The organism is Streptomyces sp. BK79, from assembly GCF_044142145.1.
GTDB lineage: Bacteria > Actinomycetota > Actinomycetes > Streptomycetales > Streptomycetaceae > Streptomyces.
In genome coordinates this window covers 113,211-169,586 of sequence record NZ_JBHVOC010000011.1, presented here as the reverse complement: position 1 = coordinate 169,586, position 56,376 = coordinate 113,211, and the positions used below count along the sequence as shown (strand labels likewise).

Annotated in this window: 49 protein-coding genes and 1 pseudogene (2 of these 50 running past the window's edge); 21 read left to right on the top strand and 29 right to left on the bottom strand. The window is 73.6% G+C overall.

Features of this window, described 5'->3' with window-relative positions:
• The 4 genes from ACFIF2_RS16085 to ACFIF2_RS16070 form a co-directional block, all read left to right on the top strand.
• Positions 1-395: the end of an NADP-dependent malic enzyme gene (locus ACFIF2_RS16085; RefSeq protein WP_395573318.1), read on the top strand. The gene continues 835 nt to the left of window position 1, outside the view; 395 of the gene's 1,230 nt are visible here — the last part of the coding sequence; its start codon lies beyond the left edge, outside the window; the stop codon is at positions 393-395.
• 443 nt (positions 396-838) lie between these two features.
• Complete coding sequence (locus ACFIF2_RS16080; RefSeq protein WP_395573317.1) at positions 839-1,804, top strand: zinc-binding dehydrogenase; 966 nt, start codon at positions 839-841, stop codon at positions 1,802-1,804.
• A gap of 80 nt (positions 1,805-1,884) precedes the next feature.
• Positions 1,885-2,094 (top strand): HTH domain-containing protein, encoded by a 210-nt coding sequence (locus ACFIF2_RS16075; RefSeq protein WP_043383227.1) that lies wholly within the window; start codon positions 1,885-1,887, stop codon positions 2,092-2,094.
• Positions 2,094-2,657, top strand: a complete 564-nt coding sequence (locus tag ACFIF2_RS16070) for a Clp protease N-terminal domain-containing protein (protein ID WP_395573316.1) — start codon at positions 2,094-2,096, stop codon at positions 2,655-2,657. The genes ACFIF2_RS16075 and ACFIF2_RS16070 overlap by 1 nt, the downstream gene beginning before the upstream one ends.
• 99 nt (positions 2,658-2,756) lie before the next feature.
• On the opposite strand, the gene ACFIF2_RS16065 is transcribed toward ACFIF2_RS16070, so the two are convergent.
• From ACFIF2_RS16065 to ACFIF2_RS16055, 3 genes are all read right to left on the bottom strand, one after another.
• On the bottom strand, positions 2,757-3,845 hold the full coding sequence (locus tag ACFIF2_RS16065) for a helix-turn-helix transcriptional regulator (protein ID WP_395573315.1): 1,089 nt from the start codon (positions 3,843-3,845) through the stop codon (positions 2,757-2,759).
• A gap of 1 nt (position 3,846) precedes the next feature.
• Complete coding sequence (locus tag ACFIF2_RS16060; RefSeq protein WP_395573314.1) at positions 3,847-4,728, bottom strand: DUF4097 family beta strand repeat-containing protein; 882 nt, start codon at positions 4,726-4,728, stop codon at positions 3,847-3,849.
• 92 nt (positions 4,729-4,820) lie between these two features.
• Positions 4,821-5,006, bottom strand: coding sequence for a DUF6104 family protein (locus ACFIF2_RS16055; RefSeq protein ID WP_266832462.1), 186 nt, complete (start codon positions 5,004-5,006; stop codon positions 4,821-4,823).
• Between the two features lie 237 nt (positions 5,007-5,243).
• Here ACFIF2_RS16055 and ACFIF2_RS16050 point away from each other — a divergent pair, with 237 nt between their 5' ends.
• The 8 genes from ACFIF2_RS16050 (at position 5,244) to fxsT (ending at position 19,084) form a co-directional block, all read left to right on the top strand.
• The gene (locus ACFIF2_RS16050) at positions 5,244-5,774 is read left to right on the top strand and encodes a CU044_2847 family protein (protein WP_395573313.1); all 531 of its coding nucleotides are present in this window, start codon (positions 5,244-5,246) and stop codon (positions 5,772-5,774) included.
• Positions 5,771-8,020 carry a trypsin-like peptidase domain-containing protein gene (locus tag ACFIF2_RS16045; RefSeq protein ID WP_395573312.1) on the top strand — a complete coding sequence of 750 codons (2,250 nt, stop codon included), beginning with the start codon at positions 5,771-5,773 and terminating at the stop codon, positions 8,018-8,020. Before ACFIF2_RS16050 ends, ACFIF2_RS16045 begins: the two co-directional genes overlap by 4 nt.
• A 199-nt stretch (positions 8,021-8,219) precedes the next feature.
• Positions 8,220-9,242 carry an AAA family ATPase gene (locus ACFIF2_RS16040; protein ID WP_395573311.1) on the top strand — a complete coding sequence of 341 codons (1,023 nt, stop codon included), beginning with the start codon at positions 8,220-8,222 and terminating at the stop codon, positions 9,240-9,242.
• Positions 9,243-9,249: 7 nt separating this feature from the next.
• The gene (locus tag ACFIF2_RS16035) at positions 9,250-12,705 is read left to right on the top strand and encodes an SAV_2336 N-terminal domain-related protein (RefSeq protein ID WP_395573310.1); all 3,456 of its coding nucleotides are present in this window, start codon (positions 9,250-9,252) and stop codon (positions 12,703-12,705) included.
• Between the two features lie 83 nt (positions 12,706-12,788).
• Complete coding sequence (gene fxsA / locus ACFIF2_RS16030) at positions 12,789-12,983, top strand: FxSxx-COOH cyclophane-containing RiPP peptide (RefSeq protein ID WP_395573309.1); 195 nt, start codon at positions 12,789-12,791, stop codon at positions 12,981-12,983.
• Positions 12,984-13,198: 215 nt separating this feature from the next.
• The gene (locus ACFIF2_RS16025; protein WP_395573308.1) at positions 13,199-14,428 is read left to right on the top strand and encodes an FxsB family cyclophane-forming radical SAM/SPASM peptide maturase; all 1,230 of its coding nucleotides are present in this window, start codon (positions 13,199-13,201) and stop codon (positions 14,426-14,428) included.
• Entirely contained in the window at positions 14,428-15,912 is a 1,485-nt protein-coding gene (locus ACFIF2_RS16020; protein WP_395573385.1) for an aKG-HExxH-type peptide beta-hydroxylase, read from the top strand. The genes ACFIF2_RS16025 and ACFIF2_RS16020 overlap by 1 nt, the downstream gene beginning before the upstream one ends.
• A gap of 130 nt (positions 15,913-16,042) precedes the next feature.
• Positions 16,043-19,084, top strand: a complete 3,042-nt coding sequence (fxsT, locus tag ACFIF2_RS16015) for an FxSxx-COOH system tetratricopeptide repeat protein (RefSeq protein WP_395573307.1) — start codon at positions 16,043-16,045, stop codon at positions 19,082-19,084.
• Positions 19,085-19,163: 79 nt separating this feature from the next.
• Here the strand turns inward: fxsT and ACFIF2_RS16010 are convergent, their stop codons facing one another.
• From ACFIF2_RS16010 to ACFIF2_RS15995, 4 genes are all read right to left on the bottom strand, one after another.
• Entirely contained in the window at positions 19,164-22,994 is a 3,831-nt protein-coding gene (locus tag ACFIF2_RS16010; protein WP_395573306.1) for a multifunctional oxoglutarate decarboxylase/oxoglutarate dehydrogenase thiamine pyrophosphate-binding subunit/dihydrolipoyllysine-residue succinyltransferase subunit, read from the bottom strand.
• Between the two features lie 280 nt (positions 22,995-23,274).
• Complete coding sequence (locus tag ACFIF2_RS16005; RefSeq protein WP_395573305.1) at positions 23,275-24,399, bottom strand: sensor histidine kinase; 1,125 nt, start codon at positions 24,397-24,399, stop codon at positions 23,275-23,277.
• Positions 24,396-25,136 (bottom strand): response regulator transcription factor, encoded by a 741-nt coding sequence (locus tag ACFIF2_RS16000; protein WP_395573304.1) that lies wholly within the window; start codon positions 25,134-25,136, stop codon positions 24,396-24,398. Before ACFIF2_RS16000 ends, ACFIF2_RS16005 begins: the two co-directional genes overlap by 4 nt.
• A 113-nt stretch (positions 25,137-25,249) precedes the next feature.
• Positions 25,250-25,948, bottom strand: a complete 699-nt coding sequence (locus tag ACFIF2_RS15995; protein ID WP_395573303.1) for a spermidine synthase — start codon at positions 25,946-25,948, stop codon at positions 25,250-25,252.
• Between the two features lie 198 nt (positions 25,949-26,146).
• On the opposite strand from ACFIF2_RS15995, the gene lon reads away from it, so the two are divergent.
• Positions 26,147-28,570, top strand: coding sequence for an endopeptidase La (lon, locus tag ACFIF2_RS15990; protein WP_395573302.1), 2,424 nt, complete (start codon positions 26,147-26,149; stop codon positions 28,568-28,570).
• A gap of 57 nt (positions 28,571-28,627) precedes the next feature.
• Here lon and ACFIF2_RS15985 read toward each other — a convergent pair whose 3' ends face one another.
• On the bottom strand, positions 28,628-29,455 hold the full coding sequence (locus ACFIF2_RS15985; protein WP_395573301.1) for a lysozyme: 828 nt from the start codon (positions 29,453-29,455) through the stop codon (positions 28,628-28,630).
• 237 nt (positions 29,456-29,692) lie between these two features.
• On the opposite strand from ACFIF2_RS15985, the gene ACFIF2_RS15980 reads away from it, so the two are divergent.
• Positions 29,693-30,187, top strand: a complete 495-nt coding sequence (locus ACFIF2_RS15980) for a MarR family winged helix-turn-helix transcriptional regulator (RefSeq protein WP_395573300.1) — start codon at positions 29,693-29,695, stop codon at positions 30,185-30,187.
• Between the two features lie 28 nt (positions 30,188-30,215).
• On the opposite strand, the gene ACFIF2_RS15975 is transcribed toward ACFIF2_RS15980, so the two are convergent.
• The gene (locus ACFIF2_RS15975) at positions 30,216-31,007 is read right to left on the bottom strand and encodes a protein phosphatase 2C domain-containing protein (RefSeq protein WP_395573299.1); all 792 of its coding nucleotides are present in this window, start codon (positions 31,005-31,007) and stop codon (positions 30,216-30,218) included.
• Between the two features lie 439 nt (positions 31,008-31,446).
• Here ACFIF2_RS15975 and ACFIF2_RS15970 point away from each other — a divergent pair, with 439 nt between their 5' ends.
• From ACFIF2_RS15970 to ACFIF2_RS15950, 5 genes are read left to right on the top strand one after another with little or no spacing between them, the layout of a single operon-like run.
• Entirely contained in the window at positions 31,447-34,479 is a 3,033-nt protein-coding gene (locus ACFIF2_RS15970) for a nitrate- and nitrite sensing domain-containing protein (RefSeq protein ID WP_395573298.1), read from the top strand.
• Positions 34,476-34,985, top strand: a complete 510-nt coding sequence (locus tag ACFIF2_RS15965) for a roadblock/LC7 domain-containing protein (RefSeq protein WP_395573297.1) — start codon at positions 34,476-34,478, stop codon at positions 34,983-34,985. The genes ACFIF2_RS15970 and ACFIF2_RS15965 overlap by 4 nt, the downstream gene beginning before the upstream one ends.
• On the top strand, positions 34,982-35,422 hold the full coding sequence (locus tag ACFIF2_RS15960) for a DUF742 domain-containing protein (RefSeq protein WP_395573296.1): 441 nt from the start codon (positions 34,982-34,984) through the stop codon (positions 35,420-35,422). The genes ACFIF2_RS15965 and ACFIF2_RS15960 overlap by 4 nt, the downstream gene beginning before the upstream one ends.
• Complete coding sequence (locus ACFIF2_RS15955; RefSeq protein WP_395573295.1) at positions 35,403-36,044, top strand: GTP-binding protein; 642 nt, start codon at positions 35,403-35,405, stop codon at positions 36,042-36,044. The genes ACFIF2_RS15960 and ACFIF2_RS15955 overlap by 20 nt, the downstream gene beginning before the upstream one ends.
• 15 nt (positions 36,045-36,059) lie before the next feature.
• Positions 36,060-37,322 carry a styrene monooxygenase/indole monooxygenase family protein gene (locus ACFIF2_RS15950; RefSeq protein WP_395573294.1) on the top strand — a complete coding sequence of 421 codons (1,263 nt, stop codon included), beginning with the start codon at positions 36,060-36,062 and terminating at the stop codon, positions 37,320-37,322.
• Here ACFIF2_RS15950 and ACFIF2_RS15945 read toward each other — a convergent pair.
• From ACFIF2_RS15945 to ACFIF2_RS15905, 9 genes are all read right to left on the bottom strand, one after another.
• A complete protein-coding gene (locus tag ACFIF2_RS15945) occupies positions 37,286-38,443 on the bottom strand; it encodes an NlpC/P60 family protein (RefSeq protein ID WP_395573293.1) in 1,158 nt (385 codons plus the stop codon). The two genes, ACFIF2_RS15950 and ACFIF2_RS15945, sit on opposite strands and share 37 nt — an antisense overlap.
• Before the next feature lie 103 nt (positions 38,444-38,546).
• Complete coding sequence (locus ACFIF2_RS15940) at positions 38,547-38,870, bottom strand: hypothetical protein (protein ID WP_395573292.1); 324 nt, start codon at positions 38,868-38,870, stop codon at positions 38,547-38,549.
• A gap of 114 nt (positions 38,871-38,984) precedes the next feature.
• Positions 38,985-39,638: a TetR/AcrR family transcriptional regulator gene (locus tag ACFIF2_RS15935; RefSeq protein WP_395573291.1), complete on the bottom strand. Its 654-nt coding sequence runs from the start codon at positions 39,636-39,638 to the stop codon at positions 38,985-38,987.
• Positions 39,639-39,700: 62 nt separating this feature from the next.
• Positions 39,701-40,639 carry a diiron oxygenase gene (locus ACFIF2_RS15930; RefSeq protein WP_395573290.1) on the bottom strand — a complete coding sequence of 313 codons (939 nt, stop codon included), beginning with the start codon at positions 40,637-40,639 and terminating at the stop codon, positions 39,701-39,703.
• A gap of 152 nt (positions 40,640-40,791) precedes the next feature.
• Positions 40,792-42,249: a penicillin-binding transpeptidase domain-containing protein gene (locus ACFIF2_RS15925; protein ID WP_395573289.1), complete on the bottom strand. Its 1,458-nt coding sequence runs from the start codon at positions 42,247-42,249 to the stop codon at positions 40,792-40,794.
• Positions 42,250-42,319: 70 nt separating this feature from the next.
• Positions 42,320-43,711, bottom strand: a complete 1,392-nt coding sequence (locus ACFIF2_RS15920) for an FtsW/RodA/SpoVE family cell cycle protein (RefSeq protein WP_395573288.1) — start codon at positions 43,709-43,711, stop codon at positions 42,320-42,322.
• A 43-nt stretch (positions 43,712-43,754) separates the two neighbouring features.
• On the bottom strand, positions 43,755-44,216 hold the full coding sequence (locus ACFIF2_RS15915) for an SH3 domain-containing protein (RefSeq protein ID WP_395573287.1): 462 nt from the start codon (positions 44,214-44,216) through the stop codon (positions 43,755-43,757).
• A 139-nt stretch (positions 44,217-44,355) separates the two neighbouring features.
• Positions 44,356-45,600 (bottom strand): ATP-binding protein, encoded by a 1,245-nt coding sequence (locus ACFIF2_RS15910; protein WP_395573286.1) that lies wholly within the window; start codon positions 45,598-45,600, stop codon positions 44,356-44,358.
• On the bottom strand, positions 45,597-46,379 hold the full coding sequence (locus tag ACFIF2_RS15905) for a hypothetical protein (RefSeq protein WP_395573285.1): 783 nt from the start codon (positions 46,377-46,379) through the stop codon (positions 45,597-45,599). Before ACFIF2_RS15905 ends, ACFIF2_RS15910 begins: the two co-directional genes overlap by 4 nt.
• A 256-nt stretch (positions 46,380-46,635) precedes the next feature.
• Between ACFIF2_RS15905 and ACFIF2_RS15900 the strand changes: the two are divergent.
• Positions 46,636-47,438: pseudogene (locus tag ACFIF2_RS15900) on the top strand (nuclease-related domain-containing protein).
• Positions 47,439-47,516: 78 nt separating this feature from the next.
• On the opposite strand, the gene ligD reads toward ACFIF2_RS15900, so the two are convergent.
• On the bottom strand, positions 47,517-48,398 hold the full coding sequence (ligD, locus tag ACFIF2_RS15895; RefSeq protein ID WP_395573284.1) for a non-homologous end-joining DNA ligase: 882 nt from the start codon (positions 48,396-48,398) through the stop codon (positions 47,517-47,519).
• Positions 48,399-48,475: 77 nt separating this feature from the next.
• Here ligD and ACFIF2_RS15890 point away from each other — a divergent pair, with 77 nt between their 5' ends.
• Positions 48,476-49,615, top strand: a complete 1,140-nt coding sequence (locus ACFIF2_RS15890; RefSeq protein ID WP_395573283.1) for a Ku protein — start codon at positions 48,476-48,478, stop codon at positions 49,613-49,615.
• Positions 49,616-49,661: 46 nt separating this feature from the next.
• On the opposite strand, the gene ACFIF2_RS15885 is transcribed toward ACFIF2_RS15890, so the two are convergent.
• The 10 genes from ACFIF2_RS15885 to ACFIF2_RS15840 all read right to left on the bottom strand — a co-directional run.
• Complete coding sequence (locus ACFIF2_RS15885) at positions 49,662-50,210, bottom strand: hypothetical protein (RefSeq protein WP_395573282.1); 549 nt, start codon at positions 50,208-50,210, stop codon at positions 49,662-49,664.
• Positions 50,211-50,436: 226 nt separating this feature from the next.
• Complete coding sequence (locus tag ACFIF2_RS15880; RefSeq protein WP_395573281.1) at positions 50,437-51,183, bottom strand: DUF4142 domain-containing protein; 747 nt, start codon at positions 51,181-51,183, stop codon at positions 50,437-50,439.
• A gap of 130 nt (positions 51,184-51,313) precedes the next feature.
• Positions 51,314-51,748: a PPOX class F420-dependent oxidoreductase gene (locus ACFIF2_RS15875; RefSeq protein WP_395573280.1), complete on the bottom strand. Its 435-nt coding sequence runs from the start codon at positions 51,746-51,748 to the stop codon at positions 51,314-51,316.
• Positions 51,749-51,863: 115 nt separating this feature from the next.
• Positions 51,864-52,199 carry a TcmI family type II polyketide cyclase gene (locus tag ACFIF2_RS15870; protein WP_395573279.1) on the bottom strand — a complete coding sequence of 112 codons (336 nt, stop codon included), beginning with the start codon at positions 52,197-52,199 and terminating at the stop codon, positions 51,864-51,866.
• An 86-nt stretch (positions 52,200-52,285) separates the two neighbouring features.
• Positions 52,286-52,765: an SRPBCC family protein gene (locus tag ACFIF2_RS15865; protein WP_395573278.1), complete on the bottom strand. Its 480-nt coding sequence runs from the start codon at positions 52,763-52,765 to the stop codon at positions 52,286-52,288.
• Position 52,766: 1 nt separating this feature from the next.
• Entirely contained in the window at positions 52,767-53,039 is a 273-nt protein-coding gene (locus tag ACFIF2_RS15860) for an acyl carrier protein (protein WP_395573277.1), read from the bottom strand.
• Positions 53,040-53,147: 108 nt separating this feature from the next.
• Positions 53,148-54,428, bottom strand: coding sequence for a ketosynthase chain-length factor (locus ACFIF2_RS15855; RefSeq protein ID WP_395573276.1), 1,281 nt, complete (start codon positions 54,426-54,428; stop codon positions 53,148-53,150).
• Complete coding sequence (locus tag ACFIF2_RS15850) at positions 54,425-55,696, bottom strand: beta-ketoacyl-[acyl-carrier-protein] synthase family protein (RefSeq protein ID WP_395573275.1); 1,272 nt, start codon at positions 55,694-55,696, stop codon at positions 54,425-54,427. The genes ACFIF2_RS15855 and ACFIF2_RS15850 overlap by 4 nt, the downstream gene beginning before the upstream one ends.
• Complete coding sequence (locus tag ACFIF2_RS15845; RefSeq protein WP_395573274.1) at positions 55,693-56,160, bottom strand: cupin domain-containing protein; 468 nt, start codon at positions 56,158-56,160, stop codon at positions 55,693-55,695. Before ACFIF2_RS15845 ends, ACFIF2_RS15850 begins: the two co-directional genes overlap by 4 nt.
• 163 nt (positions 56,161-56,323) lie before the next feature.
• Positions 56,324-56,376: the 3' end of a SchA/CurD-like domain-containing protein gene (locus ACFIF2_RS15840; protein ID WP_395573273.1), read on the bottom strand. 1,174 nt of this gene lie beyond the right edge of the window; 53 of the gene's 1,227 nt are visible here — the last part of the coding sequence; its start codon lies off the right edge, out of view; its stop codon occupies positions 56,324-56,326.

Below are 56,376 nucleotides of genomic sequence, written 5' to 3'. Positions count from 1 at the left end.
TCATCGGCGTCTCCGGCGGTACGGTGCCGGAGCCGGCGGTCGCCTCGATGGCGAAGGGTGCCTTCGTCTTCGCGATGGCCAACCCGAACCCCGAGGTGCACCCGGAGGTCGCCCACAAGTACGCGGCGGTCGTCGCGACGGGGCGGTCGGACTTCCCGAACCAGATCAACAACGTGCTGGCGTTCCCGGGCATCTTCGCGGGCGCGCTCCAGGTGCGGGCCTCCCGGATCACCGAGGGCATGAAGCTCGCGGCGGCCGAGGCGCTGGCCTCCGTGGTGGGTGACGACCTCGCCGCGGACTACGTCATCCCGTCCCCGTTCGACGAGCGGGTCGCGCCGGCGGTCACGGCGGCGGTGGCGGCGGCGGCCCGTGCGGAGGGTGTCGCGCGCCGGTGACGGTGTGACGCGCGGTTGTGTGAACGGCCCTGTCCGGGTGGACGGGGCCGTTTGCTGTCCCGGGGGGGCGAGCCGGAGTGCTGGGTGCGGGTGCGGGTGCGGGTGCGGGTGCTGGGGGGGTTGCGCAGCCCGGCGGTGCGGGGTGCCGCTGCGCCCACCCGTGCCGCCCCAGCGGCACGACTGCCCGCAGCTAGCGCGGCACGGCTGCCCGCAGCTAGCGCGGCACGGCTGCCCGCAGCTAGCGCGGCACGGCTGCCCGCAGTTCGTGCGGCGCGGGTGGGCGCAGCTTGCGCGGCACGGTTGCCTGCAGTTCGTGCGGCACGGGTGGGCGCAGCTTGTGCGGCACGGTTGCTCGCAGCTCGCGTGGCTCGGGGGTGCAAGAGGGTGTGTGTCACACGGCGTCGTGGTTCCGGTCGGCGGGCGGGGAACCTATCGTCAAGGTCATGTTCGCTGTCTACGCCGCCCGAATCGACCGCGACCAGCCGCTGACCGGCCTGGAGTCGGGAGAGCGCCCCGCTCCCGAGGCCCGCCCCGGCTGGAGCGTCGTCGACGTCAGGGCCGCCTCCCTCAACCATCACGACCTGTGGTCCCTGCGCGGCGTCGGCCTCCCCGAGGACCGGCTGCCGATGATCCTCGGCTGTGACGCCGCCGGGATCGACGAGGACGGCAACGAGGTCGTCCTGCACTCCGTGATCGGCCAGACCGGCCACGGGGTCGGCCCCGAGGAGCCCCGCTCCATCCTCACGGAGCGCTACCAGGGGACCTTCGCCGAGCGGGTCGCCGTGCCGACCTGGAACATCCTGCCCAAGCCCAGGGAACTCTCCTTCGCGGAGGCCGCCTGTCTGCCGACCGCCTGGCTGACCGCGTACCGGATGCTGTTCACCAACGCCGGGGTGCGGCCCGGCGACTCGGTGCTGGTGCAGGGGGCCGGCGGCGGGGTGGCGACGGCCGCGATCGTGCTCGGCAAGGCCGCGGGGCTGCGGGTCTTCGCCACCAGCCGGGACGAGGCCAAGCGGAAGCGGGCCCTCGAACTGGGCGCCGTGGAAGCCGTCGAGACGGGCGCGCGGCTGCCGCAGCGGGTGGACGCCGTCATCGAGACCGTGGGCGCCGCCACCTGGTCCCACTCGGTGAAGTCGCTCAGGCCGGGCGGCACGCTCGTCATCTCCGGCGCCACGAGCGGCGACCGGCCCTCCCATGCAGAACTGACCCGGATCTTCTTCCTGGAGCTGAAGGTCGTCGGCTCCACGATGGGCACCAAGGACGAACTGGAGGACCTGCTGTCCTTCTGCGCCGCCACGGGTGTACGTCCCGTCATCGACGAGGTGCTTCCCCTGGACCGGGCCCGTGAGGGCTTCGAGCGGATGGCCTCCGGGGAGCAGTTCGGCAAGATCGTGCTCAGTACTTCCTGACGCGTTCGCCGCGCCTCCCGCACCCCGGAGGGTGTCAACCAGTGTTGACACCCTCCGGGGTGTCAATCTATGTTGACGGCATGAGTGAAGCAACCGATCTCGCCGCACGCGCGGGTGATCGCGATCCCCGGGTCGGGCTGCGGGCCGTCGCCGCATTGCGCAGGCTGCTGGAGCAGTTGGAGGCGGTGCAGGTGCGCGGCGCGCGCAATCAGGGATGGTCGTGGCAGGAGATCGCCACGGAGCTCGGGGTCAGCAGGCAGGCCGTGCACAAGAAGTACGGGAGGCATTGATGTTCGAGCGGTTCACGAAGGATGCCCGGGCCGTGGTGCAGGGCGCGGTCGAGTACGCCGAGGAGGCGGCGGCGCAGACCGTCGACGCCGAGCACCTGCTGCTCGCGCTGCTGGACCGCGAGGGCAGCCGTGCCTCCTTCGCGCTGGCGGCGCTCGGGGTCGGCGGGCGCGGGGATTCGGTACGGGAGGGTCTGGCGGAGGCCCGGCGCCGGGCCGGCCTGTCGCAGGCCGAGGCCGACGCCCTCGCCGGGCTGGGGATCGACGTCTCCGAGGTCGTCGCCCGGGTGGAGGAGGCGCACGGCGTCGGCGCGATGTCCGGCGACCGGAAGGACAGGCGCTGGTGGTCCGGACACCGCAGCTTCAGCCGGGGTGCCAAGGAGGTGCTGGAGAAGGCGCTGCGGGTCGCCGTCGCCCGGCGTGACCGGCACATCGGGGACGAGCACATCCTGCTCGCCCTGACCGTGCGCCCCGGTGTGCCCGCCGAGGTGCTCGCCGACCACGGCGTGACCCACGAGGCGCTGACCAGGGTGCTGGGCGGCGGGGCGGGGGAGGTCTGCGCCTGACCCGAGGGGAGTGGGCGGACTCAGGGGAGTGGGCGGACCCGGCCCCTCGGGCGGACGGGTGCCCCGAACCGCCCCCGGTGAGGCTCCCCGCCCCGGTGCTCAGGCCTTCGGCGTGCGCAGTATCGCGCCGATGTGGGCGGCGGCCGCCGACAGGTGGCGGCGGGCGTCGCGGAGTTGGCCGGACGTGACGCCGTGGTCCCGGGCCGCGTCGCGGATGTCGTCGCGGAAGCGGTCGAGCAGCCGGTCCAGGTCGCGGGCCGGGTCGCCGGTGGACTCGGCGGCGTCCTCGTGGGCCCAGGCCGGAGCGTAGTCGGCCGGGAAGTCCTCGGCGGTGGCGGAGTACTCGGCGGTGGCGGAGTACTCCGGCGCGGCGGACTCGGGACGGTGGGTGGACGGGCCGGCGTCGGTGCGGCCGAAGCCCCAGTCCTTGCCGAACTCCTTGCCGAAGTCCTTCCCGAAGTCGCCGACCTCCTTGGCCAGTTCGCTCAGGCCCTCGCGCAGTCCCGTCGGCCAGTCGCCCCGCGCGAAGTGGTCCTGGACCTGTTCCTGGACCCGCTGTGCGATGCGCTGGACCTCCTCCTGCGCCTGTGCCCGGGCCCGCTCCTGGGCCTCCTTGGCCTGGCGCCGGGCCCGCTGGGCCTCGTCGCGGGCGCGGCGGCTCTCGTCCTTGGCGCGGCGGGCCTGCTCCTTCCACTCCTGCTTGACGCGCCGCATCTCCTCCTTGGCGGCGCGCCACGCCTCCTTCTCGGCGCTGTCCGCGCCGCCGTCGCCCTCGTCGTGCCCGCCCGGGCCGGGGCCCCGGCGGGCGGCGCCGGCGGCGGCCCGCATCTCCCGGCGCAGGTCGCCCGCGGCGCCCCGCACGTCGGCCCGGATCTCGGCGGCGAGCTCGGCGACCGACTCCCGGATCTCCAGCTCCAGGTCGGCCAGTTCGCCACTGCGGTCGGCGAGCTCGGCGCGGCCGGCGTCCGTGATGGCGTACACCTTGCGGCCGCCCTCGGTGGTGTGGGTGACCAGGCCCTCGGCCTCCAGCTTGGCCAGGCGCGGGTACACGGTGCCCGCCGACGGCGCGTACAGCCCCTGGAAGCGCTCCTCGAGGAGCCGGATCACCTCGTAGCCGTGGCGGGGGGCCTCGTCGAGGAGTTTGAGGAGGTAGAGGCGCAGGCGGCCGTGGGCGAAGACGGGGGGCATGTCAGAGCACCTTCTTGTCGGTCGTGCCGTCGGCCGGGGTGTCGGCGGCGCCGGGTGTGTCCTCCCACGGCGCGTCCCCCGCCACCGGCCGGCGCAGCAGGGCGATCGAGCCGGAGACGGTCGTGGCCTTCAGCCGGCCGTTGCCCGCGCCGAGCCGGCCGGTGATGCGCTTGGCGCCCCACTGGCCGCCCACCCGGAGGTCCTCGAAGGCGCTGGAGACGGTGCCGCTGGCCGTGTTCGCCTCGACCTCGGCATCGGCCGGTTGGGGCAGCCGGATGGCGATCTCGCCGGAGACGCTGGTCAGGCTGATGTCGGTGGGACCGCTCGCCGGGTCCAGGTCGACGATCATGGAGCCGGTCACCGAGTCGGCCCGGACGCGGGAGCCCGCCTCCACCACCGTCAGGTCACCGGAGACGGACTTGAAGCGCAGGTCGCCGGTGAGGGCCTGCGCCTCCACGCTCCCCGCGACGGTGTCCGCGCGGACCGGGCCCGCGAGGCCCACCAGTGTGGTGTCCCCGGTGACGCCCTTCACCTCCGTGTGCCCGTCGAGGCCGGAGACCACGGCCGCGGCGCCGACCACGCCCACCTCGACCCGGGTGCCCGTCGGGACGGCCAGGGAGACGGTCGCGGAGCGGCGCCAGCCCTCGCGGTCGAGCCACTTGAGGAAGCCCTGCCAGGGCAGGTCCTCGTAGGCCACGGTGAGCACGCCGTCCCGGTGGGTCACGACGAGGGGTGGGCCCTCGATCTCGGAGACCTCCAGGCGGGCGGAACCCTGGTCGGTGCCCACCACGTTCACTGTTCCGTTGACGACGCGTACGTGGAGCTCGCTCAGGGACTCGTCGAAGGTGAGTTTCCTGGGCTCCGCGACGGACCACTCGGACATCGGCCGACCTCCTCGACGAACGCGCCATATCGCGTCCTCGTTCAACACGATATATCGCGGTCGCGGAAAGTCAAGACACCCGTTCGTGCCGGCTACTCCTCCTCGTCGTCCTCGTCGTCCAGCCGCGCCAGCCACGTCGCCAGTCGTTCCACCGGCACCTCGAAGTCCGGGTTCAGGTCGACGAACGTGCGCAACTGCTCGGCGAGCCACTCGAAGGTGACCTCCTCCTCGCCGCGCCGCTTCTCCAGCTCCTCGATGCCGCGGTCGGTGAAGTACATGGATCGTGCTCCGTCGGGTCGGTGCAGGGATAAGGGGACGCCCGTGCGGGAAGGACCCTGTTTCCTGCGGGGGTGGAGGGGTGAGGTCTTTCCGTCGGATGCGGAGAAGACAGGAAAAAGCATAGGCGCAGGGAGCGGCGCGTCTCCTGGGGCCGCCGGGGCTCTCGCGCCGGCCGGGTCCTGCGGCTAGCGTCGTACGGATGAACGGCGCCGAGGGGCGAGGGGACGGGGGATTCCATGGGGCAGGAAGTGACGCGCGTCACGCGCGTCGTGTTACCGGACGGGACGCCCGTGTGGGCCCGGATCTCGGGCGCGGCGGAACTGCCGGCACCGCCCGGGCAGCTGTCGTACAGCGACACCGGTTTCGCCGAACGGGTCGAGGCGAGCGTGGAGAGCCTGAACTCGCTCGTGACCGGTGTCGCGCGGTCGTTGGCCGAGCCGCTGCGCGCCGTGCGGCCCGACGAGGTGAGCGTCCAGTTCGGCATCGAGCTGACCGCCAAGGCCGGCAAGGTCGTGGGGCTCCTCGCCGACGGTGAGGCCAAGGCCGGCATCACGGTCACCCTCACCTGGAACGGCGGACCGCCGGATCCGCACGCCACGGACACCGCGGACGCCACGGACCCGCCGGACACGCCACGTTCGGATCCGGCGGGCGCGGGGGGTGCCCGCTCCGCGGGCGGTGAGCCCTCGGCGCCCCGCGCGGGAGCGTCTCCCGGCGCCCCGGGGCACGGCGGCGGGAGATCCGCCGGCTCCGGGGACGGGGCATGACGGACGTGCGCGCCCCCGGCGCATCGAGCACCGACGATGCGGCTCGCCGTGCGCTGCGTGAACTCGTCGTGGCGGCGACCGTGCGCATTCATCGGGCGGGCATCGGGTATGCCCTCGACGAGCCCGGGACGTTCCTCGGCAGCGGCTACTTCGTCGCGCCGAGCTGGGTTCTGACCTGCGCACACGTGGCATGCGGCGGGGAGGGGGGCGAGGTCGTGGTGGTGTACGAGTCCGCGCCGGGGCGCGGCATGTCCGCGGTCCCCGGCCGTGTGGTGGCGGCGCTGCCGGACGGTGCCGGCACCGTCCCGGGCAACTGGCCGGCCCCCGACCTCGCGCTGGTGCAGCTCAGCGAGCCGGTCGAGCACGAGTGTGTGTACCTCTCGGAGCGCCCGGCGGCCTACTACGGCGAGGGCAAGGTCCTCTACGCGGGCTGGACGGTGGTCGACGGGCGGCTACGGATCATGGACGGCATCCTCACCGTGCAGGGCACCATCGGCGGCTGGACCTCGGACGTGCAGATGCGCCTGGGGGACAACGACCTGCCGTACGGCGTCTCCGGCGGCCCCGTGATCGACCCGGAGCGCGGCGAGGTCATCGGCGTACTGAAATCCCGCTCCGACCACGCGCGCGGCGGCACCTCCACGGGGCTCGAACAGCTGCGGACCCTGCCCGTGCCCTCCGGGGAGCTGAACGCCGAGCACGACGACCTCTACCAGGCGGTCGTCCACGCCCACGACCGCTACCACCGGGACCGGCAGCGCCATCCGGACGCCCGCCGTCACACCTGGACCGACGTGCAGCGTCAGCTCGGCGCCCGGCCCGGCCGCGTCCTGACCCCGGACGAGCGCGTCCAACTGCTCGGCCGCCTCGCGGACCTGCCGCCCCCGGCCAGTACCCGCTCCCTGCTCGACCTCCTCGAATCCATGCCGGACTTCCAGGTTCCGCTGCCGCTGCCCGCCCCGCGCGGCTGGCGCGACGGACTCGGAGCCCTGTACGAGTGCGTGCGCGACGACGCGGCCCTCTACCTGGTGCTCGACTACGCGGTGCACGCGATGACCGCCGAACGGCCGTACCTCGCCCCCGGCACGCCGAACGCGGAGGAAGCCCTGTGGGCCCGCGTGTGGGAGGCCGCCCAGCGGCTCGGCCCCGGCCGGCGCAGCGCCCTCGTCAAACGGCGGGTCAGCAGGATGGCGGCCCGCCGGCCCGGCTCCATGACGGGGGCCGGCCGCGGCGGACAGGGGCGGAACGGGGAGGCGCGCAACGGAGCGGTGCGTAACGCACCGGCCGTGGGGAACCCGGAAAGGGCGGACGCACCACAGCCGTTCGCGCTGGTCGAGATCGAGCAGCGGGGCTGGGAGCGGGACCGGTGCGACTGGTCCGTGTTCGTCGTACAGCCCGGCGGCGAGGCCAAACGCCTCGACGAGGCGCGGCGCGCCCCGCTGAGCGACCTCGCCGCGCACCTCGCGGCACCGCTGACGGAGGCGTTCCGCCAGGGCGACCTGCCGGACCGGCCGGCGGTCCTCCAAGTGGCGATGCCCCACTTGCTGTTCGGCATCGGAGTGGACGACTGGCGGCTCCACCCCGAGGACGAGCCGTTGGGCACGCAGCGCCCGGTCGTCCTGCGCTGCTCCGACCGCGAGCAGTTGACCGAGGACGGCGGCTACGACGAGTACGACGAGTACGGCGGATACGGCGGTGACGGTGGATACGGCCAGTTCCGCGGACACGGCGAGGGCGGTGAGCACATGGCGGCGGGACCGGCCGGCGACCACCGGCTGGACGTGGACGAGGAGAGAAGGGCCCGCTGGCGCTGGCTGCACGCGCATCCCGTGACGGCCGCGGTCCTCGACTGCGACGACGGGCTGCGCAAGCCGGTACCGCCCGTGGAGCAGTTGCGCGGCCTGTCGCACGGCACGGTCCCGGTGCTGTGCCGTTTCGACGACCACCGCCACTTCGAGGACGACGTGGCCGCGGTCGCCCGGATCGTGCGCGGGGGCTTCGGCGTGGCCCTGTGGCGCCGTCGGCGCGGACTGCCGGAGACGGTCTGCGGGGAGTTCCACCGCGGCACGTTCGACGAGATCGCGGGCCCGTCCAGCGCGCACCGTCTGCCTCAAGCCGTGCACGACCTGCGCGCGAAACTGCGTTCGGGCCGGCCGGAGACCTATTGGGCCGACGGTATAGCCCTGCTGTACGACGATCCGTACCAACCCCTGCCGGGCGCGGGAGAACTGGTGGAGTCTCCTTGAACCGGCTTCCTACCAGGCCGCCCGCCGGGGACGGGCCCCTTATCAGGTCCGGTGCGGATCGATACGGTGAGGGACGTTCGTACGGCCGCCCGAGGGCGTCGCCGCCACCTGCCCGCCCGCCCCGCCCCGGCCCGCGGGCGGACGACGGACACGTGCGGTCGACAGCGCCCAGCAGACGAGTGACGACGAGGACCGGATCATGACCGAATCCAGTGAGTGGCTCATCTACCGGGGCGCCGGCGAACCCCACGACGGCCTCCAGCGGCTCCCCGCCCCGCCCCCCTGGCGGGACTTCACCAGCCGGGACGCGGCGGGCGCGGGCGACGGGTCCGAGGACCGCAGGCTCGGCGCCCACCGGCACCTGGCGGAACTGCACCGGCCGGGCGCCGAGGAACTCGAAATGATCAACGCCGCGCTGTATCTGCGCCGGCCGCTCCTGGTCACCGGCAGCCCCGGAGCGGGCAAGAGCACACTGGCCCACTCGGTGGCGTACGAACTCGGCCTGGGCAACGTGCTGCGCTGGTCCATCGTCAGCCGCTCCGAACTCCAGGACGGCCTCTACCACTACGACGCCATCGCCCGGCTGCAGGACGTGCAGATCGCCTCGCAGGGCGGTTTCGGCGCCGCGGCCGGGACGCCCGGCGCGGTCGAGAGCATCGGCAGCTACATCCGGCTCGGTCCTCTCGGCACCGCGCTGCTGCCCTCCGACACACCGCGCGTACTGCTCATCGACGAGTTGGACAAGAGCGACATCGACCTGCCCAACGACCTGCTGAACGTGCTGGAGGAGGGCGAGTTCGCCATCCCCGAGCTGGAGCGCATCGCCGACCGGCTGCCGGACGGCGAGGCCGAGGTGCTCACCGCCGACGGCGTGAAGGTGCGGGTGCGGGACGGCCGGGTGCGCTGCCGGGCCTTCCCGTTCGTGGTGCTCACCAGCAACGGCGAACGCGACTTCCCGGCACCGTTGATGCGCCGCTGCATCCACCTGGAACTGGGCCGCCCGGACCACAACCGGCTCGCCACGTTCGTACGGGCGCACCTGGGCGACGAGGCGGCCCGGGCGGGCGACGACCTCATCACCCGCTTCCTGGAGCGGTCCCGCAGCGAACTGCTGGCGACGGACCAGCTGCTGAACGCGATCTACCTCACCGACGCCGCGGCCGTGCCCAGCCGCGACCGCCTCGCCGACCTGCTCGTCCAGCGGCTCGACCGCCCGAGGTGACGCGCTGATGTCCGACGCAGCGGCGCGTCACGGTCCTCACACACCCGACGGCCGACCCCAGGACCGGCAGGCCGCCCCGCCCGGGGGCGACCCGATCGCCGCACTCGTGCGGCGCCTGCGGGAGATCCACCTGGACCCGGACGCGGAGCAGCTCTGCGACGCCCTCTGGCTGGCCCGCTGGACCCGGGTCGCCGACGCCGCGGCCGACCGGCCCGCGCCGGGCGGTCACGGCGCGCGCAGGGCGAAGCCGCCGCTCGTCCGTCCCGTGGCACCGCCGGCCGGCGACACCCGGCCGGCCGCGCCCGCGCCGGAGCCGGAGCCGCCCGCCGACCAGGCGGCCCGGCGCGTCGCCCTGTACCCGGTGCCGCCCGACGGGGGCCCCGGGGTGCGCGGAGCCCGGCCGGCCCGCGCGCTGCCGGTGGGTGTGCCGGCCGCCCCGGTGCTGCCCGCGCCGCTCGAACTCCAGCGTGCGCTGCGCCCGTTGCAGGGGTACCAGAGTCCCGCGCCGCCGCTGCGCACCGAGCTGGACGAGGTCGCGACCGCGGATGTGAGCGCCCGGGCCGGCGGGCTGATCCTGCCCGTCCACCGCTACGTGACCCGGGGCGACGCGCGCCTGCACCTGGTGATGGACACCTCCTCGTCGATGCGGGTCTGGGACCGGCTGTTCGTCGAACTGGCGCAGGTGTTCGGCCGGCTGGGCGCCTTCTCGGCCATCCAGGTCAGCTACCTGCACCAAGGGCCGGACGGCGCCGCGGCCGTCGGCCGCAGCCCGGACGCGCACGCCGCGCCGCTGCATTCCGCGGAACGGCTCAGCGATCCCACCGGCCGCCGGATCATCGTGCTCGTCAGCGACTGCGCCGGTCCGCTGTGGCACAGCGGCCACGCCCACCGGCTGCTCCACCACCTGTCCCGGCAGGGCCCCGTCGCCGTGCTCCAGCCGCTGCCGCAGCGCATGTGGAACCGCACGCGGCTCCCCGTGACCTTCGGCGAGCTGTCGCGCGGCGGCACGCTGGGCGGCGCCGCCGTGCTGCGCGTGCGTACCCCCGCGGGCCCGTCCGCCGAGGCCCGGCGGGGAGCGCTGGCCGTCCCCGTACTGCCGCCCGAGCCGGCCGCGCTCGGATCCTGGGCCCGGCTGCTGTCCGGCGCCGGCGCCGGACCGGTCCCCGGTGCCGTGGGCTGGGTGCGCGCGGATCAGCCGGCCGCCCCGACGGCCCGCCCGGACCGCCGCCATACGCCGTTCGAACGGGTCAGCCGGTTCAGCTCCGCGGCCTCCCCGGCCGCCGGGCGCCTGGCCGTCTATCTCGCGGCGGCCCCGCTCTGCCTGCCGGTGATGCAACTGGTGCAGCGGACCATGCTTCCCGGCTCAGGGCCGTCCGAACTGGCCGAAGTGCTGGTCGGCGGCCTGGTCACCCGCGCCCGCGCGGACCACGGCGGGGACGGCGCCCAGTGGTACGAGATCGAGCCGGACGTGCGCGACGCCCTGCTGTCCCGGCTGGGACGGGACGAGGCCATGCTGGTGCTCAAGCACTGCTCGGAGTACATCGAGCAGCGCTTCGGCAAGGGCGGGCCCAACTTCCCGGCGCTCGCCCTGGCCCAGCTCGGGGACGGCGGCCCGGGGCGCCCGCAGGCGCACGGACCCGGCGGCGGGACCGGTGTCGGTTCGGGCCTTGCCATCGGCTCCGGCATCGGGATCGGCGCCCTGGGCTCCGGCCCGGGCAACGGCTCCGACTACCCCGGCGAGAACGGCGGCAACGGCGAGAGCGACTCGGTCCCGCAGCCCTTCGCGGAGATAGCCGCCCGGGTCCTGGAGCGCTTCATGCCGCTGCCCGAGCAGTTCGCGTCCTACGACAGCCGGACCGACCCGCGCCCGGACGCGGAGCGGCCCCCGCACCAGGCGGTCGTCCGCGCCCGCGCCCTGCTCGCCCGGTTCGACGACGAGGGCATGGTGCAGGACGTCATCGACGCCGTACAACTGCTGCGCGGCGCCACCGGACACGAACGGCCGGGCGGTGCGGACCCCGAGCTGTGGGGCGAGTACGCGCGCTGCACGCTGCGGCTGTGGGAGGTGCAGGGCGGTGCCGCGCTGCTGGACGAGGCCGAGCGGGCCGCCGAGCGCGCCGCCGCCCATCCGCACGCCGTGCGGGAGCGCGCCGTCCTCGCGCGCGTGCTGCACGCGGCCGCCACCGACGCGCGCCGGCGGGGCGACCGGCCCGCCGCGCTGGAGCTGCTGCGCCGCGCCGACCGCGAGTACGCGGTGGCCTGCGCGGCCCCGGGCCTGGACGAGAAGGAGGCGCTGCGGCTCACCCTTGAAAGGGTCGGTTCCCTGGAGGCCCAGTGGCGCCTGGGCGGCGACAGCGCCCTCCTTCAGGGCGCCGTCGGCATGCTGGAGGCGTTCGCCGACGCCTGGCCCGACCGGCGCGACCGCCCGCCCGAGCTGCCGCTGGCCCACGGACGTACGCTGCTGCGGCTGTCGGAGGTGACGGCGGAGCCCGCCCAGGCCCGGCTGCACGCGGAGCAGGCCGCCCGGTCGCTGCGCCAGGCGCTGGACTCAGGTCTGGCGGAGGACACCGCGGAGTCCGTCCGGGCCCGGGTCCGGGTGCTGACCGACCTGGTCGACGCGCTGCTGAGGTCGGGCGGCCCGCTCGAGGAGGCCCAGGCCCGGACCGACGAGGCGCTCGGACGCGTACGCGAGCAGGGGCAGCGCGCGGCGACGCTGGTCCGCGCGGGGCGCATCGCCGTCGCGCGCTACGCCGAGTCGGGGGAGCCGGCCGAACTGCGCCGGGCCGCCGACCGTTTCGCGCAGGCGGCCCAGTGGATGCCCCGGGACGCGACCGCGCACGCCGACGTGCTCGCCGAGTGGGGGGAGGTGCTGCTCCGGCTCGCCGTGCTGGAGACCGCTCAGGGGCGCCTGGACCAGCTCTCCCGGGCGATCCGGGTGCTGCGGGACTGCCGGATGGAGACACCGGCGGGCAGCCGGCGGGTCGCGCACCGGCTGCTGCTCCTCGGGCGGGCGCTGATGCTCCGGTACCAGGTGCGCGGCGACCGGGTCGACCTCAGGGAGGCCGAGCACCTCTTCGGCCTCGCGGCGGCCGACGCGGAGGATCCGCTGCTGGCGGCGCGCTGCCGGCTGGAGCTCGGGCAGGCCCAGTTCGAGGCGTACCAGAACCTGGGCCGCGCGACCCGCCTGGACGTGGCGGTCGACGCCTTCCGGGCGGCCGCCGAGTCGGCCCACCGGGCGGAGGAGGAGGCCGAAACCGAACGCCGTCGCCAGGAGGCGGTGGAACTCGCCGCGCAGGCACACCACTGGCGGGGTATGTCCTTCGAGGCGGCGGCCCGCCCCCGCGCGGCCCGGGACGCCTACCGGGCCGCACACGCGGAGTGGGCGCGCCTGCCGGACGACCGGCTGGTCACCGGCGAACCGACCGCCCCGCAGACCGCCCAGCGCCTGGCCGACCTGGAGTGAGGCGGCGCGGAAGCGGGCAGAGCGTGCGGAGCGGGCGGAGCCCGGAGACCTGAGGAACGCACAGCGCGAGAGGGGAACGGGGAATGGGCATACGAGACGGGTCCGGGCCCAAGCCGGCACTTCCCGGTGGGGCCGAGCCCTTGCCGGACCTGCTGGAACTGGACCTGGCGGAGCTGAGCACCATCGAGCACCCGGTGCTCCGGGAGGTGCTGGGCGAGTTGCGGGCGCGGGCGGCGGAACCGAGCGAGATGCTGTGGGGCTTCGACAACTCGTTCTGAGCCGGTGGCATCGCCTCACTGCGAGACGGAGGGAATCGCGCCATTTTCTGATCAGTTGATGTCACTTACGGTCATCTTGTTCCGTGAATAAGACAACTACTGTCGCGCCGGGTTTCGGGAGGGCGGCGCGCCGGGCATGCAGCCCTCTGCGGCAGGGGGCCGTGGCACGGGCGTCGCCGTGACGCGGGCCGGGCCGTACGGCAGGGGGGTGCTGGATGTCCGGTCGGACCGCTACCGTTCCCGCTCCCCGCGCCCCCTTCCCGTTCCGTCAGTTCATCGTCAAGGCGCACGGCCGCTGCAACCTCGCCTGCACCTACTGCTACCTCTACGAGGGCCCCGACAGCGGCTGGCGCACCCGTCCCGCCGCCGCCTCCGCCGCCGTCCTCGACCGCACCGCCACCCGCATCGCCGAGCACGCCGACCGGCACGCCCTGCGCGACCTCGCCCTCGTCCTGCACGGCGGCGAGCCCCTCCTCGCGGGGGCCGGCACCCTGGCCGGGGTGGCCGCCCGGGTGCGCGAGCGCGTACCGGACGGCTGCCAGGTCCATGCCACCGTCCAGACCAACGCCACCCTCCTCACCGAGGAACGCCTCGCCGTACTGGCCGAGGGCGGCGTCCGCGTCGGCATCAGCCTCGACGGGGGCACGGCCGGCCACAACCGGCGGCGCGTCGACCACGCCGGGCGGCCGTCCTGGCCGGCCGCGGCACGCGGGGTCCGCCTGGTCGCCGACCGCTTTCCGGCGTCGTACGCGGGCCTCCTCACCGTCGTCGACCCGACGCTGGACCCGGTCGAGACGTACGAGTCGCTCCTCACGCTGCGCCCGCCCGTGCTGGACCTGCTGCTGCCGCACGGGAACTGGTCCGCGCGTCCGCCGGGGCAGACCGGTGTCCGCTACGGCGACTGGCTGTGCGCCGTCTTCGACCGCTGGTGGGCGGCGGGCCGGCGCGAGGTCCGGGTACGGCTCTTCGAGGAGTGCCTGGCGTTGCTGCTGGGGCTGCCCGCGGCCACCGAGGCGCTGGGACTGGCGCCGTTCGACGCGGTCGTCGTGGAGACCGACGGGTCGATCGAGCAGGTCGACTCCCTCAAGTCGGCGTATCCCGGGGCCGCGTGGACCGGCCTCGACGTCTTCCGGCACACCTTCGACCAGGCGCTGCGGCATCCCGGCGTGGCCGCCCGGCAGGCGGGAGCGGAGTCGCTCGCGGAGCAGTGCCGCGCCTGTCCGCTGCTGCGGGTGTGCGGGGGCGGCCACTACGCGCACCGCTACCGTGCCGGGCACGGCTTCCGGAACCCCTCCGTGTACTGCGCGGACCTCCAGCGCCTCATCCGTCACGTGGCCGCGAGGCTGGCCGACGCCGGCGCGGGAGCAGGCGCGGGAGCAGGCGTTCCCGTCCTGTCCGCCGCACCGCCCTCCGACCCGCCCTCGACCGAAGGGGGACCTTCGTGATGTTTCCGACGGTTCCCGACCGCGCCCTGCTCGAACTCGCCCGGACCGAGGGCAGTCCCGACACCCTGGCGCTCCTCGCGCGGGACCAGGACACCCGGCGGCTGCTCGTCCTGCGCGCCGTGCTGGATGCGGCCGAGGCGGCCGACCGGTCCCTGTGCACCGCCGGGCAGAAGGCGAGGCTGCGCGCCGACTGGGAGCTGCTGACCGAGGCGGACCGGACGGCACCGGGCCCGCTCGCGCACCACCGGGGGCACCGGCCCCTCACCCCGGGCCGGGGTGCCGACACGCCCGCCCGTGACCGCCTCTTCCACCCGCTCACCGGCCCCTGGGCGCGCTCCTGTCTGCGCGGCCTCGGGTCCGGACCCGAGGCCGGCGGCGAGCCGGTGAGCGAGGAGCGGGTCCGCCGGCTGGGGCGCGACCTCGCCCACTTCAGCGCGATCGCCGCCGTCGCCGCCGCCGTGGCCGGCATCCCCTTCACCACCCGGCTCACGGCCCGTGCCGGAGTCCTCACGCTCCCGTCCCTCGGCGCGCTGCACACGGCCGAGTCCGGTGACGTACCCGTCGACGTCGCTTGCGCCGACGGCCGGCTGACCCTGCGCCAGGCCGGCGCCGCCGACGTGACCGTCCACCTGGAGCGCGGCACCGGCGCCTGGTCCGGGGCGCTCGCCTGGACGCCGGCGCACGCGCTGCCCGGTCTCACGCCGTCCGCGCCGCCCGTCCCACTCGACGACCTCGACCCGTATCGCGAACTGCCCGCCGGCCCCCGCCACGGCAACCTGAGCGCACCGCTCGCGCTCGACGACGCCGAACGCAAGCGGTGGCTCCAGGCCTGGTCCGGCACGGCGGTCGCGCTGCGCTCGGGCGGCGCGCACCGCCTCGCCGAAGCCGGCGCCCTGCTGCGCTGCCTGGTCCCCCTGGAGATGCCCTCCGACGTCGGCGCGGGCCGGGGCAGTTGCAGCGCCACCCGCCGGGAGGCGTTCGGCGCCCTCCTCAGCAGTACGCCGCCCGATCCCGTGACCTTCGCCGCGACCCTCGTCCACGAGTTGCAGCACGCCAAACTCGCCGCCGTGAGCGACCTGGTGACCCTGCACCGGGCCGGGCCCGAGGCACGGTACTTCGCACCCTGGCGCCCCGACCCCCGGCCCTACGACGGCCTGCTCCAGGGCACCTACTCCCACCTCGCGATGGCGGACTTCTTCCAGCGCCGGGCACTCGTCACCGCTCTCGCGGAACGCGAGTGGGCGTGGGCCCAGCACGCGCGCTACCGCGCCCAGGTCGGCGCCGCCCTGCCCGCCCTCGTCGGCTCGCCCGACCTCACGGTGCGAGGACGCCGGTTCGTCGACGGGATGGCCGCCGCCTACGAACGGATGGCCGAGCACCCCGCGCCCCGGGGCCATACCGCGAGGGCGCGGGCGTATGTGAGATCCGCGCGCGCACTGTGGACACAGCGTCGCGCTTCCGCACTCCCACCCCCGAATGAGTGAGGATGCCCGCGTGCGGCGGCCGGGTACGGAAAGATCGTCGGACCAGGGTGTGCCGCCGTCGGTCGGCGGACTTACGCGCGGCGCCCCGAGGTCCTAGGATTTTGTGGTACTACGCGCTGGAGGCCACTGCATGTCTGGAGCTCGTAAGCCGGTCGAGGCGACCGAGAGGGGGACCGCCAGGCAGACGGTCACGATCCACTTCGCGGGCTTCAACCGCGCCTGGGCGGCCTGGATCGGGGACCGGCTGGAGCGGCGCGGCGTGCGGGTGGTGCCGCTGCGCTGGGACTCCCCGGCCGACGTCCCGCTCGTGGACCTGCTGCGCGACCTCACCCTCGCCGAGGGCCGGGTCCTCATCATCGTCAGTGAGTGGTACTTCCAGCTCGGACCGCGTACGCACGAGGAGTGGAACGCGGCCCTGCGCGAGGTCGTCGCGCCCGACCCCTCCCGGTTCGCGGCCGTGTCGGTCACCACGGCCCCGGTCCCGTCGGCCGCGGCCGTACTGGCACCGGTCGCGCTGACCAACATGGGCGCCGAGGAGGCGGAGCGGCGGCTGCTGGACCGCCTCGACCTGTCGTCCGAGCCGCTGAACGAGACCACCGCCCAGGCGCGACGCGGGCCGCGGTTCCCGGCGGCGATGCCGGACGTGTGGGGCGCCGTACCGCGCCGCAACACCCGTTTCACCGGCCGCGAGACGCTGTTCAACGACGCCTACGGTGTGCTGCAGAGCGCGGAGCCGGGCGCGGGCGTGGTGACGCTGCACGGCATGTCCGGCGTGGGCAAGACCCAGATGGCCGCCGAGTACGCGCACCGTTTCGGTTCGGAGTACGACGTGGTCTGGTGGGTGAACGCGGAGAAGCGCGTCACCTACCGGCGGCAACTGGCCGAACTCGCCCCCAAGCTGGGCCTGCAGACCGGTCAGGAGTACGGGGAGCGGCTGCGGGCGGTGCGGGACGCACTGCGGCGCGGCGAGCCCTACTCACGGTGGCTGCTGATCCTGGACGGCGCCGACGAACCGGACCAGATCTGGGACCTGGTGCCGACCGGCCCCGGGCACGTGCTCATCACGTCGCGCAACCCGGAGTGGAGCGAGCACAACAGCAAGCTGCTGGAAGTCCCCGTCTACTCCCGGGACGAGTCGGTCGCCTTCATCCGGCGCCGGGCACCGCGGCTGACCGAGGCGGACGCGGACCAGCTCGCCGACGCCCTCGAGGACCTGCCGCTGCTGCTCGACCAGACGGCGGGCTGGCTGAACGACTCCGACCTGTCGGTCGACGAGTACATCGCCCTGCTGGAGGGCGGTATCGACGGTGACGTGGTGAAGGTGTCCGCGGACTTCCCGCTCGCCTTCCAGACCGCCTGGTCGATACTGCTGAACAAGCTCCGCGACACCGTCCCGGAGTCCGTGGACCTGCTGCGGCTGTGCACCTTCTTCGCGCCCGGCTTCATCCCCGTGCGGCTGCTGAAGGAGATGCCGGGCGACGAACTGCCCGAACAACTCGCCGGACTGCTCAACGACCCCCTGCTGTGGAACAGGGCGATCAACCAGCTGCGCACGTACTCCGTGGTCCGCCTCGAGTCCCACGAGGTGTCCCTGGACGAACCCGTGTCATCCGGCGAGTCCCTGTATCTGCACCGCATGGTCCACCAGATCGTCCGCAAGGACATGCCGGACGACGATCGCAGCGAGTTCATCGACGTCGTACGCCGGGCGCTCGCCGCGGCCGACCCGCGCAGGCCGACCGATCCGGACCTGTGGCCCGGTTACGCCGAGATCGTGCCGCACCTGAAGTGGGCCGACGTCCTCAACAGCAGGGACCCGCAGGTCCAGCGGCTCGTCTTCAACTGCCTGCGCTACATGTACTTCTCCGGCGAGTACCGGGCGGGCAGCAAACTGGGCGAGCGGGCCCTCACCGCCTGGCGCAAGCTGCTGGGCCGCACCCACCCGCGGATCTGGGAACTGACCTACCACTACACCAACCTGCTGCGCGCCGCGGGTGACTACACCCGCACCGAGGCCCTCAGCCGCGACGCGGTCGAGCACCTTCGCGAGGAGCGCGGACCGCAGGACCTGGAGCATCTGCGGGCCGCCGCCGGTCTCGCCGGTGACCTGCGCGGACTGGCCCGTTACGGCGAAGCCCTGGAACTCTCCCAGTGGGTCCTGGCTGCCTACCGCGAGCTGCTCGGCGACGAGGACTCCCGCACGCTCAACGCGCAGAACAACCTGGCCGTCTCCCTGCGCCTGCTCGGCCGCTACCAGGAGACGCTGGACACCGACCGGCAGACCATGGAGGCCCGCCGCCGGCTGCTGCGGGCCCGGCACCCCTGGGCCCTCAGCTCGGAGATCAACTACGCCGTGGACCTGCGCCTGCTGGGCCGCTACGCCGAGGCCGAGTCCGTCCAGGCGAAGAACGTCCGTGAGAACCGCATCGTCATGGGCCGCGACAACCCGCAGACGCTCAGGGCCGAGTACAACCTCGCGCTGTGCCGGTACCGGCTGGGCGACCGCGACCGGAGCAGGGACCGCGGTGAGGGCGTCGACGAGCCCGGGCCGCTGTTCGCCGGTGTCCTGGAGCGCGGCGAGCGGGTACTGGGCGAGACCCACCCGCTGACGCTGATCTTCGCCACGAGCCAGAGCTGCTACGCCCGTGAGCACGGCGACATCGACCAGGCGCGCGAGCTGAGCGAGGCCGTGGTCGCCCGCTACGAGATGATGCTCGCCGAGGGGCACCCGTTCATCGCCGGTTCGCGCGCCAACCAGGCGCTGATCCTGCGCAACGTCGGCGAACGCGAGCACGGCCACGTCCTCGTCGAGCAGGCGCTGGCCGAGATGACGCAGGCCGTCGGCGAGAAACACCCCTGGACGCTCGGCTGCGCCCTCAACGCCTCCGCGCTGCGGAACCTGGTGGGCGACATCGAGGGCGCCGCCGCCCTCAGCGGGGACACGGTGACGCGGGCCATCGAGTCGCTCGGGCGGACCCACCCGCTCACGCTGTCGACGCGCATCGCGTACGCGGCGGACCTGCGCGGCCTGCGGGACCGCCGGCAGGCGGAGAAGGTGGAGCAGGAGGCGCTGTCCGACCTCGACGCCACACTGGGCAGCAAGCACACCCACACCGTGTCGGCCCGCTCGCGCAACCGCCCGTACTGGGACTTCGAGCCGCAGATCACCTGAGGACACCCGCCGACGGCGAAGGGCCCGGCCCCGGAGAGATCCGGGGCCGGGCCCTTCGTGTGCCGGGAGGGTCAGAGGCTCACGCCTCGAACACCTCACGCACCAGCTGCTCCTGCTCGGCCTGGTGCCGCTTGGCGGAGCCGACGGCCGGGGACGAGCCGTGCGGGCGCGAGATGCGCCGCAGCCGCTCGCCGTGCGGGACGTCCGCGCCGACCGCCAGGTCCAGGTGGTCGATCAGGTTGAGCGCGATGAACGGCCAGGCACCCTGGTTCGCCGGCTCCTCCTGGGCCCACAGGTACTTCTCGGCGTTCGGGTACTTGGCGATCTCCGCCTGGAGCTCGGCACCCGGCAGCGGGTACAGGCGCTCGATGCGGATGATGGCCGTGTCCGTCACGCCGCGCTTCTTCCGCTCGGCGTCGAGGTCGTAGTAGACCTTGCCGGCGCAGAAGACGACCTTCTTCACCGCGGACGCGTCGACCGAGTCGTCGCCGATGACCGGGCGGAACTGGCCCGTCGTGAACTCCTCCGCCTTCGAGGCCGCGGCCTTCAGGCGCAGCATCGACTTCGGGGTGAAGACGACCAGCGGCTTGTGGTGCGGGTTGTGCACCTGCCACCGCAGGAGGTGGAAGTAGTTCGACGGCAGGGTCGGCATCGCGACCGTCATGTTGTTCTGCGCGCAGAGCTGGAGGAAGCGCTCCGGGCGGGCCGAGGAGTGGTCCGGGCCCTGGCCCTCGTAGCCGTGCGGGAGCAGGAGCGTCACGCCGCTCGTCTGGTTCCACTTCTGCTCGGCCGACGAGATGAACTCGTCCACGACCGTCTGCGCGCCGTTGACGAAGTCGCCGAACTGCGCCTCCCACATCACCAGCGCGTCCGGGCGGGCCAGCGAGTAGCCGTACTCGAAGCCCATCACCGCGTACTCGGAGAGCAGGGAGTTGTAGACGTTGTACCGGGCCTGGTCCTCGGACAGGTACAGCAGCGGGGTGAACTCGTCGCCCGTCTCACGGTCGATGACGACCGCGTGGCGCTGGCCGAAGGTGCCGCGCTGCGAGTCCTGGCCCGTCAGACGGACCGGCACGCCCTCCAGGAGGAGGGAGCCGACGGCGAGGGTCTCGCCCATGCCCCAGTCGATCGTGCCGTCCTCGACCATCGCGGCCCGGCGCTGGAGCTGCGGCAGCAGGCGCGGGTGGATGGTGACGTGGTCGGGGATGTTGACCTGGGACTCGGCGATCCGCTTGACCGTCTCGGCGCTGACCGCGGTGTTCACGGCGACCGGGAACTCGGCCTGCGGGTCCGAGGGCTCCGCGGCGGACGGCTGGGAGACGGCCTCGCGGACCTCGGTGAAGACCTTCTCCAGCTGGCCCTGGTAGTCCTGGAGCGCCTGCTCGGCCTCTTCCAGGGTGATGTCGCCGCGACCGATGAGGGACTCGGTGTAGAGCTTGCGCACCGAGCGCTTCTTGTCGATCAGGTCGTACATCAGCGGCTGGGTGAAGGCCGGGTTGTCCGACTCGTTGTGACCGCGGCGGCGGTAGCAGATGAGGTCGATCACCACGTCCTTGTTGAACGCCTGGCGGAACTCGAAGGCGAGCCGCGCGACGCGGACCACGGCCTCCGGGTCGTCGCCGTTCACGTGGAAGATCGGGGCCTCGATCATGCGGGCCACGTCGGTGGCGTACATGGAGGAGCGCGAGGACTCCGGGGCGGCGGTGAAGCCGACCTGGTTGTTGATGACGACGTGGACCGTGCCGCCGGTGCGGTAGCCGCGCAGCTGCGACATGTTCAGGGTCTCGGCCACCACGCCCTGGCCCGCGAAGGCCGCGTCGCCGTGGATCGCCACCGGCAGGACGGTGAAGTCCGTGCCGCCCTTGTTGATGATGTCCTGCTTGGCGCGGGCGACGCCCTCCAGGACCGGGTCGACCGCCTCCAGGTGGGACGGGTTGGCGACCAGCGAGACCTTGATCTGCTCGCCGTCCAGGCCGGTGAAGGTGCCCTCGGCGCCCAGGTGGTACTTCACGTCGCCGGAGCCGTGCATCGACTTCGGGTCGAGGTTGCCCTCGAACTCGCGGAAGATCTGCGCGTACGACTTGCCGACCACGTTGGCCAGCACGTTCAGCCGGCCGCGGTGGGCCATGCCGATGACGACCTCGTCCAGGCGGGACTCGGCCGCCGAGTCGATGACCGCGTCGAGCAGCGGGATGACGGACTCGCCGCCCTCCAGGGAGAACCGCTTCTGGCCGACGTACTTGGTCTGCAGGAACGTCTCGAACGCCTCGGCCGCGTTCAGCCGGCGCAGGATGCGCAGCTGCTCCTCGCGCTCCGGCTTGGTGTGCGAGCGCTCGATGCGGTCCTGGATCCACTTGCGCTGCTTGGGGTCCTGGATGTGCATGAACTCGACGCCGGTGGTGCGGCAGTACGAGTCGCGCAGCACGCCGAGGATGTCGCGCAGCTTCATCAGGGACTTGCCGGCGAAGCCGCCGACCGCGAACTCGCGCTCCAGGTCCCACAGCGTGAGCCCGTGCTCGGTGATGTCCAGGTCGGGGTGCTTGCGCTGCTGGTACTCCAGCGGGTCGGTGTCGGCCATGACGTGGCCGCGGACCCGGTAGGAGTGGATCAGCTCGAAGACGCGGGCGGCCTTGGTGACGTCGTCGTCGTGCGAGGCGTCGATGTCCTTGAGCCAGCGGACCGGCTCGTAGGGGATGCGCAGCGCCTCGAAGATCTCGTCGTAGAAGCCGTTCTCGCCGAGCAGGAGGTTGGCGACCTGGCGCAGGAACTCGCCGGAGGCGGCGCCCTGGATGACCCGGTGGTCGTAGGTCGACGTGAGCGTCATGACCTTCGAGATGCCGAGCTTGTTCAGGGTGTCCTGGGAGGTGCCCTGGAACTCCGCCGGGTAGTCCATGGAGCCGACGCCCATGATGACCGACTGGCCGGGCATCAGGCGCGGCACGGAGTGGACGGTGCCGAGGCCGCCGGGGTTGGTCAGCGAGACGGTGACGCCGGTGAAGTCGTCCATCGTCAGCTTGCCGTCGCGGGCGCGGCGGACGATGTCCTCGTAGGCCTGCCAGAACTCGAAGAAGTTCAGCGTCTCGGCCTTCTTGATCGCCGCGACGACGAGCTGGCGGTCGCCGTTGGGCTTGACCAGGTCGATGGCGAGACCGAGGTTGACGTGCGCCGGCTTGATCAGCGTCGGCTTGCCGTCCTTCTCGCCGAACGAGTGGTTCATCGCCGGCATGGCCTTGATGGCCTGCACCATCGCGTAGCCGATCAGGTGCGTGAAGGAGATCTTCCCGCCCCGGGCCCGCTTGAGGTGGTTGTTGATGACGATGCGGTTGTCGAACAGCAGCTTCACCGGGACCGCGCGCACGGACGTGGCCGTGGGCAGCTCCAGCGAGGCGTTCATGTTCTTGACGACCGCGGCGGCCGGGCCGCGCAGGGTCACCGTCTCGGGGCCCTCGGGGGCGGCGGCCGCGTCCTTGGCGGGCGCGGCGGCCTTGGCCTGCGGCTTGGCGGCGGGCTTGGCCGGCGCGGGCTTCGCCGCCGGGGCGGCCGGAGCGGGGGCGGCGGGTGCGGCAGCGGCGGGCTGCGCGGCGGCGGCCGGCTGGGGGGCCGCCGCGGGCTGGGCCGGGGCCGGGGCGGGAGCCTGCGCCTGCGGGGCGGGGGCGGCCTGGGACGTGCTGCCGGAGTCCGCGCCCGCGGATCCGGAGGCCGCCTGGGCCGCGGCCGCTCCTGGCTTGTAGTCGGCGAAGAAGTCCCACCAGGCTCGGTCCACGGAGTTCGGGTCCTGGAGGTACTGCTGATAGATCTCGTCGACGAGCCACTCATTGGCACCGAAGGCCGCCGCGGGGTTCTTCCCCGCGTTGCCCGCTTGGTCGGTGTCGGTCGAGATGCTCGAGTTACTGGGGGACTGTGGCGACACGGCGAGAACCGCCCTCTTCCGCTTCACAAGATGGTGGACAGCGGGAATCAAGGCTACGCCTCCCCGACCCGGAAGGTCAGGCCGGGCCCGTTCATCGTCGCGTAAGTCACATCACGGACGGTGTTTCGGCGCTGGAAATGGCGGGAAACAAGCGAGGTTCTGGTGCGCCTGGGAAGGGGAGACCCCCACCCGGCGCCGGGACGACGCGGGCCTGTGCCTGATCACACGTGTCCGTGTGCGAGGACGCCGTGGATCTTGAGGCTCCGTTTCGAACCCTACGTCAACCAGACGCCGGTGGCAGGCCCGGAAGGGTGATGAGAATCCGGCAGCCCCGCTCGGATTCGGCCACACCGATCCGGCCGCCGTGCAGTTCCACCGCCCAGCGCGCGATCGCCAGGCCGAGCCCGGTGCCGCCGTCGCTGCCCGGACCGTGCGGCCGGGACACCGAACCCCGGTTGAACCGTTCGAAGACCCGGCGCCACTCCGAGCGCGGAATGCCGGGGCCCTCGTCGAGGACCTCCAGCTCCAGCGACTCCGGCAGCTCGCCGCGCCGCGCCCGGACCGTCACCCGGCCGTGCGGCGGGCTGTGCTTGACCGCGTTGTCGATGAGGTTGGCGACGACCTGGTGGATGCGCTCGGGGTCGGCGTGCGCGGTGAGGTCGGAGGGGGAGACGTCGAGGGCGAGGTGGACGTCCTTGCGGGTGTGGCTGCCGGAGCCGGAGGCGATGCCCGCGCGGGCCGTGGCGACCATGTTGGCTTCCTTCAGCACCCCCGAGAGGTACGGCCACACCTCGAAGCGCCGCTTGCGCAGCGGTATGACGCCGTTGTCCAGGCGGGAGAGGTCCAGCAGGGTCTCCACCAGCCGGCCGAGCCGCTCGGTCTGCCCGAGCGCCGTCCGCATGGTCTCCGGGTCGGCCTCGGTGACGCCGTCGACGATGTTCTCCAGCACCGCGCGCAGGCCCGCGATGGGAGTGCGCAGCTCGTGCGAGACGTTCGCCACCAGCTCCTTGCGCTGGAGGTCCTGGGCCTCCAGGTCGTCCGCCATGCGGTTGATGGTGACGGCCAGGTCGCCCAGCTCGTCGCGGCGGTTCTCGCGGACCCGGCGCGTGTAGTCGCCGTGCGAGATGGACCGGGCCACGGCGTTCATCTCGTCCAGGGGCGCGGTGAGGGAGTGCGCCACGAACTGGGTGATCAGCAGGGTGGCGATCATCGAGAAGACCGTGATGAAGCGCAGCTCCGTCTTGGTGTGCACCGCGATCACCGACAGCCCCGTGGTGATCAGCACCGACGTGACGACCAGCGCGCCCAGCTTGGTCTTGATCGAGAAAGGGCGTACGCCGCCCCAGGGCTCCCTGGGCCCGCGGGGACCGGGGCTGCTGCGTGCGGCCTGACGCCCTCGGCTCATGGCGTCGGCGTCTCCAGCGCGTAGCCCACGCCGTGCACCGTGCGGATGCGCTCGGCGCCGATCTTCCGGCGCAGCGCCTTGATGTGGCTGTCCACGGTCCGGGTGCCGGAGGCGTCCGCCCAGTCCCACACCTCGGCGAGCAGCTGCTCGCGGGAGAGCACCGCGCGCGGGGTGTTCGCCAGGCACACCAGCAGGTCGAACTCGGTGGGGGTGAGGTGCACGTCCTCGCTGCGCACCCGCACCCGGCGCTGCGCGTGGTCGATCTCCAGCTCGCCCAGGCGCAGGATGCCGCTGCGCGGCGTGGAGGCGGCCACGACGGCCCGCTCCACCCGGCGCAGCAGCACGTGCACGCGGGCGGCCAGCTCGCGCATCGAGAACGGCTTGGTCATGTAGTCGTCGGCGCCCACGCCGAGGCCGACCAGCATGTCCGTCTCGTCGTCGCGCGCGGTGAGCATCAGCACCGGCACCGGGCGCTGGGCCTGCACGCGGCGGCAGACCTCCAGGCCGTCGAAGCCGGGCAGCATGATGTCGAGGATCAGCAGGTCGGGCTGCCAGGCCTCGGCCGTGTCGACGGCGGCCGGACCGTCGCCCGCCGTCTGCACCAGGAAGCCTTCGGCGCGCAGGCGGGTCGCGATGGCGTCCACGATCGTCTGGTCGTCCTCGACCACGAGTACCCGGCGCTGTGCGCCCTGGGTGGCCGTCGCCGCGCCGTTGTGGGAGGTCTGTGTCTGCTCCATCGCCCGCCCCTGAGGTGTGCTTTTTGGAATCCGTGGGGTGATCCCATGACTGCGATTGACGCTTGAATGATCCGCGTCAGAGCAGCAGCGTACGGGGAGTGGCCGCGCCTTTGCTATCCAGGCCCGATGCCGAGGTGGACGACGTCCGGAACGCCCCGGGCAACGGGGATCTCTTCGGTACGCACCTGCTGGAACCCGGCATTACGCAAGGTTTCTTCGAATTCCGGAGAGGGCTGGGCGGACCATACGGCGAGTACCCCGCCGGGCCTCAACACCCGGGCGCAGCCTGCCAGTCCGGCGGGTGTGTACAGCCCGTCGTTGCCCTCGGTGACGGTCCAGCCGGGGCCGTTGTCGATGTCGAGGCAGAGTGCGTCGTACGTGTCGGATGTCTCATTGACGTACCGCACCAGATCCGCTTCGACGATCTCCGCGCGGGGGTCGGCCAGCGCCTCGGCGGACAGCTCGGCCAGCGGTCCGCCCCGGTGCCAGTCGATGACGGCGCGCTCCCGCTCGACGACCGCGATGCGCCCCCAGCGCGGGTCGGCGGCCGCGTGCGCGAGCGAGAAGCCGACGCCGAGACCGCCGATCAGCAGGTGCGGTGCGCGCCGGCCGCCGGACGCGGTGAGCGCCTCGGCCGCCGCGTCGACCAGGCGCCGCTCCGAGCGTCCGTCGGAGGTGTCCATCAGGAAGCAGCCGTTCGCGACGATCTGCAGCAGCGCCCCGTGCCGGCGCAGGACGACCTCGCCGTGCGGGCCCTCGCGGCGGTCCAGCACTTCGGGGGAGTCGTGGGAGTCGTGGGAAGTGAGGGACATCGGCCCATCTTGGCAGGGGAATGCGGGGGAGTCCGGCCGTGCTCCCCACATGGGGGCGCACGGGTGGCGAAGGCTCCCGGCCCCGGGTGGCGAAGGCTCCGGCCCTTGATCGCTCAGAGCGAACAGCCCTTGGGGAACATTCGGGGACTCCCTTTCATTGAGTCGATGTAACTCAACTTGACTGCCGAAGGGGAGATCATGGCTACTGAGTCCGCCGCCGTCACACCGCTCACCCTGCCCGTGCTGCCGCTCGACGACGAGGTGGTCCTGCCCGGAATGGTCGTCCCCCTGGACCTGAGCGACGCCGAGGTGCGGGCCGCGGTGGAGGCCGCCCAGGCCGCCGCCCGGTCCGAGCCCGGAAAGCCCCGGGTCCTGCTCGTCCCGCGCGTCGACGGCACGTACGCCAGGACCGGCGTCCTCGGCACGGTGGAGCAGGTCGGCCGGCTGGCCGACGGCGACCCGGGAGCCCTGATCCGCGGCCGCGACCGCGTGCGGATCGGCGCCGGCACCACCGGCCCCGGCGCCGCGCTGTGGGTCGAGGGCACCCGCGTCGACGAGTCCGTGCCCGATCCGCTGCCCGGCCAGGTCGCCGAGCTGGTGAAGGAGTACAAGGCGCTGGCCACCGCCTGGCTGCGCAAGCGCGGCGCCTGGCAGGTCGTGGACCGCGTGCAGGCCATCGACGGCGTCTCCGCGCTCGCCGACAACTCCGGCTACTCGCCCTTCCTCACCACCGAGCAGAAGGTCGAGCTGCTGGAGACCACCGACCCGGTCGCCCGCCTGAAGCTCGCCACCCAGCAGTTGCGCGACCACCTCGCCGAGCAGGACGTCGCCGAGACCATCGCCAAGGACGTCCAGGAGGGCGTCGACAAGCAGCAGCGGGAGTTCCTGCTGCGCCGGCAGCTGGAAGCCGTCCGCAAGGAACTGCGCGACCTGAACGGCGAGCAGGAGGGTGAGGAGTCCGACGACTACCGCGCCCGCGTCGAGGCCGCCGACCTGCCCGGGAAGGTCCGTGAGGCCGCGCTCAAGGAGGTCGACAAGCTGGAGCGGTCCTCCGACCAGTCGCCGGAGGGCTCCTGGATCCGCACCTGGCTCGACACGGTGCTGGAGATGCCGTGGAACGAGCGCACCGAGGACGCCTACGACATCCGGGGCGCCCAGGCCGTCCTGGACGCCGAGCACGCGGGTCTGGAGGACGTGAAGGAGCGGATCACCGAGTACCTCGCGGTGCGCAAGCGGCGCGGTGACCGGGGCCTCGGCGTGGTCGGCGGCCGGCGCGGCGGGGCCGTGCTGGCCCTCGTCGGCCCGCCCGGCGTCGGCAAGACGTCGCTGGGCGAGTCCGTCGCCCACGCGATGGGCCGCAAGTTCGTCCGCGTCGCCCTCGGCGGCGTCCGCGACGAGGCCGAGATCCGCGGCCACCGGCGTACGTACGTCGGCGCGCTGCCCGGCCGGATCGTGCGGGCGATCAAGGAGGCCGGGTCGATGAACCCGGTGGTGCTCCTCGACGAGATCGACAAGGTGGGCTCGGACTTCCGGGGCGACCCGGCCGCCGCCCTGCTCGAAGTCCTCGACCCGGCGCAGAACCACACCTTCCGGGACCACTACCTGGAGGTGGAGCTGGACCTGTCCGACGTGGTCTTCCTCGCCACGGCCAACGTCCTGGAGGCCATCCCGGAGGCGCTGCTGGACCGCATGGAGCTGGTCCGCCTCGACGGCTACACCGAGGACGAGAAGATCGTCATCGCCCGCGACCACCTGCTCCCGCGCCAGCGGGAACGGGCCGGGCTCGGCGAGGACGAGGTCACCGTCGACGAGGGGGCGCTGCGCAAGCTGGCCGGCGAGTACACCCGCGAGGCGGGCGTGCGCACCCTGGAGCGGTCGATCGCCCGGCTGCTGCGCAAGGTGGCGGCCCAGCACGAACTGGGCGAGCGGGAGCTGCCCTTCACCGTCACCGACGGCGACCTGCGGGACCTGATCGGCCGGCCGCACCACGTGCCCGAGTCCGCCCAGGACCCGGCCGAGCGGCGCACCTCGGTGCCCGGTGTGGCCACCGGCCTCGCGGTGACCGGCGCGGGCGGTGACGTCCTGTACGTCGAGGCGTCGCTGGCCGACCCGGAGACGGGCGGGGCGGGGCTGACCCTGACCGGTCAGCTCGGCGACGTGATGAAGGAGTCGGCGCAGATCGCGCTGAGCTTCCTGCGCAGCCGCGGCGCCGAGCTGGAGCTGCCGGTGGCCGACCTGAAGGACCGGGGCGTGCACATCCACTTCCCGGCGGGCGCGGTTCCCAAGGACGGTCCGAGTGCCGGCATCACCATGACCACGGCGCTGGCCTCGCTGCTGTCCGGGCGGCTGGTCCGCACGGACGTGGCGATGACCGGCGAGGTCTCGCTGACCGGGCGGGTGCTGCCGATCGGCGGGGTCAAGCAGAAGCTGCTCGCGGCGCACCGGGCGGGCGTCACCACGGTGATCATCCCCAAGCGCAACGAGCCCGACCTGGACGACGTCCCGGCGGAGGTGCTGGACAAGCTCGACGTCCACGCCGTCACCGATGTCCGCCAGGTCCTGGAACTGGCCCTCGCACCGGCGACGAACGGTGCGGAGTCGGAGGTTCCGGTCGCGGCGTGACGGACGCGAGCCGGAGCGGCCCGGGCCCCGCGAGGGGCCCGGGCCTTCGGCCGTGTGTCAGCCGTTGGCGAGCGCCTGGACGCGGTCCAGGGCGCCGTTGAACTTGTTGTGGTCCCCGACCGTCGGTCCGGACGAGGTGTACTGCCACATCGTGTAGTACGGCCACCCCGCCGGCAGCGTGCCCACGGTGGAGGCGTACCGGGCGATCCACAGCGGGTTGTTCGCCGCGAAACCGGAGTAGTTCCCGGTGCACTGGGTCCACCAGCTGGTGGCCGTGTAGATCACGGCGTCGCGGCCGGTGCGGGCCTTGTAGGTGTTCAGGAAGTCGCGGATCCAGGTGACCATCTGGCTCTGCGTCTTGCCGTAGCAGGCGGCCCCGTACGGGTTCCACTCGATGTCCAGGGCGCCCGGCAGCGTCCTGCCGTCGCGGGACCAGCCGCCGCCGTGGTCGACGAAGTAGTTGGCCTGGGCGGCGCCGCTCGTCGTGTCCGGGGTGGCGAAGTGGTACGCCCCGCGGATCATGCCCACGTTGTACGAGCCGTTGTACTGCTGGGCGAAGTAGGGGTTGGTGTAGTACGTCCCCTCGGTGGCCTTCGCGTAGGCCCACCTGACCCCGCTGTTCCACAGGGTCGACCAGGCGACGTTGCCCTGGTGGCTGGAGACGTCGACGCCCTCCGTCTGGGTGGCGCGGCCTGGGACCGGTGTGCCGTGCTGCCCGTCGTGCTCCACGACGCCCATGCCCATGCGGGCGGACCCGCGCGGCGGGATGTCGGCGGCCGAGGAGGAGTGGGCGGGGAGGGTGAGGAGCAAGGAGAACGCGGCGAGCAGGATCCCGGCGACGGCTGGGCGCCGTCCCCGGGCCGATCCGGATCTGTGCACGGGCATGACGTGCCTCCGCTGGCTCGGTGGTGCTCGGTGGGGGTGCGTGACCAGGGGACCGCCGGGTGGCGTGAGCATGCCACCCTGGGGTCCCGGAGCACGACGCTACGCACGTAGAACGGCGGGTGGAAGAGGTGCCGGAAGCCGCCGTTGGTCTAAGCCTGCGAAATACTTGCCGAGCTGCGGTGATGGCGGCCCGTGGCGGAAACTTTCAGGACCGGGAAGAACGAGGCAGGGGCTGACGTGCACGAGGACGGGAACGGTGACGGTCGCGGAGTCGAATCCGCGGTGTCCGGCAGTGGTGTGAACCAACCGGAGTTCCTGGCGCTGGAGCGGGAGTTGACGGTCCTGCTCCGGCGGGCCCGGGCCAACCAGGGCGAGATGGCCCGCGAGGTCCACCCCGACCTGGAATCGTCCGCCTACGGCCTTCTCGTGCGGCTCGGCGAGTGCGGCGGACAGCGGGCCACCGAACTCGCCGCCTACATCGGCGTCGGCAAGGCCACGATGTCCCGGCAGCTGCGTGCCCTGGAGGAACTCGGCCTCGTCGCCCGGGAACCCGACCCCGCCGACGGCCGCGCCTGGCTGATCACCCTGACCCCGGAGGGCCAGACGCGCGTCGGCCGGGTCCGGGAGGCCCGCCGCGCCCGCTACGCCCGCCGGCTCGCCGACTGGGACCCGCGCGAGGTGACGGAACTGGCCCGGCTGCTGCACCAGCTGAACCGGGGGACGGAGAAGTAGCCCCGGCCCCCGTCCGTCCCGCGGCCCCTCACAGCTCCGCGTAGACCACCGTCGCGTCGTCGTGCGTCTTGCCGCGGCCCAGGAACGCCCGGGCGCCCGCCGCGTCCGCGCGCTCCAGCTCCCGTACGCGGTCCACGAGCGCCCGCGCGCCCTCCTTGCGCACCAGCGCGAGGCAGTCCGCCCAGTCGCCCTCCCCGAACTTCTCCACCCATCGCGCGGCCCCGTCCGTCAGCGCCGCCACCGTGCGCACCCCGGCGCGCGGCAGCACCCCCGTCACCGCCCGCGCCGCCACCGCCGGGTCGGCCGCCGCCGTGAAGAAGCCCCCCTCCCTGTTGCGGAGATGGGTGTCGACCAGCGCGTCCGTGGCGAGGGCCGAGCGGGGCAGCCGGGCCAGCCGGCCGTCCAGGACGGCCATGACCGCGCCGTCGGGGTGCTCCACCAGCAGGGCCGAGTCGGACAGGACCAGGTACTCGACCGAGGCGGGGGACCACCGCGCCAGCGCGACGGTTGCCTGTGGGGTGCGCGGGTGAGAAAGGTCACAGGTTTCCGCGTGTGCCTCCGAGGTACGAGCGATGGCGCGGGACAGGGCTTCGGTGAGAGGAACATCCGGGAGTGAAACGGTCAGTTCGGTCAGTGCCCCGCCGAGGCGCGCGGTGAACCAGGGCACGGAATGCAGACAGCCCGTCCCGCTCCGGGGCGGCGTCACGCCGTCCAGCAGGACGAGCGCGCCACCCTGTCCGGAGGCCGGTAGTCCGACGCTCGCGAAGTCCTCGTTGGGGTGGTCTTCGAGTCCGGGTTCCGAGACGAGTTCCGTACGCATCCAGCCAGTCTGCACGACCCCTTCACAGGGTCCGCGAAAGGCCGACAACTTCCCCTGGATCGGCATGGTGACGCAGGTCAGGCGCCGGATTTGGGGTGGAATTCGGCACTCCGGCGAAGCGTGGCGGCACATAGTGCCACCGCCCGTCGCGGACGTCCAACCGGCACGCCGCGCGGGCGCGTCGGACCGGCCGCGGGAACTTGCCCACCAACTCCCGTCCGGGGTTCACTCCTTCGGGTGGCGGGTCAGATGATGCACGCCCACCGCCCACCGGCACTGGGAGGGTCGGGAACCGGTGGGGGCCTGCCCTGCTCACACGGTCTCCCCGTCCGATCCGCGGTCGGCACCTGGGGAGCAGCCCAGAGCTTGGCGGAGGGTGCATGCGCCGACCGGCCAGTTGACGGAGCGCCACCCGGGCCCACGGGTACACGAGTCAGGAATGCGAGCACCGGTGCAGAAGACGCGGCCTCGTCGCACAGGCAAGCAGACGGCCCCCGCGGGGAGCGCGGAGCGCACCCCCGGCACCTCCACACCGGCACCGCCACAGGCACCCGTCGGCAAGGGCCGTCCGACCCACGTACGCAATCGCCTCATCGTCGCCGTGGCGGTCGTGGCCGCGGCGATCGCCGGGGCCGGGGCGCCCTCGGTCGTGGCCGCCTCCGGGCAACTGCACGACTCGCAGGAACTGGTGACGCTCGCCGAGCAGACCCAGGGCGCGCTGACCCTCGCCCACTCGCTCGCCGACGAGCGTGACGAGGTCACCCCCTACATCGCCGCCGGCCGCCCCAAGTCCAAGGCGCCCTCCGAGCAGCGCAGTGCCCGTGTCGACCGGCAGGTCGAGGAGCTGCGTGCCGACACCGACACGCCCGCCTCCCTGCGGGAGGACCTCGACGCCGTGGCGGCGCTGCGGCGGGCCGCGCTCACCGGCAAGAGCACGGCGCTCCAGGCGCACGACGCGTACTCCGAGGCCATCACCGAACTCCACGCCCTGGCCGAGGAACTGGCGGAGAAGATGCCGCCGCGCGCGGGCGCCGGCGCGTACGCCCTCGCCGAGCTGGACACCGCCGTCCAGCAGGCCGCCGCCACCCGCGGCCTGCTCCTGGCGGCGCTCGGCGTGCCGAGCAGCACCCAGACCGTCATCGACCCGGTCACCGGCCTGCCCACGGAGACCACCACCTCCTCGGACGCCGACGCCGAGCAGCGCGACGCGCTCGCCGCCGCCGCCCAGCAGGCCCGCGTCCGCTCCGACGCCGCCCTCGCCGACTTCCGCGAGGGCGCGCCCAAGGAGGCGCGGGACAGCTTCGACGCCACGGTCGCCGGGGTCGAGGTGAACTCCGCCGAGAAGTACCTCGCCGGCCTCACCGACGAGCCGACGCTCTCCGACGACGACCTCGGCACCAGCACCAAGCGCCTGGACGCGGCGCTCTCCGCCCGCGTGGACGCCATGCGCGGCGCCGAGTCCGCCCTCTACGAGAAGCGCGTCACGGCCCTGGAGCAGCTGCGCGACGACGACGTCACCGCGCTGGAGATCCGCGTCGCCGTCCTCGGCGCGCTGATCCTGCTCGCCGTCGGCGTCGCCACCGCGATGGCCCGTACGCTGACCCGCCCGCTGTCGGTGCTGCGCCGCGGCTCGGCCCGGCTGGCCGGTGCCGAGGACCCGGCGGCCGAGAGCCCTGTGGCCTTCACCGGCCGCAACGACGAGTTCGCCCAGGTCGTCCGCTCCGTCAACGCCCTGCACGCGCACGCCGCGACCCTCGCCGAGCGCGTCAACACGCTGGAGTCCGACCGCAAGCACCTCGTCGGCCAGCGCCAGAAGATGGCCGACGCCCGCGAGGAACTGCGCGCCGAACTCGCCGAGTCCGCCGCCCAGCTGGAGGTCGTGCGCAAGAGCATCGGCTCCACGTTCGTGAACCTCGCCCTGCGCACCCTCGGCCTGGTCGAGCGGCAACTCGCCGTCATCGAGAGCCTGGAGGAGCGCGAGCAGGACCCGGACCGCCTGGCCACCCTGTTCAAGCTCGACCACTTCGCCACCGTCATGCGCCGGCACAGCGAGAACCTCCTCGTCCTCGCCGGCACCGAGCACGTCCAGCACAGCGCCTCGCCGGTGCCGCTGGTCGACGTGGTCCGGGCCGCGGTCAGCGAGATCGAGCGGTACGAGCGGGTCCGCATCGCCGCGCTGCCGCCGCACGCGCACGTGGCCGGCTTCGCCGCCGACGACCTCTCCCACCTGCTGGCCGAGCTGATGGAGAACGCCACCTCCTTCTCGCCACCGGACCTGCCCGTCGAGGTCTCCGGCTGGCTGCTGGAGAACGGCGAGGTGATGCTCTCCGTCCAGGACGAGGGCATCGGCATGGCCACCGAACGCCTCCAGCGGCTCAACGCCCGCCTCACCGACTTCGACCCGGAGGCGCCCTACGACCAGGAGGGCGAGGACGGTCTCGGGCTGGGCCTGTACGTCGTGGCCCGGCTCGCCCACCGGCACGGGGCGCGGGTACGGCTGCGGGAGCAGACGCAGGGCGGCGTCGCGGCCGTCGTGGTGCTCCCCGGCACGCTGCTCGCGGCGGCCCCGCCGGCCGCCCTCGCCCCGACCGTGCCGGTGTCCGAGGCCACCGGGTCCTTCACCCTCCCGGGCGCCGACGCGGAGGCCAACTCCAACGTCCTGCACGGGCGGACGGAGAAGGGCGCGGAGAAGGGCGTGGACCCGCTGGTGGCGTCGGCCGAAGAGGCCGTACGGCGTGCGGAGTCCGCCCCCGAGGCGGCGGCGCACCCGGAGCCGGCCCCGGCCCCGGACCCGTCCCCGGACCTGGAGCCCTCGCCGGACACCGCCGATCGGGCCACCGACGCGGACCCGGACCCGAGCCCGGACCCGGAGCCGGAGTCCGCCCAGGAGACCGAGGCCCCGCGGGCCGGGAACAACCCCGGCCGCGACCTCCCCGACGACGCCACGATGGCCCTCCTGCTGCCGGTCCAGGCGGCCCAGGACGAGGCCGAGGATCGGGCCGAGGAGCAGGCCGGGGATCAGGACCAGGCCCGGGCCGGGGGGCCCGGGGAGTCCACCCCGGAGCCCGCCGCGCCGGAGATCCCCCGGCCCCGTTCCGCCGACCCCTACGCCATCGGCCCCGACACCCACGACCGCACGCCGGACGAGGGCACCCCGGAGCACGAGAACGCCGGGAGCGGCGGGGCCGCCGAGGGCGCGGCGCCGGCCGAGGCCGTCACCGACAAGGGTCTGCCCAAGCGGACCCCGAAGCTCACCACACCCGCGGCGGCCCCACGGCCGCGCACCGCGGGTTCCGTCGACGCGGACGCGCTCCGCCGCCGCCTGGGAGGATTCCGCCGGGGGGCAGAGGCCGGCCGCCGGGACGTGGAGGCGGAGATCGCCGAACGGACCGGGCCGGACCAGGCGCCGGCCGCCGCGGCGGGGACAACCGAAGAAGCCACGGGGGGCACTGTCGAGGAGGCAAGCAGTTGACCGCGCCCAGTACCTTCGGACTCAGCAGTGAAGCACGCAATCTGCACTGGCTGCTGACCAACCTGGTCGAGGAGGTGCCCGGCATCCTCTCGGTCGCGGTGGTCTCCTCCGACGGCCTGCTGCTCCTCTCCTCCGATCAGGACAGGAACGACGCGGCCCGCGAGGCCCAGGCCGTGCGCCGTGCCGGCCCGCGCGGCTCCGCCGCCGACCTCGCCACCGTCGTCTCCGGCGTCGGCAGCCTCACCGTCGGCGCCGCCCGGCTCATGGACTTCGGCAACGTGAAGCACACGATGGTCGCCATGGACGAGGGCAGCCTGTTCGTGATGTCGATCAGCGACGGCTCGCTGCTCGGCGTGCACGGCTCCGCGGACGCCGACATGAGCGTCGTCGCGTACCACATGGCGCTCTTCGTCGGCCGGGCCGGCCACGTCCTGACCCCCGAACTCCGCAGCGAGCTGCGGCAGTCCCTGGAGTCCGAGTCGACCCCCACGGGGAGTACGCGATGAGCAGCAGCCCCAGGAACACCCCGAAGAACCTCCCCGTGCGCGGCGCCGACCGCAAGCCGGCCCGCGTGCGCCCCTACTCGCTCACCGGCGGCCGCACCCGCTTCGGCCACGTCCTGCTCGTCGAGACGTTCGTCGGCGCCACCGCGGGCACCGCCGCGCTCGAAGCCGCCGAGGAGCGCAAGGAACTGACGAACGGGTCGCTCACCTCCCGCGTGATGCCGGAGATGCGGGCCATCGTCGAACTGTGCCGCCGTATGCGTACGGTGGCCGAGATCGCCGCGCTGCTGAAGATGCCGCTCGGCGTGGTCCGCGTGCTCCTCAGCGACCTCGCGGACCAGGGAAAGATCCGTGTGTACGGCACCGGGACCGGCCACGGCACGGGCCGCCCGGACCGCGCACTGCTCGAAAGGGTGCTCAGTGGACTCCGTCGTCTCTGACGCCGCCGCCTACGGCGTCTCCCCGCTCGTCGACCCCGACGAGCCCATGCGGCCCTGGCAGACGGACCGCACCCGCGCGCCCATCGCCACGAAGATCGTCGTCGCGGGCGGCTTCGGTGTCGGCAAGACCACGCTGGTCACCGCCGTCTCGGAGATCACGCCCCTGCAGACCGAGGCGCTGATGACCGAGGCGAGCGAGGAGACCGACGACCTCACCGCCACCCCGGGCAAGCTCACCACCACCGTGGCCATGGACTTCGGCCGCATCACGCTCGACGACGACCTGGTGCTCTACCTGTTCGGCACGCCGGGCCAGCAGCGGTTCTGGTTCATGTGGGACGACCTGGTGCGCGGCGCGATCGGCGCCGTCGTGCTGGCCGACACCCGGCGCCTGAAGGACTGCTTCCCGGCCCTGGACTACTTCGAGAGCTGCGGACTGCCCTACGTCGTCGCGGTGAACCACTTCGACGGCAGCGAGCGGTTCGAGGCGGAGGACGTGCGGGAGGCGTTGACGATCCCCGCGCACATACCTGTCATGATCATGGATGCGCGCCGCCGGATCTCGGCCATCGAGACCCTCTTGTCCCTCGTGGGCCACGCGCTGGACGAAACACCCGAGTAGGAGACGGAACACCGCATGCGGAAGATACTCGTCGTCGGAGCCGGCCAGTCCGGTCTCCAGCTCGCCCTCGGCCTCCAGTCGCACGGCTACGAGGTCACCCTGATGTCCAACCGGACCGCGGACGAGATCCGCACCGGACGGGTCATGTCGACGCAGTGCATGTTCCACACGGCACTCCAGCACGAGCGCGATCTCCAGCTGAACTTCTGGGAGTCCCAGGCCCCGAAGATCGAGGGACTCGGCGTCTCGGTGGCCGCCCCCGGCTCCTTCGATCCGGGCCCCTCGCAGCGCGCGATCGACTGGCTGGGCCGCCTCGACGGCTTCGCGCAGTCGGTCGACCAGCGGGTGAAGATGGCCGGCTGGATGGAGACCTTCGCCCAGCGCGGCGGCCAGCTCGTCATCCACGGCGCGGCCGTCGGCGACCTGGACTACTTCTCCCGCGCCTACGACCTCGTCCTCGTCTCGGCGGGCAAGGGCGAGCTGGTCCAGATGTTCGGCCGCGACGCCTCCCGCTCCCCGTACAGCGAGCCGCAGCGCGCCCTCGCCGTCGCCTACGTCCACGGGATGGGCCCGCGCCCGGAGCACCCGGAGACGGAGGCCGTCCGCTGCAACCTGGTCCCGGGCGTCGGCGAGATGTTCATCATGCCGACCCTCACCACCTCGGGCCGCGCCGACATCCTGTTCTGGGAGGGCATACCCGGCGGCCCGCTGGACGTCTTCAAGGACGTCAAGGACCCCTCGGAGCACCTCTCCCTGACCCTGGAACTCATGGAGAAGTTCCTCCCCTGGGAGTACGCGCGGGCCACCAAGGTCGAACTGACCGACGCCGGCGGCACCCTCGCCGGCCGCTACGCCCCCACCGTCCGCAACCCGGTCGGCCGGCTGCCCGGCGGCGGCGCGGTCCTCGGCGTGGCCGACGTGGTCGTCGCCAACGACCCGATCACCGGCCAGGGCTCCAACTCCGCCTCCAAGTGCGCCGCCTCCTACCTCGCCTCGATCCTGGAGCACGGCGACAAGGAGTTCGACGAGACCTGGATGCAGCAGACCTTCGAGCGCTACTGGCAGACGGCCCAGCACGTCACCAAGTGGACGAACGCCATGCTCGCCCCGCCGCCGGAGCACATCCTCAACCTGATCGGCGCGGCCGGACAGCTCCAGCCCGTCGCCGACCGCTTCGCCAACGGCTTCAACGACCCGGCCGACTTCGAGAACTTCTTCTACGACCCGGCGAAGACCGAGGGCTACCTGATGGAGGTCTCGGGCGCGGCCGGCGCGTAGGCGTCCGCGTACCCGGCGTCGGACCCGTCCGCCGCCCCCTCGGGGAGCTTCGGTGGCGTGTACCGCCGCAGGGGCTCCCCGCCGGGGTCGGGCCGTACGGCGCCCAGGACCGGGTTGGCCGCGATCGGCGACACCTTGACCTCGGCGCCGGGGCGCGGTGCCTGCACGACCATGCCGTCGCCGAGGTACAGCGCCACGTGGGTGGCCTCGGGGAAGTAGACCACCAGGTCACCGGGGCGCAGCTCGTCCAGCGGCACGCGTTCCAGCCGCGCCCACTGCTCCTGGCTGGTCCGGGGGATCGGCGTCCCGGCCCGGTCCCAGGCGACCGAGGTCAGCCCGGAGCAGTCGTACGTCGCCGGTCCCTCCGCGCCCCACTCGTACGGCTTGCCGAGCTGCTCCACCGCGAAGCGCACCGCCCGGTCGCCCTCGGCGGAGGGCTTGTCGTCGTCGCCGAGCGCGCCGGACGCGAGGAACCGTTCCTGCTCCTCGGCGATCCCGGTCCGCTCCAGCTCCGCCAGCGCGGCCAGTTCCCCGGGGGTGAGCGAGGCGAGCAGTTCCTCGACGGCGCCCAGCCGCTCGCGCACGTCGTCCCGCTGCCGCTCCTGGCGTTCGGCGAGGGCCGCCTGCTCGGCCAGGGCCTCGCGCGCCCGCGCGGCCAGCTCACCGGCCTTCTTCTCGTCGCCGGCCAGGCGGCCCACCGTCTCGGCCCGCTCCCGGGCCAGCCGCCCGATCACGTGGCCCTGGTCGAGGGCGTGCTGCGGGTCGCGGGCCAGCAGCAGCCGCAGGTAGGGGGAGAGGCCGCTGGTGTTCTGGTACTGCTGCCGGGCCAGCCGTCCGGCCGCGCCGCGGCTGTCGCGCAGGGACAGCCGGGTCCGGGTCAGCTCGGTGTCCAGCCGCCGCACCTCGGCGCGCTGCCTCCTGAGGCGCTCCTCGGTGCCGTTGTAGGTCTCGGTGGCCTTCTCCGCCTCCCGGTACAGCCGCTGAAGGTCCGTCAGCAGCGAGGCCACGGAGCGGTCCTCGCCGGCGCCGGGCCCGGGTGCGGCCGCCGCGGGCCCGGGCGCGAGGACGATCCCGGCCGCCACCGCCGCCGTACACACCAGACGCAGAAGCCTTCCTGACATGCCATCACCTCCCGTGCGGAGCGGTGGGTCCGCTCCGCACGGTGAGCATGTGGCGCCTTGCGCGAGGCCGCGCGCCGAGTGTGCGCGGTTCGGCGCAACGGGGTCACCCGTGGGCGTCGTCCGGCTTGCCACCCGGCGTGGCGTCTGGATCGGCGGCGGGCCGGGCCCCCGGCCTGGACCAGGGCCACTTCCGCCCGGAGCCCGTGCGCCCTTCGGGGTCGTGGACGTACTTCCAGCGGGCGAACCCGAGCCCGCCCCGGGCGTCGCGGGGCACCCGCCGGTACACGAGCACGGTGGACGGGCCGCCGTCCGGGTCCGGCACGGGGATGCGGTACGTCTTCGGCGGGTGCCCGGTCATCCCGACCAGCACCGGCAGCACCCGCCCGTCCATCGGGCCGCCCTCGAAGGGGGTGTCTTCGCTCTTCACGGCACCAGTGTCGATGACGGGGCCGCCGGTGTCGGTGATCGGGCCTCCGGTGTCAGAGGTCCGGGCGCCGGTGTCGGAGGCCCGGGCGCCGGTGGCACAGGTCGGGCGCCGGTGTCAGAGGTCCGCCGCCAGCGCCTCGACCAGTGCCTCGGTCTGCGGGTCGCGGCGGGCGGTGACGGTGAGCACGGCGAGGAACTGCTCCACGAGCCAGTCCCGCAGCTCGTCGACGGGCGGCTGCTTGTCCTCGTCCAGCCAGATCAGCGAGGCCGCCTCCACCGCCGTGATCCACATCCGGACGGTCATCCGCAGCCGCGGGCCGGGCTCGGTGACGTCCAGGTGGCTCATGATGTGGTCGGCGGCGGCCCGGCGCACGCCGTCCACGATGGAGGAGGTCCGCGAGGTCTCCGCCACGCTGCCGCCGCGCAGCAGGGCGCTGAAGCCGGTGTCGTGCTCGTCGACGAAGGTGAGGTAGCGGTCCAGCGCCCGGGAGAGCCGGGCCAGCAGCGGGCCCTCGCGGGGCTCGTCGAAGCAGAGCCTCAGCTCGTCGGCGGCGGACCGGAGCGCGGCCTCGTACAACTGCTGCTTGCCGCCGGGGAAGTACCGGTACACCAGTGGCCGCGAGACCCCGGCCTGCTCCGCCACCTCGTCCAGGGAGACCTCCTCCGGCGGCCGGTGGGCGAAGAGGGCGAGCGCCGCGTCGAGCAGCTGGACGCGGCGCTCCTCGACGCTGAGGCGGCGGTAGGCGGGGGTGGGGGCCTGCGGGGTCATGAACCGCAGCGTAACCCGCGCGTCCCCGCGCCCACCCGCGTCGGCGGGCCCGACCGGTCCGACTACGCCAGGAGTCCCGACGACCTCCACAGCGTGCGGCCCACACCGCGCAGGACGCCGATGTCGTCCAGGAAGTCCGTCAGGCGCTTCGCGCCGGTCTGCATGATCTCCCTGCGGTGGCCGCTGGCCTTGACCTGGGCCAGGGCCTCGCGCTTGTGCAGGCCGACGTTGGTGTAGACCTCGGGGTTGACGAAGGCGACGGAGAAGACGCGGGCGAACTCGCCGGAGGTGATCCGGGTGAACTCCCGCGACCACTTCGGGGCCGTCACCATCTGCCGGCGCAGCTCCTCACGGGCGTAGCGCACGTGCCGGGCCTCCTCGACGACGTGGATGCGCGTGACGCCCCGGACCAGCGGCTGGACCCGCTCGTCGGGGAAGGTCAGCCGCTGCATCCAGTCCAGGACCTCTTCGCCGAGGAGCGTGGCGGTGAAGGAGCCGGGCGTGGTGGAGATCGTCTTGAACAGGCGCCCCAGGTGCAGGTGGAGCGGGCTCACCGGGTACCACGGCGTCTCACCGCGCGATATCAGCCGGGCGAACATCTTCGAGTGCCGGCACTCGTCCTCGATCTCGGTCAGCGCGTAGCGCACGTGGGCGCTCGTCGCCGCCTTGTCGTAGATGTGCCGGACCAGGAGCTGCATCAGGATCAGCTCGAACCAGATGCCGAGGGAGGCGAGCGCGGCGGCCTCGTGCTGGGAGAGCAGGATGCGCTGCTCCTCGCTCATCCGCTTCCATATCGGGGTGTCGTAGAGCGACACCAGCTCCGGCGGCCAGAACCACTTGCCGTCCTCGAACGGCGCGTCCCAGTCCAGCTCCTTGTCCGGGTCGAAGGAGTGCTTGGCGGAGGAGTCGAGCAGCCGTTCGGCCACCTGTTCCCGGTCCTTGAGCAGGCCGAGCGCGTCGCGCAGGCCCTCGAGCGCGTCGGCTTCCGTCAGGGTCGTCATGGCTGTCCCACCTCGTCGAACGGGTTCTGTTACCGGCGGTGACTCATCCGTCTTATGAGACTGCCTGTCAGTAAGCCCGTCAATCCCCTGTGCGCGAGTTGTTGACCGCGAGTAAAGAAGTGAGAGGCGGCCGGGGCGCCGGCAGACCCGGCTCACGGCTTGAGGACCGCCTCCATCACCGCCCGCGCGATCGGTGCCGCCAGGCCGCCCCCGCTGACGCGTCCGCCGTCCGCCGCCGAGCCCTCGACCACCACGGCGACCGCGACCTTCGGCTCCAGGTCCCGGTCCCCCTGCGCCCAGGACACGAACCAGGCGTACGGCGTCCCCGAGTTGCCGACGCCGTGCTGGGCGGTGCCGGTCTTGCCGCCGACGGTGGCGCCGCGGATCGCCGCGTTCGCGCCGGTGCCCTTCTCCACCACGCCGGTCATCAGCTCCTTCAGCCGCGCCGCCGTCGAGGGGCGCATCGCCTCCCGGGAGGGCCGCGAGCCGGCCGTCGCCACCAGGCTGCCGCCCGCCCGCTGCGTCCGCTCCACCAGGTACGGCGTGCGCACCTGGCCGCCGCTCGCGACCGCCGCCGCCACCATCGCCATCTGGAGCGGGGTGGCCCGCGTGTTGTACTGCCCGATGGACGACAGGCCGAGCTGCGCCCGGTCCACCGAGGTGTCGAAGGTGCTCGGCGAGGCGGCGAACGGGATGCGCAGTCCGTCGTCGTTGAAGCCGAAGGACTCCGCCGTGGCGGCCATGTCCGTCACCCCGACGTCCACGCCCAGCTTGGCGAACACCGTGTTGCAGGACCGCTCGAACGCCTGGCGCAGCGAGGCGTTCCGGCAGCCGTCGGCCTCGTTCGTCAGGCGGGTCCGGGTGCCGGGGAGGGTGTACGGGTCGGGGGAGCGGGTCGGCGCGTCCAGGTCGCGGATGACGCCCGCGTCCAGCGCCGCCGCCGCGGTGACCACCTTGAACGTCGAACCCGGCGGATAGGTCCGGCGCACGGCCCGGTTGAGCATCGGCTTGTCCGGGTCGCCGTTGAGCCGGTCCCAGGTCCGGGTGGCGGCCGCGCTGTTCCCGGACAGCAGCTGGGGGTCGTACGAGGGGGTGGACACCAGCGCCAGGACGCGGCCCGTGGCCGGCTCGATCGCGGCCACCGCCCCCTTGTGCCGGCCGAGCCCCGCGAACGCCGCCCGCTGCGCGGCTCCGTCGATCGTCGTGACCACGTCACCGCCGGGGCTGTGGGCGCCCGTGACGTCGTTCCACAGCGGCAGCGGCGCGAGCATCGGGTCGGCGCCGGACAGCAGGCCGTCCTCGGCGTGCTCCAGCAGCGTCGTCCCGTACGCCTGCGAGGCGAAGCCGGTGATCGGCGCGTACAACGGCCCGTTCTGGTAGGTCCGTTCGAAGCGCAGGTGCTCGCCGGTGTCCCGGGAGCCGGTGACCGGCTCGCCGCCGACCAGGATGTCGCCGCGCGGCTGCTGGTAGCGGGCGATGTCCGGGCGCCGGTTGGCCGGGTTGCCGTCGTACTGCGGGGCCTGGACGATCTGCACCCGGGCCGCGTTCACCAGCAGTGCGGCCAGCAGCAGGGCGCAGAACGCGGCGGCGTGCCGGATGTGCCGGGTCACCGGACCCGCCCCGCCCGCACCGCGCCACCCGCCCGCACCGCGCCTCCCGCCCGCACCGCGCCTCCCGTCCTCACGGCGCCTCCCGCCCGTCTGCCCGCCCCGCCTGCCCGGCCTGGCTGCGGGCCGCGTGGCTGACCCGGATCAGCAGCGCCACGATCGCCCAGTTGGTGACGACCGAGGAGCCGCCCTGGGCCAGGAACGGCATCGCCATGCCGGTCAGCGGGATCAGCCCGGTCACGCCGCCCGCGATGACGAACACCTGGAGCGCCACGATCGAGGAGAGGCCGACCGCGAGCAGCCGGCCGAACGGGTCGCGCGCGGCGAGGCCCGCCCGGTAGCCGCGCTCCACCAGCAGCGCGTACAGCAGGAAGATCGCGGTCAGGCCGAGGAAGCCCAGCTCCTCCCCGGCGGTCGCCAGGATGAAGTCGGACTTGACGGCGAACCCGATCAGGACGGAGTGCCCGAGGCCCAGGCCCGTGCCGGTCACCCCGCCCGCCGCGAAGGCGAACAGCGACTGGGCCAGCTGGTTGGGCCCCTGACCCGCCTCGATCGACGCGAACGGGTGCAGCCAGTCCTCGACCCTGCTGTGCACGTGCGGCTCCAGCCACCCCACCGCCACCGCGCCCAGCGAGGCCAGCAGCAGGCCGACGGCGATCCAGCCGGTGCGGCCGGTGGCGACGTAGAGGAGGACCACGAAGAGACCGAAGAAGAGGAGCGAGGTGCCGAGGTCGCGTTCCAGGACCAGGACGCCGACGCTGACCAGCCACACCGCCACGATCGGGCCGAGCACGCGGCCGGTGGGCAGCTGGAGCCGCCACACCCTGCGGCCCGCGTACGCCAGCGCGCTGCGGTTGGCGGCCAGGTAGGCGGCGAAGAAGACGGCCAGGAGCACCTTCGCGAACTCGCCGGGCTGGATGGAGAAGCCCTCGATCCGGATCCAGATGCGGGCGCCGTTCACCGCCGGGAAGAAGATCGGCACCGTGAGCAGCGCGAGCGCGGCGGCGACGCAGACGTAGGCGTAGCGCTGGAGCACGCGGTGGTCGCGCAGCAGCAGGACGACCACGATGAACAACGCCACGCCCAGCGTCGACCACACCAGCTGGGTGGGGGCGGCCCGGTCGCCCGGCGTCTCCAGGTCGAGCCGGTAGATCAGCACCAGACCGAGGCCGTTGAGCAGCACGCCGATGGGCAGCAGCAGCGGGTCGGCGTACGGGGCGCGCAGCCGTACCGCCAGGTGGGCGAGGAGCGCGAGGACGCCGAGCCCGGCGCCGTAACCGGCGGCGCCGGGCGGGAGGGTGCCGTGCTGGGCGAGGCCGACGTCGCAGTAGCCGAACACCGACAGCAGCACGGCCATCAGGATCAGCGCGAGTTCGATGCCGCGGCGCCGGGGGAGACGCGCGACGGGAGCGGGGGTGTCCGCCTGCGCCACGGTGATTCCGGTTCCGGTTCCGGCCTTGGTCATGTCCGGAACTTACCTAAATGGTGGGGTGTGGGGGTTGTCGGCATCAGCACCAGCGCGGCGCGGGACCGATGTTGTCGATGTGGCGAGCCGCGCCCCACGCCCACGTGCCGTCCGTGAGGAGGTACCAGAGGGGGTTGCCGTGCACCTTGTCGCCGGGGGTCTTGCAGTGGATGCGGACGGTCTCGCCCCGGTGGGCGTAGCGGATGACCTGCCCGCCCCGGGTCGGCGAGGTGCGCAGGGCGAGCCGGTCGGCGGTGACGACGCCCCGGTACCGGCCCTGCTCCCGGCGGCCGTCGTTCCCCCCGCCCTGGCCGCCGTCGCCGCCGCCGTCTCCCCCGGTGGGGCCGGCGGCGGCGCTGCCGGAACCGGGGCCCTCGCCGCCCCACTCGTCGTTCGCGACGGCGGGTGTGACGGCGACGGCGGTGGCGAGCGCCCCGGCGGCGACGGCCGTGGCGAGGCCGCGGACGAGTGGTGAGCGCGAGGACAGTGCGGTCAGCGGGGACATGGGAGTACCTCCCGGGAGCAGACGGGTCTTCAGGTGACTAACCGCCACATTAGGAGCGGCCGGTACGGACCGCCCGCCGCACTGAGCCATCGGGGAAACGGCCGGTCCCCCGGGCGAAACGGCCGGCCCCCCGGGCGCGTCAGGCCTGCTGAGGCAGCGTCAGGGTCGCGAGCGCCCCGCCGTCCGGGGGGTTGGTGAACTCCAGGCGCGCGCCGAGCACCTCCGCCTGTCCCACCGCGATCGTCAGCCCGAGACCGTGCCCCTTCGTACCGCCCTCGGTGCGGAACCGCTGCGGACCGTGGACGAGGAGGTACTCCGGGAAGCCGTCCCCGTGGTCCCGGACGGTGATCACCGGCCCGTCGACGGCGAGCACCACCGGCAGCCGCCCGTGCCGGTGCGCGTTCACGACCAGGTTGCCCAGCACCCGCTCCAGCCGCCGCCGGTCGGTCTCCACCCGCGCGTCCCGGACGACGTCCACGCGCGTGTCGCTGCCCCAGGCCCGGACCACCCGCCGGGCCAGGTCGCCCAGCGCCTCCGGCTCCGTCTCCAGCCGCTCCCGGCCGCTGTCCAGCCGGGAGATCTCCAGCAGGTCCTCGGTGAGCGTGCGCAGCGCGGCCACCCGGTCCCGCACCAGTTCGGTCGGGCGGCCCGGCGGCAGCAGCTCGGCCGCCGCGTGCAGGCCGGTGAGCGGCGTGCGCAGCTCGTGCGCCACGTCCGCGGTGAACCGCTGCTCGGCGAGCAGCTTGCCCTGCAACGACGACGCCATGGAGTCCAGCGCGGCGGCGACCGAGGCCACCTCGTCCTGCGGGCGGGTCGGGTCCTGGGCGCGGGGGTCGCCGACCCGCGCGTCGAGGTCGCCCCCGCTGATCCGCCGCGCCACCCGGGCCGTGGCGTGCAGCCGCCGGGTCACCCGCGTCACGGCGAACGCCCCCACCAGCAGCGTCGCCCCGATCGCCAGGGCCGACGACCACACGATCGCGCCGTCGAGCCCGTCGATGGTGCGCTCGCCCTGCGAGTGGTCGACCCGTACCGCGAGCGCCCGGCCGCCGGCGGCGGGACCCGCCGCCCACATCGTGGGCCGCCCGTCGTACTCCGCGACCATCGTGCCGCGCCGGCCGGAGACGGCCAGCTCCCGCAGCCGCTCGGGCAGCCCCGGCGGATCCACGCCCGCGCTCCGCCGCAGCGGGTCCCCCGCCTCGTACGCCTCCGACGCCTCCTCCAGCCGGGCGAGGGCCGCGTCGCGGGCCTGGCCCACGGTCTGGTTGGTCACCGAGACGTGCACCAGGACGCCGAGCAGCGCGGCGAGCGCGCAGCACATCACGGTGATGAAGACGGCGGCCTTCACCGCGAGCGGCCCGGTCCACCGGGGGAGGGCGAGCCTCACCGGGCGCTCCCCGACGAGGACGCGGAGGGCGCGGGGGAGGGGGACGTGGAGGGGGTGGGCGACGCGGGCCCGGTGTGCTCCTCGCCGTCGTCCGTGCGCAGCATCTCGTCGCTCGTCAGCAGCATGGCCCGCTGGTCGGGGTCCCACGTCCACTGGAGCCGGTACTCGTACCCCGCCACCTCCGAGGGCGAGCGGACGATCACCGTCCGCCCGGCCAGCTCGACGGCGCTCACCGCGTCGTCGTACGACATGATCCGCACCAGCCGGTCCTTCTCCACGGTGTAGACGCGCACGGCGGTCAGCTTCTCGGGCAGCAGCCGGAAACCCAGGGTCATCTCGGGGCGCCCGTCGCCGGTCAGGTCGCGGTAGTACGGACGGAGCACCGGGCACCCGTCCGCACCGGCGCCGCCCGCCCCGCAGTCCGCCATCCGCACGGCCGTCTCGCGGTACGGCGCCTTCCCGCCCTCGTAGTCGTCCGGGTGCGCGGTGATCTCCGCCCGTACGGCGGCCACCGGGTCCGCCGCGCGGATGTCGCCGCCGGGCACGGCCACGCCCTCGACGACCTCGTTGTCCACCTCGCCGATGTCGTACGCGGGGCTCGACGCCGGCGTCAGGTCGGGCCAGAGCCGGGCCGGGCTCTGCGCCGCGCGCGTCGGGCCGGCGCCGCGCAGTCCGCCCGAGTCGCCGCACGCGGCCAGGGCCCCGGCCGCCCCGGTCACCAGGAGCAGCGCGAGGACGGCGGGGACGCGGGCGGGATGCCCGCGGCGGCTCGGGAGCACTGCACTCCTGGGGGTTCGGTCGACAGGCGGCCGGCACCGGCGACCGGCACCGGCGACCGGCACCGGCGACCGGCATCGCTGATCCGTCGCATCGCGTTCGTACGGGAGTCCATTTTGCGCGCGGGGCGGTGCGCCGGGCTACTCGGGCAGGTCCTCCGGCCACCGCGCGGTGCCCCGGGCCGGCCGGCGGGCGGAGGTGTCCGCCTTCTTGCCCCCCGGTGCCCCGCCTGTTCCCATGGTCCTGGGGTGATGGTGCATGAACGGACTGCGCGTCATACCGACCCGGCACCACGGCCGGGAGCGGCTGTACGTCTGCCTCCCGGACGGCGGGAACGTCGCCTGGTACGACCGTGAGGCCGCCCGCGTCAACGTACTGAGGGACGAGCACGAGGACGACGTCCTCGACGCCCTGGGCCCCTTCCTCACCGGCCCGGTCACGGTCGGCCCGCCCCCGGTCCCGACGCCCGCCGAACTGGCCCGCCTCTCCCTGCACCCCGACGACGACCTCGCCCCCAACCGGCCCGGCGAGGCGCTCCTGGTCGACCTGGACCGCGACCCGCCCCCACCGCACCGGCTGCGCCCCGACCCGCGACGCCGGGCGCTGGCGGCCGAGCAGGCGGCGGGGGAGGCCCTCGACCGCCTCGAGGGCGCCGGCTGGCACACCCTGCACTCCGTCCCGCTGCCCGGCGGCGACCGCGTCCACCACCTGGTGATCGGCCCCGGCGGGCTCTTCGCCGTCCACGCGCTGCCCGCCCGCGGACAGCGCGTGCGCATCACCGACCCGCTCGTCGCCCTGGGCCGCCGGGAGCCGCTCCCCTGCTGCGCCGGGTCCGCGCCGGCGCCGACCGGGCCTCCCACGCCCTGACGGCCGAGGTGCGTCCCGTCCTCCTCCTCGTCGGCCCGGCACAGGTGACCGTCACGGTCCCGCCCCGCACCGTGCGCGTCCTCACCGACGAGGACCTGCCGGACCTGGCCCGCACGGGCGGGATGCTCAAACCGGCCGACGTGGAGGCCCTGCACGCCATCGCACGCGACCGCGCCACCTGGACGCGCGTCTGAGCCGGGTGCGTACGGGGGTGAGTCCGAGTACGCACCGTGCCGGGCCGCCCGTCAGGGCAGCCCGTGCCGGGCCGCCCGTCAGGGCAGGGCCGCCGCCCGCCGCCGGTCGAGCAGCGGCGCCAGCAGGTCGCCGTGGTCCCGCACCCGCGCCCCGACGTCCTCCGCCCGGAAGACGAACCGCTCGGCCCGCCGGCACCCGGCCACCTCGTCCCAGGTCACCGGAGTGGAGACCGCCGGCACCGAGCGGGCCCGCATCGTGTACGGGGCGGCCGTCGTCTTGCGGGCGGCGTTCTGGCTCCAGTCCACGAACACCTTCCCCGGCCGCAGGCTGCGCGCCATCCGGTGCACCACCAGTTTCGGCAGCGCCCGCTCCGCCTCCTGGGCCAGCGCCTTCGCGTACTCCGACACCCGCTCCGACGACGCGCCCCGCACCCCCGCCAGCAGGTGCAACCCCTTGGCCCCGGACGTCTTCGCGTACGCCTCGATCCCGTCCGCCGCCAGCCGCTCCCGCAGCCACAGCGCGACCTCGCAGCACTGCACGACGGTCGCCGGCGGCCCGGGGTCGAGGTCGAACACCAGCCGGTCGGCCTCGTCGGGGTCGTCGGCGGTCCACTGGTGGGTGTGGAACTCGGTGACCAGGTTCGCCGCCCACATCAGGCTCGCCAGGTCCTGCACCAGCACCATCCGCGCCGGGCCCTCCGACCGGGGCACCTCGGCCGTGGTGACCCACTCGGGCGTACCCGGCGGCACGTTCTTGGTGAAGAACACCTGGCCGTCGGGACCGTCCGGGTAGCGCAGGAAGGAGACGGCGCGGCCCCGCAGGTGCGGCAGCAGCACCCCGGCCGTCGTCGCGTAGTAGTGCAGCACCTCGCCCTTGGTGAGGCCGGTCCCGGGATACAGCACCTTGTCCAGGTTGCTGAGGGCCACCCGTCGCCCCTCCACCTCTGTGATCGGCGCCATACCATGAGAATCTCACGGAACACGGACAAACCGCCCGGCGGTCTTCCGGCGGCCGGCCGAGAGGAAGGGTGCGGCACGTGCGATCCATCTGGAACGGCGCCATCTCCTTCGGCCTCGTCAGCATCCCGGTCAAGCTCATGAACGCGACCGAGAGCCACGCGGTCTCCTTCCGCCAGATCCACACCGAGGACGGCGGCCGGATCCGCTACCGCAAGGTCTGCGAGCTGGAGGACCGCGAGGTAAGCCAGGACGAGATCGGCCGGGCCTACGAGGACGCCGACGGTTCGCTGATCCCGGTCACCGACGAGGAGCTGGCCCGGCTGCCGGTCGCGACCGCGCGGACGATCGAGATCGTGGCCTTCGTGCCCGAGGACCGCATCGACCCGCTCCAGATGGGCTCCGCCTACTACCTCGCGGCGAGCGGCGCCCCCGCCGCCAAGCCGTACACGCTGCTGCGCGAGGCGCTGGGGCGCAGCGACCGGGTCGCCGTGGCCAAGTTCGCGCTGCGGGGCCGGGAGCGCCTCGGCATGCTCCGGGTGGTCGGCGACACCATCACGATGCACGCCCTGCTGTGGCCGGACGAGGTGCGCGCCCCCGAGGGCGTCGCCCAGGACGAGGGCGTCACCGTCCGCGAACAGGAGCTGGACCTCGCGGACGCCCTGATGGACACCCTCGGCGAGATCGACCTGGACGAACTCCACGACGAGTACCGCGAGGCCCTGGAGGAGGTCATCGCCGCCAAGGCCGCCGGCGAGACGCCCCCGCAGGCCCCCGAGGCGGCGCCGTCCGGGAAGGTGCTGGACCTGATGGCCGCGCTGGAGAGCAGCGTGCGGGCGGCACGGCGGCCCAGGGGCGGGGAAGGCGCGGGACCGGCCGAGGAGGCCGAGGTCAGGACCTTGCCGCGGCGCGGGGCGACGACGTCCCGCCGGGCCCCCAAGGAGACCGGCGGCAAGAAGTCGACGTCCACGGCGGCGAAGAAGACGGCGGCGAAGCGGACGGAGCCGAAGAAGTCCACGTCCTCCGCCGCGAGGGCCGGGAAGGCCGCGACCTCCGGGAAGGCCGCGACCTCCGGGAAGGCGACGACCTCCGGAAAGGCGGCGACCGGCGAGAAGGCCGCGAAGAAGTCCGCGTCCCCGGCCGCGAAGAAGGCGACGGGCAAGGGAACGGCCGCGAAGAGCACCACGAAGAAGACGACGTCACGCAAGCACAGCGCCTGAACCCGCGGGGCGGCCGGCCGGCCCGGTCCGCGCGTCCCTCACTCCCTCAGTCGATGTCCCAGGGCGCGAGGGAAGCCCGGGGCACGGTGGACGGGGTGGGCGCGAAGGCCGCCGGGCTCGCGGAACCGGACGCCGTCGGGGCGAGGGAGGCGGCCGTGGGCAGCAGGGGACTCTCCTCCAGGCGCTGCCCGATCGTCTCGGCCGGTCCGCCGCCGGGGGTGCCGGAGCCGGCGGACAACTGCGACCACGCGGTCAGGGCGAGGGCCACCGCGGCGGCGGTGCCGACCACGCGGCCGATCCGGCGCAGCCGTGCCCGCCCGTCCAGGTCCCGCCAGGCCCGGTCGCTCGCCGGGTCCTCCGGGTGCCACAGCTCGCCGACCGGGTCGCGGGAGCGGCCCGACGGCACACGCCCGGCCGGGGGCGTGGCCGTGCCGTCCGGGGGCCCGGGGCGCCAGCCCGGCGTCCGGTCCAGGGCGGCGGGTTCCCTGGGGGCGGAGGCGCGGATGGCGCGCTCGTCGTCCTCCAGGAACTTCCGCCAGACGTACTCCGGCACGGACGGCGGACCGTCCGGCTCGCCCGGTGCGGAAGCGGTCATGATCCCGCTCGTCCTCTCTGTCTCCGTCGCGTACGGCGGCCACGGTGGGGGCGGGACGGGAGCCCGCCGCCGGATCATCGCACGGCGCAGGCGCACCGCCGAGGTCCCCGGACCCGTGAACGCGCGCGGACGCCGGGCGGTTCCCGGACCGGACGGCACCCGCGCACAGACAGAGATGCGCGGACGGCGCCCGCCGTTCCACACGTCTCGCGCGCACGGACCCCGCTCACGGGGCCGCCGGCGAGGGGGTGGGCGCCGGGGAGACCGTGTTCACGTTCAGGTCGGGCCGCGGCTTGAGCACCAGCACCCGCTCTCCCGGCTGCGGCGGGGGCGGGGTGACCTTCTCCCGCGGCAGCTTCGCCGGGCCGGTCTGCTGGAAGGTGACCTGGTCGTACGCGACCAGCCCGGTCTGCTCCAGCACCGTGATGTGGTCCAGCACGGTGTCGTTGGCCAGGTCGGCCAGCTGGCGCACCAGGGTGTTCTTCGTGGTGGCCCGGATCTTGGCGATGGGCGGGAAGATCTGGCCGTGCGTCACCCGCATGATGTTGACCGCCGACGAGTCGAACTCCTTGCCGCTCTTGGACTCCACCGTCGCCACGAACTCCTCCTGCTGCGGGGAGGCCCGGTTGGGCAGCGTGATGCCCAGCTCGGGGGCGATCTCGCGGCACATCGCGTCCAGCCGGGCGTGACCGACGACCAGGTGCTCGCCCGCCGTCTTCATCTCCTTCGTCGTCCCGCGCTCCATCACGGTCTCGCCCAGCGGGTACTCCCACAGCCCCGCGGCCCGGACCTTGACCACGAAGTCGCGGTCGGCCTCCGTGAGCGGCCCGAACTCGGTACTGGCGATCACCCGGTCCTGATCACCGTCGGCCTTCTCCAGACCGAGCATCGCGGGGAAGGCCAGCCCGGTGAGGGTCAGGGTCATCGCGCCGAACAGGACGACGACGCCGATCCTGCCGCGGGACGGGCGCATGGTGCCTCCAGGGGGGCGAAGCGGGGACGCGCACGCCTGCGCGCGGGCGCGTCACTCGGACTCGTTCGCCAGGAGGTACGCAAACGGCGCCCGGATCTATCACCCGCCGGGCGGGGAACTTCGGCCCGGCTCAGCCGATGTCGGCCCCGTACACGCGCTCGACCGTCATGGTGAGCAGCACCCGCCGGTCGGCCACCATCGTCATCCGGTACTCGTCCCAGTCCGGGTGCTCCCCGGCGGCCGCGCGGTAGTACTCCACCAGCGCCTCGACCTCCGGTCCGTGCGGGTCGGTGCCCGGCCCGGTGAGGGTCACGACGCCCTCGGCGGTGGCCCAGGACCTGCCGTCCGGGGCGGTCACCTCCAGGGCGGCCCGCGGGTCCCGGCGCAGGTTCGCCGTCTTGGCCAGCCCCTCGCGGGTCGAGACGCGCAGGACGCCCGCCCCGGGGTCGTAGGCGGGCGTGACGGGGGAGAGCTGGGGACGGCCGTCCGACTTGATCGTCGCGAGTACGCCGAGCCGGCTCCGCGCCAGCAGTGCGTGCGGGTCGAAACGCGGTGTGGTGGTCATGCGCCGATCATCACCTCCCGCCCGCCGGGCTGTCCCGCCAACCGTCCGCCGAACGCCCGGCGGGGTCGCCCGGTGGCTACCGGGCGACCCCGACGCGGTGCGGGACGACGGCGCGTCAGCCGGCCGCGGCCCGGTCCCAGCGGTAGAAGCAGCGCGCCATCGCGTCCTTCGGACCGCGCCAGGTCGCCGGGTCGTACGCCGACACGTACGGCTCGAGCCGCTCGCTGACCCGGCGGAACTCCGGGTGCCCGGTCATCCTGCCGATGGTGGGTGCCGGGTCCTCGTCGCTCTCGATGAGGTGCAGGTACACGCCGTCACCGAACTCGAAGAGACTGCGCCGGTTCACGCCCACCAGGTGGGGCAGCTCGCCGCTGTCCGATTCGGCGAACACCTTCGCGATGTCCGGTGCCGCGCCCGGTGCCATCCGGGCGACGATCAGGGTGTGGTGCATGGGTTGTGCCCTTCGTCGGTGTCACTCGTGGGTGCCACCCGTCGGTGTCCCTCGGCGCTGTCGTTCCGCGCTGTCGTGGGACGGGATCAGTCCGCGAGCGCCGCGGTGGTGCGCCGCTCGCCCGCCGCCTGCTCGATCCGGTCCCGGATCAGAGCCATCTGCGTACGCGAGTTGCGGTTGATGTTGTCCGTCATCCACGCGTCGTCCACGGGCGCGTCCGGCTTCATCGCGAAGTCCTGGATCCAGCGCATCCGCGTGCCGTCGGCGGTCTCGGCGTACTCCCAGACGATGTTCATGTACTGGAAGGGGCCGGTCTCCACCCGGTGGGCGCGGACGGTGCGGGTCGTCGGGTCGGCGACCCGCTCGGAGACCCAGCTCCACACCTTGCCGTCCGCGTCCGGGTGCATGGTGAGCCGGAACGTCACGCGGTCGCCGTCGCGCTCGAGGACGTCCACGGAGGCGTACTCGCTGAACAGCCGGGGCCAGTTGTCGATGTCGTTGGTCATGTCCCAGACCAGCTCCATCGGCGCGCCGATGGTGATCTCGTTGTCGGTGTGGCCTGCCACGTCACACTCCCGTCTTGAGGGCGCCGTTGATCAGCGCGAGGAAATCGGCGGGCGTCTTGCAGCGCTCGGCCTGCTCGGGCAGGCCCAGCCCGTACCGCTTCTCCAGCTCGGCGACGATGCCCAGCAGGCCGAGGGAGTCCAGGCCGAACGTGTCGAAACCGGAGTCGGCCTGCTGCTGGAGGGTGACCGGGTCGACGTGCACGCCGGCGGTGCGCTTCATCAGCGCGGCCAGCTCCTCGACGGTCACCTGCTGGTAGTCCAGTTGGTCGGTCATGGGGTCCTCCTTCACTCGGGGTGGCGCTCGCTCCCGCGGCGGCGCTCACTCGGGGTTGGGTCCGGTCGGTCCTCGGGCACCGGTCGTTCTTCCGGCACCGCTCGGTCCTCAGGCACGGGACGGCGCCGTGCCGCCCCGGCGCAGGACGAGCGCCGAGTTCGAGCCCATGAGCCCGCGGCTCAGGACCAGGGCCGTACGCGGTGCGGCGGGACGGGCCCGGCCGGTCACCACGTCCAGGTCGTGGCACACGTCGACCACGTGCGGGGTGGGCGGGATCAGGCCGTGCTCCATGGCCAGCACCGCCGTCGCCACGTCCAGCACCGGCGCCGCGCAGTACGCCCGGCCCGTCCCGGTCTTGGGCGCGGTGACCGGCACCCGCCGGGCGTGCGCGCCCAGCGCGTCGGCCAGGGCCAGCGCCTCGGCACGGTCGGCCTCGGGCACGCCGAGGGCGTCCGCGAACACCACGTCCACGTCCTCGGGCCGGCAGCCCGCCTCGGCCAGCGCGCCCTCGATCGCGCGGGCCAGCCCCTCCCGGGACTCCGCCCAGCGCGAGGCACCGGTGAAGGTCGCCGCGTGCCCGGCCACCGTCGCCCGCACGTCCGCCCCACGCTCCAGCGCCGCCGTCTCGTCCTCCACCACGAGCACCGCACCTCCCTCGGCCGGCGCGAACCCGCAGGCCGAGGACGTGAACGGGCGGTAGGCACGGTCGGCGTCGGTGGCGCGGCTCAGCTCGGGGTAGCCCAGCTGGCAGACGATCGAGTACGGGGCGAGCGGCGCCTCCGTCGCACCGCAGACCACCGTGTCGGTGCCGCCCCGCACCGCCAGCGCGGCGTGCGCCAGGGCGTCCAGGCCGCCCGCCTCGTCGGCGGCGACGACCCCGCAGGGGCCCTTGAAGTCGTTGCGGATGGAGATCTGGCCGGTGCTGGCCGCGTAGAACCAGGCGATCGACTGGTACGGGCCGACGTACCGCGACCCCTGGCCCCACAGGTTCTGCAGCTCCCGCTGCCCGAACTCGCCGCCGCCCGACCCCGCGGCGGTGACCACGCCCACCGAGTACGGCGACTCGACGTCGGCGCGTCCGTAGCGGGCGTCCTCCAGCGCCAGTTGGGCGCCGGCCAGCGCGAAGTGGGTGTACCGGTCGGTCTGGACGAGGTAGCGTTCCTCGACCGTCTCGGCCGCCTCGAAGCCGCGCACCTCGCCCGCCACCCGCAGCGGCATGTGCGCGCAGCCCTCCCGGGTGACCGGCCCGAGGCTGCTGGTGCCGTCCGCGACGGCCTTCCAGAACACCTCGGCCCCGATGCCGTGCGGGGACACCACGCCGAGTCCGGTGACGACGGCCCGCCTGCTTCCGTCCTGCTCATGGCGCCTGGTCCGGTGTGGTCCGCTCATCGCAGCCCTCCTTCGGAACCGCTCAGTACGACGGCGGACTGGAAGCCGCCGAAGCCGCTGCCCACCGACAGCACGTGCCGCAGCGTCCGCTCCCGTGCCTCACGCGGCACGTAGTCCAGGTCGCACTCGGGGTCGGGGGTCGTGTAGTTGGCCGTGGGCGGCACCACCTGGTGGTGCATCGCCAGGACGCACGCGGCCAGCTCTATGGAGCCGATCGCGCCCAGCGAGTGGCCCACCATGGACTTGATCGAGCTCATCGGCGTCGCGTAGGCGTGCTCGCCCAGCGAGCGCTTGACGGCCGCGGTCTCGTGCCGGTCGTTCTGCTGGGTGCCGGAGCCGTGGGCGTTCACGTAGTCGACGGCGGACCCGTCCACCCCGGCCATGTCGAGCGCCGTGTCGATGGCCCGCGCCATCTCCAGGCCCTCCTTGGTGAGTCCGGTCATGTGGTACGCGTTGCCGAAGGTCGCGTAGCCGGAGATCTCGCAGTACACGTCCGCGCCACGGGCCCGGGCGTGCTCCAGGTCCTCCAGGACCAGTACGGCCGCGCCCTCGCCCATGACGAAGCCGTTGCGCTCGGCGTCGAAGGGCCGGGAGGCGTGCGCCGGGTCGTCGTTGTTCGGCGAGGTCGCCTTGATGGCGTCGAAGCAGGCCATCGTGATCGGCGATATCGGCGAGTCCGCCGCACCCGCCAGGCACACGTCCACGCGCCCCTCGGCCACGGCGTGGTAGGCGTACCCCACCGCGTCCAGACCGGAGGTGCACCCGGTCGACACGGTCTGCACCGGCCCGCGCACGCCGAACTCCTCGGCGACCGCGGACGAGAGCGTGGCGGGCGTGAAGGCCCGCTCCAGGTGCGGCCGGGCCCGCCGGTCGTCCACGTCCCACCGCGAGCCGCGCTCGCTGACCAGGACGTAGTCGTTCTCCAGCCGGGTCGTGCCCCCGACCGCCGTGCCGAGCGTGGCACCGGCCCGCCAGGGATCCTCCCGCGCCATGTCGAGGTGCGCGTCCCGCACCGCCTCGGCGGCGGCGACGAGCGCGAACTGCACGTACCGGTCGGACCGTTGGACGGTCGCGAGGTCCAGCCCGTGCTCGGCGGGGTCGAAGTCGCACTCGGCGGCGATCTGCGAGCGCAGACCGGCCGGGTCGAACAGGGAGATGCGGCGCGTCGCCGTACGGCCTTCGGACAGCAGCCCCCAGAACTGGGGCACGCCGATCCCGCCCGGGGCGACGACGCCTATGCCCGTGACGGCGACCCGACGCCGGTTCATGACACCGCCTCGGCCGCGGCGGCCTCACGCTCGTGCCCGGCGCATCCGGCGTGGTCGGGAAGGGGCAGCGGGTTGCCCGCCGCGTCCTCCGTGTCGACGTGCCCGATCTCCGGCCGCGGGGCCAGCGGGCCCAGGTGGAAGACGAGGCGCGCCTCGACGTCCCCCGTGTTGCGGAAGCGGTGGCGCATGTCCTGCGGGATCAGCAGCCCCTGCCCGGTGGAGAGGGTGTGCGGCACACCGTTCAGGTCCACCTCCAGCGCCCCGTCCGTGACGTACACGAACTCCTCGGAGTACGGGTGGTAGTGCTCGGCGATGCGCTCGCCGGGCTGCACCATGGCCACACCCATGAAGCCGCTGGTCGACCGGGCGGTGGTGGGCGTGAGAAGGGGACGGACGTCCGCGCCGCGGCGGCGGTTCGGCGCGATGTCGCCGAGGGAGACGATACGTACCTGCTGGTCTGTCATGTCGTTCACTCCGGGTGACGGGGCGGAAGGGGAGATCGGGGATCCGTGCGGACCGGGGGCGCGCCGTCGGGCCGGCCGGTCGTGCGCGGGGGCGCTGGTCCGGGGCGCGGTTCGGCCGCGCGCTCGGGGCGTGGTGCGCTCGCCGTGGTCGGGGGCGCCCGGCTCAGGAGGCGGGCGAGCTGCGGTCGGTCAGGAGCGTCATACGGGTGCGGGCCA

Excerpts from the sequence above, each read along its gene's own strand:
- ACFIF2_RS15995 (WP_395573303.1), bottom strand. The coding sequence starts at position 25,948 with ATGTCCCTCACTTCCCACGACTCCCACGACTCCCCCGAAGTGCTGGAC.
- ACFIF2_RS16025 (WP_395573308.1), top strand. The coding sequence starts at position 13,199 with ATGTCCGGTCGGACCGCTACCGTTCCCGCTCCCCGCGCCCCCTTCCCG.
- ACFIF2_RS15960 (WP_395573296.1), top strand. The coding sequence starts at position 34,982 with ATGAGCAGCAGCCCCAGGAACACCCCGAAGAACCTCCCCGTGCGCGGC.
- ACFIF2_RS15880 (WP_395573281.1), bottom strand. The coding sequence starts at position 51,183 with ATGCGCCCGTCCCGCGGCAGGATCGGCGTCGTCGTCCTGTTCGGCGCG.
- ligD (WP_395573284.1), bottom strand. The coding sequence starts at position 48,398 with ATGGCGCCGATCACAGAGGTGGAGGGGCGACGGGTGGCCCTCAGCAAC.
- ACFIF2_RS15985 (WP_395573301.1), bottom strand. The coding sequence starts at position 29,455 with ATGCCCGTGCACAGATCCGGATCGGCCCGGGGACGGCGCCCAGCCGTC.
- ACFIF2_RS16080 (WP_395573317.1), top strand. The coding sequence starts at position 839 with ATGTTCGCTGTCTACGCCGCCCGAATCGACCGCGACCAGCCGCTGACC.
- lon (WP_395573302.1), top strand. The coding sequence starts at position 26,147 with ATGGCTACTGAGTCCGCCGCCGTCACACCGCTCACCCTGCCCGTGCTG.
- ACFIF2_RS15975 (WP_395573299.1), bottom strand. The coding sequence starts at position 31,007 with ATGCGTACGGAACTCGTCTCGGAACCCGGACTCGAAGACCACCCCAAC.
- ACFIF2_RS15870 (WP_395573279.1), bottom strand. The coding sequence starts at position 52,199 with ATGCACCACACCCTGATCGTCGCCCGGATGGCACCGGGCGCGGCACCG.
- ACFIF2_RS15875 (WP_395573280.1), bottom strand. The coding sequence starts at position 51,748 with ATGACCACCACACCGCGTTTCGACCCGCACGCACTGCTGGCGCGGAGC.
- ACFIF2_RS15935 (WP_395573291.1), bottom strand. The coding sequence starts at position 39,638 with ATGACCCCGCAGGCCCCCACCCCCGCCTACCGCCGCCTCAGCGTCGAG.
- ACFIF2_RS15945 (WP_395573293.1), bottom strand. The coding sequence starts at position 38,443 with ATGTCAGGAAGGCTTCTGCGTCTGGTGTGTACGGCGGCGGTGGCGGCC.
- ACFIF2_RS15845 (WP_395573274.1), bottom strand. The coding sequence starts at position 56,160 with ATGACAGACCAGCAGGTACGTATCGTCTCCCTCGGCGACATCGCGCCG.
- ACFIF2_RS15950 (WP_395573294.1), top strand. The coding sequence starts at position 36,060 with ATGCGGAAGATACTCGTCGTCGGAGCCGGCCAGTCCGGTCTCCAGCTC.
- ACFIF2_RS16055 (WP_266832462.1), bottom strand. The coding sequence starts at position 5,006 with ATGTACTTCACCGACCGCGGCATCGAGGAGCTGGAGAAGCGGCGCGGC.
- ACFIF2_RS15930 (WP_395573290.1), bottom strand. The coding sequence starts at position 40,639 with ATGACGACCCTGACGGAAGCCGACGCGCTCGAGGGCCTGCGCGACGCG.
- ACFIF2_RS16040 (WP_395573311.1), top strand. The coding sequence starts at position 8,220 with ATGACCGAATCCAGTGAGTGGCTCATCTACCGGGGCGCCGGCGAACCC.
- ACFIF2_RS16020 (WP_395573385.1), top strand. The coding sequence starts at position 14,428 with ATGTTTCCGACGGTTCCCGACCGCGCCCTGCTCGAACTCGCCCGGACC.
- ACFIF2_RS16075 (WP_043383227.1), top strand. The coding sequence starts at position 1,885 with ATGAGTGAAGCAACCGATCTCGCCGCACGCGCGGGTGATCGCGATCCC.
- ACFIF2_RS16000 (WP_395573304.1), bottom strand. The coding sequence starts at position 25,136 with ATGGAGCAGACACAGACCTCCCACAACGGCGCGGCGACGGCCACCCAG.
- ACFIF2_RS15970 (WP_395573298.1), top strand. The coding sequence starts at position 31,447 with ATGCGAGCACCGGTGCAGAAGACGCGGCCTCGTCGCACAGGCAAGCAG.
- ACFIF2_RS16065 (WP_395573315.1), bottom strand. The coding sequence starts at position 3,845 with ATGCCCCCCGTCTTCGCCCACGGCCGCCTGCGCCTCTACCTCCTCAAA.
- ACFIF2_RS15855 (WP_395573276.1), bottom strand. The coding sequence starts at position 54,428 with ATGAGCGGACCACACCGGACCAGGCGCCATGAGCAGGACGGAAGCAGG.
- ACFIF2_RS15850 (WP_395573275.1), bottom strand. The coding sequence starts at position 55,696 with ATGAACCGGCGTCGGGTCGCCGTCACGGGCATAGGCGTCGTCGCCCCG.
- fxsA (WP_395573309.1), top strand. The coding sequence starts at position 12,789 with ATGGGCATACGAGACGGGTCCGGGCCCAAGCCGGCACTTCCCGGTGGG.
- ACFIF2_RS16035 (WP_395573310.1), top strand. The coding sequence starts at position 9,250 with ATGTCCGACGCAGCGGCGCGTCACGGTCCTCACACACCCGACGGCCGA.
- ACFIF2_RS16070 (WP_395573316.1), top strand. The coding sequence starts at position 2,094 with ATGTTCGAGCGGTTCACGAAGGATGCCCGGGCCGTGGTGCAGGGCGCG.
- ACFIF2_RS15860 (WP_395573277.1), bottom strand. The coding sequence starts at position 53,039 with ATGACCGACCAACTGGACTACCAGCAGGTGACCGTCGAGGAGCTGGCC.
- ACFIF2_RS15920 (WP_395573288.1), bottom strand. The coding sequence starts at position 43,711 with ATGACCAAGGCCGGAACCGGAACCGGAATCACCGTGGCGCAGGCGGAC.
- ACFIF2_RS16060 (WP_395573314.1), bottom strand. The coding sequence starts at position 4,728 with ATGTCCGAGTGGTCCGTCGCGGAGCCCAGGAAACTCACCTTCGACGAG.
- ACFIF2_RS15885 (WP_395573282.1), bottom strand. The coding sequence starts at position 50,210 with ATGACCGCTTCCGCACCGGGCGAGCCGGACGGTCCGCCGTCCGTGCCG.
- ACFIF2_RS16050 (WP_395573313.1), top strand. The coding sequence starts at position 5,244 with ATGGGGCAGGAAGTGACGCGCGTCACGCGCGTCGTGTTACCGGACGGG.
- ACFIF2_RS16045 (WP_395573312.1), top strand. The coding sequence starts at position 5,771 with ATGACGGACGTGCGCGCCCCCGGCGCATCGAGCACCGACGATGCGGCT.
- ACFIF2_RS15915 (WP_395573287.1), bottom strand. The coding sequence starts at position 44,216 with ATGTCCCCGCTGACCGCACTGTCCTCGCGCTCACCACTCGTCCGCGGC.
- fxsT (WP_395573307.1), top strand. The coding sequence starts at position 16,043 with ATGTCTGGAGCTCGTAAGCCGGTCGAGGCGACCGAGAGGGGGACCGCC.
- ACFIF2_RS16005 (WP_395573305.1), bottom strand. The coding sequence starts at position 24,399 with ATGAGCCGAGGGCGTCAGGCCGCACGCAGCAGCCCCGGTCCCCGCGGG.